Below are 57,022 nucleotides of genomic sequence, written 5' to 3' on the forward strand. Positions count from 1 at the left end.
CCAGGACCGCCAGCGCGCGCATGCCGGTCAACGACCGTTCACCCGCCAGCGCGCCTTCCCAGTACGGCGGACGGCGGATGTAGGTGCTCGTCGGGCGCCAGTCGTACAGCGGCGACACGGGAGCGTCCCCGGCTTCGCGGCGCGCGAACATGATGTCGTAGACCTTGCGGAACTGCTGCGGCTTCACGGCCCGCTCGACGACGGCGTCGATCTCCGCATCGCTCGGCCAGATGTCCGCCAGGCGCACCGGATTGCCGGCGGCATCAAGGCCCAGCACGTCCTTCTCGATGTCGAAGCGGATCGTGCCCGCGATCGCATATGCGACGACGAGCGGCGGCGACGCGAGGAACGCCTGCTTCGCATACGGGTGGATGCGGCCGTCGAAATTGCGGTTGCCCGACAGGACCGCGGTCGCGTACAGGTCGCGCCCGACGATCTCCTGCTGAATCGCCGGGTCCAGCGCACCGGACATGCCGTTGCAGGTCGTGCACGCGAAGGCGACGACGCCGAAGCCCAGCTGCTCCAGCTCGGGCAGCAGGCCCGCTTCTTCCAGGTACAGCGGCACGGCCTTGGAGCCCGGCGCGAGCGAGGACTTTACCCACGGCTTGCGCGCGAGCCCGCGCGCGTTCGCGTTGCGCGCGAGGAGACCGGCGGCCACCATGTTGCGCGGATTGTTCGTATTCGTGCAGCTCGTGATGGCAGCGATGATCACGGCGCCGTCCGGCATCTTGCCCGGCTCGTTCTCGACCGTGCCCGTGATGCCGTGCTGCGCCAGTTCGCTCGTGGCCACGCGCTTGTGCGGATTCGACGGGCCGGCGATGTTGCGCACGACCGTGGACAGGTCGAAGCTGAGCACGCGCTCGTACTGCGCGTTCCGCAGCGTGTCGGCCCAGAGGCCCGTTTCCTTCGCATACAGCTCGACGAGTTTTACCAGATCGTCGTCGCGGCCCGTCAGCTTCAGGTATTTGATCGTCTGTTCGTCGATGGCGAACATCGCCGCCGTGGCGCCGTATTCCGGGGCCATGTTGGAGATCGTCGCGCGGTCGCCCAGCGTCAGATTCGCGGCGCCCTCGCCGTGGAATTCGAGGTAGGCGGACACCACTTTCGACTTGCGCAGGAATTCCGTCAGCGCCAGCACGATGTCGGTCGCCGTGATGCCGGGACCCGGCTTGCCCGTCAGCTCGACGCCGACGATGTCCGGCAGGCGCATGTACGACGCGCGGCCCAGCATGACGCTTTCCGCTTCCAGGCCGCCGACGCCGATCGCGATGACGCCCAGCGCATCGACCATCGGCGTGTGCGAATCGGTGCCGACGAGCGTGTCGGGGAACGCCACGCCATCCTTGACCTGCACGACGGGGCTCATGCGCTCCAGGTTGATCTGGTGGAGGATGCCGTTCCCCGGCGGGATCACGTCGACGTTCTCGAACGTCTTGCGGGTCCATTCGATGAAGTCGAAGCGGTCTTCGTTGCGGCGGTCCTCGATGGCGCGATTCTTCGCGAACGCGTCCGGATCGAAGCCGCCGCACTCCACCGCCAGCGAGTGGTCGACGACGAGCTGCGTCGGCACGACCGGATTCACGAGCGCGGGATTGCCGCCCTCCTGCGCGATGGCGTCGCGCAGGCCGGCCAGGTCGACGAGGGCCGTCTGGCCGAGGATGTCGTGGCACACGACGCGCGCGGGGTACCACGGGAAATCGAGGTCGCGCTTGCGCTCGATGAGCTGCTTCAGCGACGGCACGAGCACCATCGGTTCGCAGCGGCGCACGAGGTTTTCGGCGAGCACGCGCGAGGTGTACGGCAGGGTGTCCCAGGCACCGGACTGGATCTCTTCGACGGCGGCTTGCGCGTCGAAGTAATGCAGGTTGGTGCCGTGCAGGGGCTTGCGATATTGGCTGTTCATGTCGCCCCGATCACTTGCGCTCGGCCAGCGGCACGAACTTCAGGTCTTCCGGACCGACGTAGTTAGCGCTCGGGCGGATGATCTTGTTGTCGATCCGTTGCTCGATGACGTGCGCCGACCAGCCGGACGTGCGCGAGATGACGAACAGCGGCGTGAACATCGCCGTCGGCACACCCATCATGTGGTACGAGACGGCCGAGAACCAGTCGAGGTTCGGGAACATCTTCTTCACTTCCCACATCACGGATTCCAGGCGCTCGGCGATGTCGAACATCGTCGTCGAGCCGGCCTTGTCGGACAGACGCCGCGCCACTTCCTTGATCACCTTGTTGCGCGGATCCGAAATCGTATAAACCGGGTGGCCGAAGCCGATGACGACTTCCTTGTTCTCAACGCGGCTGCGGATATCGGCTTCCGCCTCGTCCGCGTTTTCGTAGCGCTTCTGGATCTCGAACGCGGCTTCGTTTGCGCCGCCGTGCTTCGGACCGCGCAGCGCGCCGATCGCACCCGTGATCGCCGAATAGATGTCGGAACCCGTGCCGGCGATGACGCGGCCCGTGAACGTGGACGCGTTGAACTCGTGTTCCGCGTACAGGATCAGCGACGTGTGCATCGCCTGCACCCACTCCTCCGACGGCTTCGTGCCGTGCAGCAGGTGCAGGAAGTGGCCGCCGATCGAATCGTCGTCCGTCTCCACCTCGATGCGCTTGCCGTTGTGGCTGTAGTGGTACCAGTACAGCAGCATCGAGCCGAACGACGCCATCAGGCGGTCGGCGATGTCGCGCGCGCCAGCAATGTTGTGGTCCTCTTTTTCCGGCAGCACGCAGCCCAGCACCGACACGCCCGTTCGCATTACATCCATCGGGTGGGCACCGGCCGGCAGCGCTTCCAGCGCCGCTTTCACGGCGTGCGGCAGGCCGCGCAGCGATTTCAGCTTGGCCTTGTAGCCGCGCAGCTCCGCGTCGTTCGGCAGCTTGCCGTGCACGAGCAGGTAGGCGATTTCCTCGAACTCGCTGTTGCCCGCGACGTCCAGGATGTCGTAGCCGCGGTAGTGCAGGTCGTTGCCGGAGCGGCCCACGGAGCACAGCGCGGTATTACCCGCGGCGACACCGGAAAGGGCGACAGATTTCTTCGGCTTAAAGGTCGGGGTATCTTGTGCTTCGCTCATTTCTTTGTCTCCTGTGTAGATTTGTTCTGGGCGAACAGCGCATCGAGCTTCTGTTCGTAGCTGTGGTAATCGATGCGCTCGTATAATTCGGCGCGGGTCTGCATCGTGCCGAGGACGTTGTTCTGGGTGCCGTCGCGGCGGATAGCTTTATAGACATTCTCGGCCGCAGTGTTCATCGCGCGGAACGCAGAAAGCGGGTACAGCACGAGGTCGACGTCGGCGCCGCGCAGCTCGTCCACGGTGAACAGCGGCGTCGCGCCGAATTCCGTGATGTTCGCGAGGATCGGCACCTTCACCGCTTTCTTGAATTGGACGTACATCTCCAGGCTCGTGATGGCTTCCGGGAAGATCATGTCGGCGCCCGCCTCCACGCACGCGACCGCGCGCTCGACGGCTTTATCGAGACCCTCGACGGCCAGCGCGTCCGTGCGCGCCATGATGACGAAGTTGTCGTCCGTGCGCGCATCGACGGCGGCCTTCACGCGGTCGACCATCTCGCCCTGGCTGACGATTTCCTTGCCCGGACGGTGGCCGCAACGCTTGGCGCCGACCTGGTCCTCGATGTGGCAGGCGCCGGCGCCGGCCTTGACCAGCGAGCGCACAGTGCGCGCGACATTAAAGGCGGACGAGCCGAAGCCCGTGTCGATGTCGACCAGCAGCGGCAGGTCGCACACGTCGGTAATGCGGCGCACGTCGATCAGCACGTCTTCGAGCCCGGAAATGCCGAGGTCCGGCAAGCCCAGCGACCCGGCCGCCACGCCGCCGCCGGACAGGTAGATCGCGCGATAGCCGGCCCGCTTGGCCAGCAGCGCGTGGTTGGCGTTGATAGCGCCGATGACCTGCAGCGGATGTTCTTCCCGGACGGCCTGCCGGAATGCGGCGCCAGCGGAATATTGGAACATTGATGACCTTTCGCACGGTTTCAGAGTTGAATACACTGCTCAACTGCAAACGCCGTGCCAAGGTTCAATATTTGACTGTTCTTTCTGGCAATTCAGTGACTTAGCAGCACTGACCAGCTAACGGGATCGATCCGACATCCGCGAATGAAACGTTTTTCGTTTCATGCTCTGCAACTCGAAATGCAACATGCAACATCTGCGTTACATGAAACGACAGATTGGAACACGCGGTTCATGCGGGGATATGCCCGTCTTCTTTGGACGAGGTTGTACCGTCATAGTGTTTGAGTCTGTAGGTCGCGCGCCCTTCCCGCTTGGCCTGGTAGAGCGCCACATCGGCGCACTCCAGCAGATCGGCAGGCACGATGCGAACACCGGCAGCGAACGCCAACCCGATGCTCGAACTGACCCGCAGGGCGCCACTGGATAGCATGAATGGCGCCTTCATCGCTTCGACAATCTTGGCGCCGACGATCCCGAGCATTGCGCTGTCGCCGACGTCTTCCAGCACGATCAGGAATTCATCGCCGCCGAGCCGGGCGACGACGTCGGTCTGGCGCACACAGCCCAGCAGGCGCTTGCTGAATTCGCGCAGCACCTGGTCGCCCACGGCGTGGCCGAGGGTATCGTTGATCTGCTTGAAATAATCGATGTCCAGGAAGGCGACGCCCATCGGACGCCCGTTGCGGCTGCCGCGCCGCGCAGCCTCTTCCAGTTTCTCGTCAAGGTACAGGCGGTTCGGGAGGCTGGTGAGGGCATCGAAACGTGCCATGTTGGCGAGTTCCTGCTGCGCCTGCTTCAGATGGGTCACATCGGTACTCAGAAGATAGAGGCCGGCGACCTGGCCCGCCGCATCGGTCTCAGGTATGAAGTTCAGTTGCAGCCAGCGGTCGTTCCGACCGGGTGTCGGTTGCAGTTCGAACTCGACCCGTTCCCCGGCCAGCGCACGCGACAGGAACGGCTTGACCACCTCGGCGCGGCTGGGGTCGGCGACGTCGATCACATCCATCAGGCTGCGTCCAACCAGGTCATCCGGGCGCATCCCGGTCCAGTCGGTAAACGTCGCATTGCAGAACTCGAAATGCAGTTCGCGGTCCACGTATGCGATCAGGACAGGCAGGTTATCGGTGATCACGCGCAGGCGTTGTTCCCCTGCGGCCTGGCGCAGTTCGATCGCCCTGCGTTCGGTCACATCCTGCCATATCGAGAATACGCTGAGCAGCTTGCCCTGTGGATCGATTTCAGGAACGAAGTTGCATGAATAGTAGTGCTCGGTCTTATCGAGCGCGATCGCGAATTCGAACGTGAAACCTTCTCCCGTCAGCGCCTGGTCGATGTAGGTTTTCATCAGACCATACGTCTTCGCTGACAGGCCTGTCGATATGTGACGCCCCAGCAACTCCTCGTAACTGAGTATAAGCCGCGCTCTCATTGCGGCATTGGCAAACAGGATATTCCCGTGCGGGTCGAACTGGCAGATCAGCGCCGGCAAGTTGTCGGTAATGGCCAGCAAGCCGGCATCGCGCACGTTCACATCCGGCGCTGCAGTATCGCTGGCCACGCCGGGCCAGAGCCACCGCGCCAAAGCGCGTCGCGATCGCGCAAACAGTCCAAGTTCCATTTCCACATTCCCTCGTACAAGCCGGCCGCCGTACTGAAACAATCGTGGGCCGATTATAGAGTCCGAATGCGGTATATACGATTTTTACGGAAATCTTTGTAGCCTGAAGGCAACGTTATTCGCGACAATTAGTTATTTTTCATGCATTTTTATCGAATGCGACCGCCATACGCTCGGGCTGATGGCGCCTGGAACGGGGCACTGCATGATCGAGCTTGAACTGCGCCAGCGCCATCGACAGCTGGCCAGTCTGCTCGGTCAGCGACTCGGCCGCCGCCGACGCTTCTTCGACCAGCGCCGAGTTCTGCTGGGTCATCTGGTCCATGTCGCCGATGGCCTGGCCGATCTGTCCGATCCCCTCGGCCTGGCACTGGCCGGCCTCGCTGATCTCGGCCATGATGTCGTGCACCTTGCGCACCGACGCGACGATCTGCTCCATCGTCGTCCCCGCTTCATCGACGAGTGCGGTGCCCGCGTTGACCTTGGCCACCGAGTCGCCGATGAGTTCCTTGATTTCCCTGGCGGCGGCGGCACTGCGCTGGGCCAGCGTACGCACCTCGCCCGCGACGACGGCAAAGCCGCGGCCCTGTTCGCCCGCACGGGCCGCTTCCACCGCCGCGTTCAGCGCGAGGATGTTGGTCTGGAAGGCGATACCGTCGATCACGGTGATGATATCGACAATTTTTCTGGCGGACGCGTTGATCGCGCCCATGGTAGCGACGACGTTGCCAACCACCTCGCCACCGCGGGTGGCGATGCCCGTCGCGGAAACCACGAGCTGGTTGGCCTGGCTGGCATTGGCGGCGTTGGCACGCACGGTGTCGGTCAGCGATTCCATAGCGCGCGTGGTATTTTCAAGCCGTCCAGCCTGCGATTCCGTGCGGCTGGCCAGGTCGGCGTTGCCGCTGGCGATCTCAAAGCTGGCCGTCGCGATGGTCTCGGCCGATGTCTTGATGCCGGATACCATCGTCGCGAGGCGCGTGCGCATTTCCTGCAGCGCGGCCAGCAGGCTGTGCTGGTCGCCCGCGTCGAGGCGGATGTCCATCGACAGGTCGCCGGCCGCAACAAGCCGCGTGATCTCGCGGGCATATTCCGGCTCGCCGCCCAGCTGCTGCCAGATGGTGCGGATGACGAACCACGACACGCCGATCAGGGTGGCGATCACGATCAATGCCGTGATGATGGTGACGGACAGCACGCGACGCACGCTCGAGCTGCTGCGCGCGATGCCGTCCTTGAAATTCTGTTGTGCCTTCTCGTTGAGCTTGGCGACGTCGGCATTCAGTACCGTCAGCGCGCCCTGCATGCGTTGCACGGTGGCCTGCGGGTCGCCCTGCTCGAGTTCGAGCATGATCCTCGCGGCCGAGAGGGCCGGCGCATAGTAATCCTCGAATTCCTTCGTGAGGCGCTTGCCGGTGGCATCCATGCCTGGGATTTTGGTGACCTCGGCCAGCTTGGCGCGGACCTTGTTGGCCTGGTCGCCGATCTGGGCGACGCGGGCCTTGTCGCCTTCGGACACGGCATCGCGCAAGCCGTCGGTGATGCCCTGCAGGTCCGCCGTCAACGCCTTCGCCGTGCCCAGCGCCGGATAATCCACGGCTTCGGTCGTGTGGATCGAGTCCAGGGCACCGCTCGCGATGCTGGCGGAGACCGCCACGCCGAGGCCGAAGATGATGGTCGAGATGACCGGAAGTGCCCAGATCTTGCGCTTGATGCTCATGCTGCCGTCTCCTGAATCGCATGTTCGCCGCCCGGTGGACCGGGCGGTCGTCACGCTTATTGTGCGGTATAAATCACCTTGACCGACGCGTCGGCCGCGCTCTTGTCGATGTAGCCGATCGCCTTGGGATCGCTCGCCACGATCTTCTTCACGGCGGCGCTGTCGGCGGCTTCCTTGGGCATCGTTGCCTTGCCGGTGAACACCAGCTTGGACCACAAGGCCTTGACCTGGGACGCTTCCTTGTCCGTCACCTTCTTATAAAACTCGGCGCGGATCGGGGCGCTTTCGGGCTGGTCGACCGGGCTCAGGGCGCTCGATTTACCGAGAAAAAATTGCGCGACCTCATCCTTCGTCATCGAGGATTCGGCAGCTTTCGGGTTCACGACCACCACGACCTCGGCCATGGCCGGCAGGGCCAGGGCGAGTGCGGCGGTACCGAGCCAGATCTTGATCAGTTGTTTCATCACGGCTTCCTTAAAATACGAAATCGAGGGCGACGGCACCGACGGTGACCGGGCCGTGGAAGCCCGTCTTCGGGTTCAGCAACAGACCCGTCCCGTTGGGACGCACGCGGTCGAACTGCACCTTCAGGGCCAGCGACCGGTAGAAGTCCCAGCGCACGCCGACCGAATCGGTGGTTTGTTCGCCCGCGCCCGTCGCGTTGTTGATCTGGCTGAGACGTGCCGCCACGGCAGTGGGAAGCGCCGCGATGTTGGCCACGGCGCCCTCGCTCCTCAGCTCGGAATGCGTAAAGTACGGCAGGACCTTGCCGAAGCGGTAGCCGCCCATGACGTACCACGCCTTGGAGGGCGCCACGCCGCCGGTTTTGCGCTTGGCATATTCGGACTGCACGACAATGTTGTTCCAGTCCAGGCCTGCGCCAGCCGACGTGAACGTTCCATGCCCTGCGCTCGGACGGCTGGTATGCGTCGGCGCATCGTAGACCGTGGTCCGGTGGGCTTCGGCGCGACCGAGGCGCAGCGTGAGCGGGCCGTGCTCGGCGACCAGGTTCAGGGCTCCCACCCTGCGCGACTCGATCGTGAGGCCGCCCGCGAGGTCGGCCTTGGAACGGCCATAGGCGAACTGGGCCGTGTACGTCGTGTCTCCGTAGCTGTGCTGCCAGGTGATGTCCGCACCATCGATGTTCTTGTAAGGAACTTGCGAATACAGTTCTTCCGGCGCACGCAGGAACGTGTTGGCGTAGCCGACGTTGCGGTAGTCCGAGATCATGAAGACCGGCACGCCCAGGCGCCCGACCCGTACACCGACGTCGTCCGACAATTTCGCCTTGGCGAATGCCCATGCGAGTTCGGCACCGAAATCGTCCTCCGCGTCCTTGCGCACCAGCCCCTGGGCAGTCACCGACAGCCAGCTGTTGACGGCATAGTCGGCCTGCAGGCCCAGGTTCGAGTCGACGCCCGTCACGGGATTCTTTTTGGCGCCGCTGGCCTGGTTCGGACGGGAATATTCCGCACCGTCGGTGTCGGTCCACGTAAGAGCGCCGGTGCCGAATCCGGTAATGCGGACTGGGGAAGTGTCCTGCGCATAGGCGGTCGAGACAGCCAGCGGCAAGGTGAGCAAAGTAAGAACGATAGCCTTCATATACCCTCTAGAGTTAAGACAGATAAGTTTCGCTTCGGAAACCCTGTCGAAATTCTAGGATTTTCCTGTTTGATTTCCTACAAGAATCACCCGTTGGTTGCGTATATACATCGTTTTCTTTACACAAATTCAATTTATGTTCATTTTTATGACGATCGCGCAATGTTAGCGGGTCGGCCACAGGAAGTCCCGGGCGCCGGTCGCGCCGCGTCGGTGAGTGGAAGACCGCGCGCCAGCAGGGACTCAGGATTCGCTGTGCACCGTCATGCGCGCCAGCCCGCGCAATCCCGCGTTGCCGTTCCACTGCGGCGACGAATCGGCCAGCCGGAGTGCCGGCCAACGTCGCATGACGTCGCGCAGCGTGACCTCGGCTTCCAGCAGCGCGAGCCCGGCGCCGATGCAGACGTGCGGACCTGTCCCGAAAGACAGATGACTACCCTCGCGGCGGCCGATGTCGAACGTATCCGGGTCGGCGAAGCGGTCGGGGTCACGGTTGGCGGCGCCGATCATGGCCAGCACGAGGTCGCCGCGGCGCAGCGTATGCCCGTGCAAGGTCAGCTGGCAGGCAACCCGGCGGCCCGTGTATTGCACCGGACTGTCGTAGCGGAGAATCTCGCGCAACGCCGCCGGCATCGATGCCGGTTCCGCACGCAGCCGGTCCCACTGCCGGCGGTGCGACAACAGAGTATGGAGTCCATTGCCGAGAAGATTGCGGGTGGTTTCATGGCCTGCGAACAGGAGCATCGCGCATTGCACCGCCAGTTCGCCGTCGGCGCGCAGTTCCCCGGCGGCCTCGGCCTGCACCAGCCTGCTGACGAGATCCGTGCCTGGCGCACACCGCCGCAACGGCACGAGAGCGTCGAAGTAGCGCACCATCTGCAGCAGGGCGTGCCGGGCGGCGCCAAGCTGCTCCAGCGACGGCTGCAGGGCACCGATGAAGGTGGCGAGTGCCTCCGACCATGCGACGAACTCGTCTTCGTCGCGCCGGTCGATGCCGAGCACCAGCCCGATCACGCGCGACGGCAGCGGACGGGCGACGGCCTGGATGAAATCGAAGCCCGCCCGCGCGTCCAGCGGATCGAGCAGCTCGTTCGCGAGGTGCTCGACCTGTGATGCCAGCGCGCGCACCATGGACGGATGAAAACCCGCCGCCATGGCCCGGCGCACGCGCCGGTGGTCGGGCGCATCGAGAAACACCATCGCACGTGCGAACATGCGCTGGAAATCCTCCAGCGCCGCCTGCGCGCGGCTCCGGCGCGGCCGCGCGTCGGCGCCGGCGATGCGCTTGACCCAGCCGCCGGTCCGCTGCGACGAAAAGCGCGGGTCGCGCAGCGCGAACTCCACATCGGCATGGCGCGTCAGTATCCATGCCCCCTGGAACGCTTCGTCCCGCCACAAGACGGGCTCGGCGTCGCGCCACGCCTTGTAGGTGGGGTACGGATCGCGCAGGAAGGCGTCGTCGAACGGCATGCTGCGAGCGCCGATGCAGGGGATTGGCGTGCGCGTGTCCATCGGTCTTCCCGCTCCGCTTCAGCCGCGCAGGGCGCGCTCGATCGCATCCAGCAACAGCGGATCGTCGGGCGCGACGTCGGGATTGAAGCGGGCGACGACCCGGCCGTCGCGGCCGATCAGGAACTTCTCGAAGTTCCACAACACGTCGGACGGGTCGCCGGCCTCGTAGCCGTAGCCACCCAGTTTCTGCCGCAGAGCGCCCTGCGCCGGATCCACGGCGGCAGGCTGCGCCCGGGTCAGTGCGGCGTACAAAGGATGGCGCGCCGGCCCCTTGACCGAGATCTTCTCGGCCAGGGGAAACGCGACGCCAAACCTGGTGCTGCAGAACTGCGAGATCTCTTCGTTACTGCCCGGCTCCTGTGCGCCGAAATCATTGGCCGGGAAGCCGATCACGACCAGCCCGGCCTCGCGCCTGGCCTCGAACAAGCGCTCGAGTCCTTCGTACTGCGGCGTCAGGCCGCACTGCGATGCCACGTTGACCAGCAGCACGACCTTGCCGCGGTAACTGGACAGTGTGGCGTGGGTCCCGTCCATCAGGCGGAACGGTATCGTGTCGATCTCGGCATGCATCGATGCTTCTCCATGGATGATTGTCAGGTGGCGCCCGCGGGCCGACTCATGCTAACATTTATTCGACACTTTTTGAGAAAGTGTAACCAAAATCTCCCGACCAGCCCTCACGCGAAAGCCGGCACCATGTCAGCGACACCCCAACCAGACTTCACCTGGACCGACCAGTTCCTCCTCGGCTACGGTCAGATGGACGCCACCCATCGCGAATTCGTCGACCTGGTCGCGGCCCTGCTCGCCGCGCCCGATGCCGAGCTGGCGCGCCGCCTCGACGTCTTCGCCGACCATGCCGAACGCCATTTCGACGAGGAGCGCGAGTGGATGGTCACCACCGGCTTCCCCGCGACCGAATGCCACCTCGATGAACACGCCAAGGTCCTGGCGTCGGTGCACGAGGTGCGCGGCCTGCTCGCCGGCGGCCGTCATGCGGATACCTGTCGCGCCCTCGCGCGCGAGCTGGCGCGCTGGTTTCCCGGCCATGCCGACTACATGGACGCGTCACTGGCCCAGTGGATGGTCAAGCGCCGCAGCGGCGGCATTCCGGTCGTGCTGCGGCGCGGCAGCGCGGTGCCGGCCGAAACGGACTGATTCCTGCAGGCCACGGCAAAAAAATATATTCGCCGCCGGGCCCATCGTTTGTTGAACAAATTCCTTATTTGTGTACAATTCAGCGAGCAGGAAAACAAAGGAGACAACGATGCACCAGCATGCCGAAACGACACTGCGGGACGGGACCACGATCTCGGACCTGATCAACCACGAGACACGCGAAGTCAAGGTACGCGCCCTGTCCGACCCCGAGCTTTATGAACTCGAGATGGAGCGGATCTTCGCCAAGACCTGGATCTTCCTGGGGCACGAAACCGAAATCCCGAACAAGGGCGACTTCGTCACGCGCGACATGGGTTCCGACGCCGTCATCGTCGCGCGCGACCGCGACAACGAGATCCACGTCTCGCTGAACGTCTGCCCGCACCGCGCGATGCGGGTGCAGACGCACGACGCCGGCAACACCAACGTCCACATGTGCATCTACCATGGCTGGGCCTTCAAGCCGAACGGCGACTTCATCGGCGCCCCGATCGAGAAGGAGTGCATGCACGGGAAGATGACGCCGAAGGAACAGCTCGGCCTGAAGAAGGCGCGCGTCGCGCTGTATGGCGGCCTGATCTTCGCTACCTGGAATATCGACGGCCCCAGCCTGGAAGAATTCTTCGGCGACGCCAAGTACTATTTCGACACCCTGTTCCTGCGCACGAAAGGCGGCCTCGAAGTCCTCGGCCCGCCGCAGCGCTTCCGCATCAATGCGAACTGGAAGACCGCCTGCGAGCAATCCGCCGCCGACGGATTCCATACCCTGACCCTGCACCGCTGGCTGGGCGAAGTCGGTCCGTACGCGAAAAAGCCGGACGCTGAAGGCAAAGGCGCCGACCTGTCGCCCGAGATGTACGGCAGCGAAGTCTGGACCGACCACGGCCATGCGCTGCGCTGCATCGAACTCGACCGCAAGATCGTGCGCCTGACCGGCAAGGACCCGGCCGAGCTGACCCCGGCCGAAAAGCTGACCGTGCTGCCGCCGCCCGGCATCACGCCGGCGATGGTGCCGGAACTGCTGGAGCGCTTCGACGACGGCCAGCTGAAGCTGATGTCCTGGCGCCCGCCCCAGGTCGGCGGGTTCTTCCCGAACGGCCTGTTCGAGTTCATCTATCTGCCGCAACCGGACGGCACGATCGTCGGCGCCTGCGCCCTGCACGCCTACATTCCGAAAGGTCCGGACAAGCTCGAGTTCATGAACTGGATCTTCGCCGAAAAGGACACGCCGCCCGAGCTCAAGGCGCGCATGCTGCGCCAGTCGGTGCAGATGCTGGGCACCTCCGGCATGGTCGAGATGGAAGATTCCGACACCTGGCCGCACCAGACCGAAGTGGCGAAGGGCGCGATGAGCAAGACCATCACCATGAAATACCAGGCCCTGTTCGAAAACGGCGCACCGGAAGGCTGGCCGGGACCGGGTCATGTCGGCGACGGCTTCACGAAGGACGACACCCAGTGGGCGTGGTGGAAGTACTGGCACGAGCTGATGACGAGCGAAAAATGAGCCAGCAACCCGTACACCAACAACACCCCCAGGAGACACCCATGGAAAAGAACCCGCTCGAGCCGACGCCGCTGCCGCCGTCGCTGCGCGCCAACCGGGTCCCGGTCGGCAGCCCGCTGTACAACGACATGGTCGAGTTCATGTACGACGAGGCGGAACTGTTCGATACGCTGCGCCTGCGCGACTGGATCGCGATGGTCGCCAAGGACATCGAATACACGGTGCCGCTGCGGCATACCCGTGCCACGCGCGACCAGGACAAGTCGGTCGTGCGCACCGTCCAGCACATGTACGACGATTACCGCTCGATCATGCTGCGCGTGATGCGCGTCATGGATACCCGCAGCGCCTGGGGCGAGGACCCGCCGTCGCGCACCAAGCACCTTGTCTCGAACATCCGCGTCTACCGTACCGACAAGGAGGACGAGTTCAAGGTGCAAAGCTACCTGCTGATGACCCGGAACCGCTTCGACCACGACAAGTTCGACCTGATCCCGTGCGAGCGCCACGACGTGATCCGCAAGACCGAGTCGGGCTACCAGCTGGCCCGGCGCGAGGTCATCATCGACCAGGCGGTGCTGGGTACGCCTAACCTCGGCATCTTCCTGTAAGCACAGGCGCTCCGACTACCCGCCCCCGCCATGCCAGGCGCGGGCGGGTTTTCTTTTAGCCCGCGGTTACTGCGTGGTGATGTCGAACACGAGATTGACCGGCGACGGGCCGACCGACGGATACGGTACCACCGGCACCTGGTTCACGCCGGACTTCGACCAGTCGCAGACACCGCTCGGAAAGATCGCCTGCAGGCGGGCCGACTGCGCGGCACTGAAGGCCACCTTGTAGTCGCCGGTCGACACCGGCTTGAGCTCGCACTTGAGCTTGTCGGCCGCGATCGATTCCCCAGCCTGCGCGCGCGGATAGGTCCACGTCGGCCAGATGGCGTTGCACGTCCCGGCGGCGCCGGTTGCGGCTGGCGTTTGCGTCTCGGCGATGAAGCGCGGCGTGGTCGACAGCGTGAAACAGCCGTCCACAACGGCAGCGGGCTTGGCCGCGACAACCTTGTCGCGCTGCGGCACCGTGCCTGGGTCCGCCTTGTACGCCTTCACCCACTGGACGAACAGCGCCCATGCGTCGGCCTGGGCCTTGGCATTGACTGCGGCGCGCTCCGCACGCCCCGGCGTAGCGATGCCGAACAGATCGGCGAACGACACGCCGCCGCGCCACATGACGTGGTTCTTCGTGTCCCCGTTGGCGATCCGCAGGCGCTCGCGCATCGCGAAGTGGAACCACTGGTAGTGGTAGTAATTGTCTTCGTCGTAGAAGTTGGACAGGTCGAAGATCGGGATCGCCGCCAGGCCGCCGTTCGCACCGAGCTGCATGCCGACCTGGTAGGCGCGCTTGATGGCGTCCACCGACCCGGTGCTGCGCGCAGCGATGTAGTTGCCGTTGCGGTCGTAGCCGCCGATCTTCTCGTTCAGGTCGAGGAACTGATCGACCGTCAGCGTGCCGTCGCTCAGTTGGGCCAGGCCATACTGGACACCGACGTTGTCGAACGGCCGCAGGCCATAGCCCTGCGCATCGACACCGTAGACGTTGCGGCCGACGTCGAATACCGTCGCGCGCGCGCCGCCCGGATTGGTGGTGGCGTCCCAGCGCTGGGGCAGCGGGACGGCGGCATTGAACGCGCCGGCGGCATACCCGCCGCCGAACGAGCCCGTGGTCGGAATGGTTTCGGTGCGGCCCGAGACCGGATCGGTCCGGCCGGACTGCACCGCCAGGTCGTACCACGCACGCGCGGACTTGTGGCCGGATACCGCCACCATCTGTTGTTCCGACACGCCGGAACCGTTAATTACGGTGAGATAGTGGTTCAGCAGCTTGTCGTCCATCGCGGACATCGAGATCGCCAGCGCGTCCGGGAACGTCGCGTCGATGAAGACGCCGTCGAACAGGCCCGGGAACGCGTCCGCGATCTGCAGGCTGGTGTACGACCCGCCCGACGTACCGACGCTGACGGTGAATGCGGGCACGCCGAACGTCTTGATGAAGTGCTGCTTCCCCATCAAGGTGGTCTCGCCCGCGAGATGGGCGTTGCAGCTGTTGGTCGGGTGGTTCAGCGTGTTCGTGAACACGGCATAGCCTTCGCCCAGCCGCTTCAGGTTGGTTGCCGTGTAGGGGCTGACGCCCATGGCGGCGCCCTGGATGTACCAGCCCGTCGCGCAACCGGTGCCGTGCACGGCGATCAGGCCCTTGTTCCACCCCGGTGGCGGCGTCAGCGCGCTCGGCGCCGCATCCTTGGCCGGGTTGAACAGGACCGCGTTCTGGTAGATGCCCCGGTTCATGGTGCCGGTTTCGATCCGCACGACGAACGGCAAGGTCGCGCCGCTCGTCGTGGTCGTGGTCGCGACGTCCGCCGGCAGCGCCTTGGTATCCGGCAGGACCTTCAGGGTGTTCCCGCCCACCGGCAGGTACAGGTACTGGACAACGGTCGGCGCCGAGCAATTGGCGTCCGTCGGCGGACCGAGCCTGGAGCCGTCGGGCAGGACGAAATCCTGGGTCTGGCAATTGAAGGGCGTCGTTCTGGGGCCGGACAACATGGGACCGTTGCCGTAATTGGTCACATGCGTCGTCGCTGCGCGCCCCCCGACATCGGCCGAGATGACGTTGGTGCCTGGCTTGAGGCCTGCGACCAGGCCGACGAAATGTCCCGCGTGCGCCGGATCCGGCGCGAATGCGGCGGACACATTGGCGTCGTTCGCCAGCACTTTCAGCTGACCCGGTATTGCGCCGCCGGCGGGCGCTGCGATATCGACCAGGACCGAGTCGCCGGCCACGTAGTCGGCTTTCGAAGAAAGCAGCGTGATGTCCGGAGCGGCAGGGGTCGACTCCGAGTGGCCGCCACAGGCTGCCACCATGACGCCGGCGACAGCGGCGGCCAGCGCCGCCTTCGATGAAGGTTTTTCCATGAGTTGCAATGTCTCCATTTGTTGAGTACTGCTGAAAAGGCTTCGTACACAGGGCGTCAAATAAAGCAATTAATGTCCTCTATATCGCGTCCCTTCTAGAATTTACCTAACAAAATTCGACGAAAACATTGTGGAATATACCTACAGCGATGAATGTAAAGGCGTGACCTGGCCCTGCTTCGCCCATCGCGCGAATCGCGCCGCTGCGGGGGGGGCCATGCAGTCGAACAAAAAGCAGTCGCGCCGAGGTGGCACGACTGCGAAGCTTCCGTTTCAGGAAGCCAGGAGCCGTCTCGACATCCCCTAAACGCCTATCGGAAACACGATGGTTTTCTCCTGTGTGTACTCGTTCAACCAGTGTTCGCCGTATTCGCGTCCGAGGCCGGAACGTTTGTAGCCGCCGAATGGCGCATCCATCAACCGGTACAGGCCGCCATTGATGACCACGCCGCCGGTACGCACCTGCAGCGCCATCTCGTAAGCCTTGGCCGGATCGCGCGAGTGAATGCCGCCATACAGGCCGTACCGGCTGTCGTTGGCGATGGCAATCGCTTCGTCGTCCGTGTCGAAGCCGATCACGCACGCCACCGGTCCGAAGATTTCGTTCTGGGCGATGGACATGCCGTTGTCGACGTCGTCGAACACCGTCACGTTATGGAAATAGCCTTTACCTAGGTGAGCCGGACGCCCACCGCCGATCACCAGGCGCGCGCCCTCGTCCCGTCCCCGCGCGACCATGCTTTCGACGCGCTCGCGCGCCACCGCCCGGATCAGCGGGCCGACCACCGTATGGGGATCCGCCGGGTCGCCGACGACGAGCTGGCTGGCGACCGCGCGCATGGTCTCGATATAGGCGGGCCGGATCGCGTTGTGCACCAGATGGCGCGTCGCCAGCGCGCAGCCTTGGCCGCAATGGGTCGAGACCTGGAACAGCCCCTCCATGGCAGCCTTCTGCACGTCGGCGTCGGCGCGGACGATCAGCGCCGACTTGCCGCCCAGTTCGAGGAGCGAACGCTTGATGGTCGGCGCGCCCTGGGCAAGGATGGCGGCGCCGACGGCATCCGAACCGGTGAACGTCACCATGTCGACGCCAGCGTCGGACGTCAGCAGCCGCGCGACGTCCGCGTCGCCGGTGACGACATTCAATACCCCGGGCGGCAAGCCGATCTCGCTGGCGATCTCGCCGAACAGCAAGGCCGAGAACGGCGTGTACGGCGAGGGCTTGAGGATGACGGTATTGCCCGCCAACAGGGCCGGCACCAGTTTCGACAGGTTGGTGAGAAACGGCGCGTTGTACGGGGTAATGGCGCTCACGACGCCGACCGGCTCGCGTACGATGGTGCCGCCGCCCAGCAGGCGCGGCCCGGCCGGCGCGAACGGGGACGGCGCGGACTCCACCGGCAAGTGGCGCTCGGTCGGGACCAGCGCGCGCGCGATCGCGGCCGCGAAGATCTCCATCGGCCGCGCAAAGAACATGCCTTCCGCCAATCCGTGCGTGATGCCGCCCTCGGCGATCATCAGCGCCTTGATCTGCGCGGCGCGGCTGGCCAGCGCCGCGTGCATCCTGCGCATCGTGTCGACGCGCGCGGCCGGGGTCATGCGCGGCCAGGGGCCGCTGTCGAAGGCCTGGCGTGCGGCTCCCACGGCGGCGCCGGCCTCGGCCAGTCCGCCGACGGGTTCCATGCCGATGACGTCCTCGGTGGCGGGATTGAGGACAGGCTCGGTCTGGCCCGACAGCGGCGCGTGCCACTCGCCGTTGATGTAGAGCCGATCGAGATGGGTAAAGGGAATGCTCATGTGTGTTCTCTCTCTTCCAAAGTGGTCAGGGCAGGACGGCGTTGGTGGCGGCAGGCGGCCGGACGGCGGGCGCGGCCGGGGAATCCGATGCGAGGATCAGTTCGGCAGCACGCATCGCGATGGCCATGGCCGGACCATTGGTGTTGCCCGATATGAGGGTCGGCATGATCGACGTGTCCACCACGCGCAGCCCTTCCACGCCACGGACACGCAGGTGTGGATCGACCACGGCGCCGGGGTCCGCCCCCATGCGGCAGGTGCCGGCCGCGTGGAAGGCGGTGGAGCCATGGGTGAAGAACGCTTCGGCGATCTCCTCGTCGCTCGCGCAGGCGGGCCCCGGCTGGGTCTCGGCCACCACGTACGGGCGCAGCGCCGGCTGCATCAGCATCTTGCGCATGAAGCGCACGAGGTCGATCGAATGGCGGCGGTCGTTGGCCGTGCTGAGGTAGTTCGCGTCGATGAGGGGGGCGGCATCGGGGTCGGCGCTCGAAATGGCGACCGATCCTTCGCTGTCCGGATTGGTGAAATAGCCGACCCAGGTCATGCCCTGCTCTTTTTCGAGGACGATCTTGCCGTCCTCCACGCCGATCGAATACAGGCCGATACCCAGCTCGGCATCCGGGCGCGCGAGCTCGGGACGCGTCTTCACGAACGCGCACACCTCGTGTGCCGCGTGCGTCATCGGACCGCTCCCGCCCGTGAAGTAGCGCAACAGGTTCTTGAGCAGCCGTACGCCGGCGAACTCACGGTTCAGACTGCCGCTCCTGACGCGCACCTGCAGCATGATGCAGCGGTGCTCGAGCAGATGCCGTCCCACCGCGGCGATGTCCGCCACCAGCGGGATCCCGTGCCGCGCCAGCAGCGCCGCGGGACCGACGCCCGACAGCTGCAGCAGCTTCGGTGTGTTCAGTGCCCCGGCCGACAGGATGACTTCACGCCGCGCCCGCGCCACCGCGACCGTACCGCCTGCGCGCAGTTCAACCCCGACCGCGCGGCCGCCCTCGAACACGACCCGCAGCACGTCGGTTCCGGTGCGCACGTCGAGATTGCGGCGCGCGCGCGCCGGCGCCAGGAACGCCCTGGCCGCGCTCCAGCGCCGTCCGCGCCATATCGTACGCGGCTGATAGCCGATGCCGCCGTGGAGTGCCGCGTTGATGTCGTCGACGCGCGGCACCCCGGCCTGCCCGGCGGCGGCGATCACGGCCTCGCACAGCGGATGTCCGGCCGGATGCATCGACACCTTCAGCGGGCCGCCGGCGCCGCGCGCTTCCGATGCCCCGAGCTCGTGGTCTTCCATGGCGCGGTAGCAGCGCCCGATGTCCTTCCAGCCCCAGCCGGTACAGCCGGCGGCTTCCCACGCGTCGTATTCGGCAGGATGGCCGCGCAGGTACACCATGCCGTTGATCGAACTGGAGCCACCGAGCGTGCGGCCCTTGAGCCAGTCTTCGGTGTCGCGGCCCGCGCCTTTGGAGGCGGAATAGCTCCAGACATGCGGATTGCCGGGCGTGAGCATCTTGCCGATCCCCCGCGGCATTTGGATCAATGCGTGGCTGTCCGCGGGACCGCTTTCGATCAGCAGGACGGTCGTGCCGGGATCGGCCGACAGGCGGTTGGCCAGCACACAGCCCGCCGAGCCGGCGCCGACGATGATGAAATCGTATTCCTGGTTCATGTTGTCTCCTGAATTCGGTGGCGTACGGGCGCCACCGCGGGTCAACGCGTGGTTTCGCGCGCGACCATGGCCTCCACCGTCATTTCCCTTTCAGGCAACGCACTGCCCGGAATCAGGAAACCTCCGACCGAGGCATCGCCCAGCACCGCGTAATTGCTGCGATTGAAGTCGTACGTGACGCTCTTGAGGGCCAGCGGAATCGCGTGGTCGTAGGCCTGGAAGACCGAATTGAACATCGAGCGGTACAGTTCACCGTTATGGTCGAGCGAATCGAACCCGCCGGCGCCGTATGTGTCCTCGTCGACGTAGTACGTGCGCTTGGAATACGCGTGGCGGAACCCCGGTTTGAGGGTCGCCTCGACGACCCAGACGCGGTGCAGCTCCCACCGTTCGCAGCCTGGGTTCACATGCTTCGGCGTGAACTGCGCTTCGTCCTTGCATTCGAAATTGAACTTGTAGCTGTTGTAGGGAATGAACATCTCCTTCTTGCCGAGCAACTTGAAGTCGAAGCGGTCCATCTTCCCCGAGAACATGAACAGCTCGTCGTACAGGATTACGCCGCCCAGGGCGCTGACCGGCGTGTCGTAGACGAACTCGGGCGCCAGCTTCACCCGCCGCTGGCCGGGGCTGTAGCTCCACGCGCGCCGCGGCTTGTCGACGGTATCGAGGTAATCGGCGATCAGCTCGGCCTGTCCCGACTTGCGCGCCGGGGCGTTGGTCAGCGCGAACGCGCGCCAGTACAGCTGAGGATCGCGGTCGGCAAGGCCGGTCTGGTAATACGGCTTCTCGACCTGGGTGTACTGGTCCGACGTCATCGTGGGCCGGCCGCTCGCATCGACGATCCACGACCGGCCGTTCGCGGTGGTGAAGCCGTTGTCGCCGACATACCGCAACAGCACATTCCACATGACCTCGTAGCCGTTCGTGGGGATGGGGAATGGCAGGCCGCCGCGGCACGCCGTATCGACCGCATAGTTGTCCTTCAGGGTCTTGCAGGTGGTGGCGTTGCGCACGGTCGCCTTCAGCACGTGGTCGGGCAAGGCGGCACTGCGGTGCGTCGGGTAGATGTCGAGGTAGTAGTCGGGATTCTGCCGCAGCAGCTTCTTCTGCCCGGCGCTCAGCTTGTCCGCATACTGCTCCATGTTGCCGGCATTGATCCGGTACAGCGGTTTCTCGTCCCTGTAGGGATCGACCCAGAACCCGCTGTCGCGCCTGAAGCCCGGCGGCGCCTTGGTCAGGCCGCCCGTGTACGCCGGGATCGTGCCTTCCTTGTTGCCGGCCTTGATCGCGCCGAATTCGGTCAGGGTCGTGCCGAGTTGCCTGGCTTCGTCATTGCCGACGGCGGCCAGCGCACGGGTTGCCGCGAGCGCCATCAGGACGGCGCAATACAGGTGCTTGATAGTCATTTGCTGTCTCCAGAGGTGGTCAGAAGCCTGCCTTGAAAGTGAATACGAGCCAGCCGCGGTCGTTGTTGCCGACACTGCCGTTGCCGCCGATGAGCACGGTTCCGGTCGGGTCGTACCTGCCGGGCGCATGCGCATCGGCGTACTGCAGCGAGAATTCGTAGCGTTGGGCGAAGGTCATCTTTGCGCCGACCGACCACGAGAGCGACTTTTCGTTCCCGCCGCCGGCGCTGGCCGCGTTGCCAGTCAGGCCATAGTTCAGGGACAGCGGAAGATCCAGGTCCCAGGACGGGAGCACTTGCAGGTACTGCGGCGTGAACAGCAAGGCGAGCGCCGCATAGTCCTTCGTCGAGCATCCATCGCGCCTGCCGCCAGGGGCACCGTCCGGCGCCACGCACGCCGTCTCGCCCGTGCCTTTGTACAGTTCGCGATGCCGGGTCACTTTCAAAAGGCGGCTGTACGCGACCTCGGCGACAAAGCTTCCCGTGTCCCAGAAGCGGGAGGCAGGCAGCAGGTAGACGCCGTTCGCCACGACGTGCAGCGTATTGCCGCGTGGCCCCTCCTGGTCGAGCGGACTGACGGCATCGGTGTTCAGCGCCCCACCCTTGCGCACCGAGATATCGGTGGCGACGCTGACCGGACCCACGACGCGGGCGGCGCTCACGCCGACGAGTTTTACGCCGGTCGGATAAGCCAGGCGATAGGCGGTCGGCACGGTGCCCACGCCAGGCACCGTCACGAACCCGGTCAGGTTCGGGCCGAACCAGGGGTTGTAGTCGTCGAATTCGCGGTAGTAGAGCCCGAGGCTCGATTCGATGGCCTCGAGATTCAGCTTCGCACTCACGCCCGAGTTGCCGCGCTTGCCCGGCATGAGCGATGGGGCACGCGCCAGCGTGGCGCCGTTGGGCGCGACCGGCAGGCGGTCGGGCCCCTCGAAAAACGGATCGGCCGGCCCGAAAAACGTGCCGCCGTAGGGCAGGCGCGACTCATGCCAGCCATAGAAATACTGCCCGGCCAGCGCCAGCGCCGGCGATACCTGCGCCTTCAGGAACAGTTGCGACTCCGGCAGGAACACTTCCTTGGTTTCGATGCCGGGACTCGTGACCGCCTTGACGCCGTCGATCGGCGATTGCGAGTACGAAATGGCATGCGCCCCGATCAGCAGGCCTTCGCCGAAATAGTTGGTCTGCCGTCCGAGCTTGACGTTGACCGGCATGACCCCGAATTTGACGTTGCCCCAGACGAAGGCATCGAGCACTTCGCCGGAAGGACCATTGACGTAGCGCGCGACGTGCGAATTGTAGCGGTCGCCGATATAGCTCGACGCGTAGCCGGGCACCCGGCTGCGCACCGCATGGTCGTCGTAGGCATTGTCGTACCACGCGGCGGCGCTGACCCGGGCACCGAGCAGGCTGCGGTAGCTCAGGTCGATCTCGCTGAGCAGGTCGACCCGGTTGGTCACGACATCGCCGCGGTCGAACTTTCCGTCCGATTCGTCGTAAGTCGGGTTGTTCAGGATGCGCGTATCGGGTCGCTCGGCGCGCACGCCCAGGTTGTAGCGCAGGGTGTTATCCCAGCGTAGCTTGAGGTCGCGGTTGCCCGTCTGGATATCGATCGCGGACGCACCGCCCGTCCACGCCATCAACAACATCACCGATACGCCGCGCAGGGCCAGCCCTGCAGGCATCCGCATTCCGATGCTTCTCATGGTGTCTCCTCCAAATTGCTCTTTTTGTCACGGCCTCATGGCCGCCTGTTTCGTACGCCGCCGTGTCCTGAGGCCAAACGGGCCGCCGCCATACGTACGATAAATTTTAGCGTATACATTTCGCTCATTTTCTACGCAAAATAAAAATAAATCGATTCCTACGTGTTTATGCGTAATATTTTGATTTAAATACTACGAATTACTCACGAGGAGTACGCCTTGCCCCACGTTCAGCGCCTGTGCTAAGGTGAGCGGTTAGCATGCAAAACGAGACAATTGACGAGCCGATGATCCACCCAATGAAGAACGAACGGCCGCTCGACGAGCTGGACCGGGATATCCTGGGCGCCCTGCGCGCCAGTCCGCAGGAAACGAACAAGGCGCTGGCCGACAGGTTCGGCGTGAGCGAGGTGACGATCGCGTCGCGCATCCGCGCGCTGGAAAGCGAGCGCGTGATGAAGGTGATGGCGCAGCGCGATTTCCGCGCCGCGGGCTACCACGCGTTTGCCAACGTCGACGTGTACACGGCCGGGCGACCGGTCGAAGCCATCGCGAAAGAGCTGGCGAAGCTCGACGGCCTGACCCTGATCAGCATCCTGATGGGCGATCCGTCGTTCGCACTCATGGCGATGGCGCCGGACCTGGCCGGCCTGCAGGCACTGGCCGAGGACATCGGCCGGATCAAGGGCGTGCGCTCGGTCGAACTCACCCTGTTCGCCGAGATCCTCAAGTACCGCAGCGATTTCGTGAATTTGTGAAAGGTGAAAAATGACCCTGAAACTGGACGAGACCGATACCGCCATCATCGACTTGCTGCGGGAGAACGGCCGGATGAGCAATCGCGAGGTCGGACGCGCCTTGCAGATCTCCGAAGGCACCGTGCGCCAGCGCCTCAGGAAGCTCATCGAAGGCAAGGCCGTCCGGCTCGGCATGGTCACCGACTTCGAGGCCAGCGGTCTGGGGACCGGCGTCATCCTGCGCATCAAGTCACTGCCTGGACAGGCACGCAGGATCGCCGAGCGGCTGGCGCAGCTGGACGCCTGCACGTTCGTCGCGCTGTCGATGGGACGGTTCGACGTCGTCGCGGTCCTCGTCAGCAAGAGCCGTACCGAAGCGGCCGAGATGGTCGACAACGACATCAAGGGCATTCCGGGCGTGCACGCGGTCGAGATCCAGGAACCGGTGAGCTATGCCAGGCACCGGTACGACCTCGTCTATATCACCTGAACCATCGGAAAATAGATCAGGCCTCGGGAGTCGCGTGAGCGATCAGTTCACGGGGAAGTGGGTCTGGAACCAGTGCAGTGCCGCGCCGTACCAGGTCTGCGATTGCAGCGTCAGGTTCAGGTTGTGACCGGCATTGGGCAGCACGTACGCCTCCAGCGGCGTGGCGGCCGCGAAGAACGGCAGCTCGGCGGCCCGCAACGTGGCGGCGCTGCTGCAGTCGGTAGTGGAGCCGCCGCCGCCCTGGCTGCAGAATGCGATGTCGTTCATGCCGTTGGCCACCAGCACCGGCACGCGAATGCCGCCGGCATCGACGGCAAGGTAATCGGCGGCGTTCAGGAAGCCCGAGAGCTCGCTGTGCGTGGCCTCGTCAGCGGCAATCAGCGCCGGGTCGGCGTCACCCGATTGATAGAACACCGCGCGGCCCTGGAGCACGCTCAGATACCCGAGGTCGCCGGCGGGAATGTTGGCCTTCGTGATCGGGTCGTTCAGCGCCGGCACCACGCTGGCCGTCAACTTGCCGAAGCCTGCGCCGCCCAGGGAATGCGAGAAGCCGGACAGCAGCATGCCGTCGACACCGCCGTACTGCGCCACGCCGCCGAGCACCACCAGCGAACCGATGGAATGCCCGACGACGACGATCTTGCCATACGAGTCGCCCAGCGCCCCGGCACGTACGGCGCTCACCACTTGCGCCACCGCCTTCGCTGCCGTGGCATAGGTCACCTGATCGCTCGGCGGGTGTGTGCTCTTGCCGACGCCGAGCTGGTCGATGGCCAAGGTGGCATAGCCCGCACGGTTCATATGGTTCGAGTACGAGTAGCGGCCCTCGAACCCGGGGAAATTCCAGTAGGTGTGCGAGTAGGTCGCGCCATGCACGAGCACTTGCAGCACCTTGGCGCCAGGGCCATCCGCCGGGCGGCACCACTGGCCGTAGATATGGCCGGCATCCACCGCGATCGAGACATCGCTGCAGATGGGCGCATGATCGCTGCCGCCGCCGCAGCCAGCGAGCGCCGTTGCCGCCAGGGCCATCGATGCCAGGGCGCGCAGGGCCCGGGCGGCGCCACCACGCCTTGCCTGCGCCGGTGCCGCCACCGTCGTCTTCATGTCTATCGATTTCATCGTGTTATCTCCGTCTCTTTTCAGGAATGTGTCGGCGAATGCGCGGCCAGCAGCACGCCGGCGCCGGCGCACAGGAACAACACGGTCGCGCCGAGCGCGAGCGACAGCAGCGATCCCCACAGCAGCGGCGCGAGGACCGCGGCGATCAGGGCATTGAAACCGGTCTGGACGAACAGCTGCACCGACGACCCCATGCCGCGCCGTTCGGGGACGCAGTCGAGTCCCCGGATCGTCAGTGTCGGCATCGCCAGCGCCATGCCGAGATTGAACACGAACAGGTGCAGAACGTACCAGCCGGCCCCCGCCGGGGCCGCGAGGCAGATGGCCAGGTCGAAGGCGATCGCCGCGCCCATCAGCGCGAACCCGGCCTGCAGCGTGAGCCGCACCGGCCAGCGCGCGGCGGCCTTGCCGGCCAGCGCCGAGCCGGCGACCAGTCCCGCCGTCGCCGGTCCGAACAGCCACAGGAAGTCCCCTTCGCCCAGGCCGAGGTGCCGCATCAGGAACACGGGTGCCGACAGCACGTAGATGAAGAACGCGCCGAACATCGCGGCGTAGGCCAGCGACCAGGTCATGAACGCACGGTTGCCCAGTACGCGCGCGTAGCCTCGCGCGAGCGGCGCGAGGCGGAACGGCTGGCGCGCCTGCGGTGCCAGCGTCTCCGGCAGGCGCAACGCCACCGCCGCGAACAGGCTCGCTGCCAGCAGCGCCAGGAACAGGAACACGGCGCGCCAGCCGAACGCCCGCTGCAGCGCGCCGCCGACCAGCGGCGCGACCGCCGGCGCCAGCCCGTACATCATGACGACCTGCGACATCATGCGCCGCGCCAGCGGCCCCTCGTGCAGGTCGCGCACCACCGCGCGGCCGATCACGATGCCGGCACCGGCGGAGAAGCCCTGCAGCGCGCGCAACGGCAGCAGCTGCCCGACGCGCGTGGCGCATGCGCAGCCCAGCGAGGCCAGCGCATACGTGGCCAGTCCGGCCAGCACCACCCGGCGCCGCCCGCAGGCATCGGCAATCGCGCCGTGCCACAGCGACATGAACGCGAACGCGGCGAAATACACCGAGATCGTCTGCTGCAGCGCGACCCGGTCCGTGTGCAACGTCCGTTCCATGTCCGGGAACGACGGCAGGTAGGCGTTGATCGAGAACGGTCCCAGCATCGCCAGCCCGGCCAGGATCAAGGTGATGCCAGGCAGGCCGGACGCCCGGACGACGGCGCCGGTCTGCACCTAGGGCCGCATGCCGAGGACGGCGGAAATATCCAGTGCCGGATCGGCATCGGCGCCGTAGCCGAAGTCGCCCGCGCGCTGGCGTTCGGCCAGGCGCGTCATCAGCACGCGGTAGCGGTTCCCCGGCGCGTCGAAGCGCGAGCTGAGATCGCGCCGCTTGCCCGGATCGAAGTAGCGCGCGTTCTGCGGCCGCAGCACCGAGTTGTCCTGCGGCTGGATGACGTAGGAGATGCGCGGCATCAGCCAGCGGAACGGCGCCGGCGCGTGCACCGTGTAGTTGGTCTGGTCGACGCGCGAGCGGTGCTTCCCGACGGGCACGAACGGCTGCACGTTGGGTATCGCGTAGCCGGGCGTGAAGCTGGGATAGGAAATGCACAGGTTGTTGCGCAGGTGGACGTGCAGCACCGCGCGCAGGTCCTGGTACTGCGCGCGCACGCCGCCGATCCAGCGCATCACCGGCGCCACCGACTTGCGGGTGACGATGCGGGTCCGCGTCAGCGTCTCGGACGTCGAGCTGAATTCGACGACGTCGCTCTCGGATTGCCCGTCGCCGATGGTGTTCGCATGCAGGAAATCGGCATGCGTGAGGTCGATCAGGTTCTCGACCGACAGCGGCGACGCGGCGTCGAACCGCACCGAGCGCTGGGTATAGCGCGGAATGCCCGCGCCGTCCGCCGGCAGGAACGGAATGAGCGGGATCAGGTCCGCGTGCGCGTTGTCGGGATTGCCGTACCAGACCCACACGTAGCCGTAGCGCTCATGGACGCGGTAGTAGCACGAACCGCCGGTGAAGGCGGTGGCGCCGGCGCGCCGGCTCTCCAGCAGGTCGGGCCGGAACTCGGCCGCGCGCACCCGTCCCAGCTCGCGCCACAGGTAGACGTCCTGCGCATGCACGATGCGGCGCAACGGGCGGTTGCCGACGTCGGCGCTGTAGGCCACCGGGAACCAGGTGTCGCGCAGGTCGATGTTACGGGGTATCCAGTCGCGTTTCCCGTCCGGCGCGGCGAAGCGCGCCGCCTTGTCATCCATGTTCATGCGACATCCTCCAGTTGATCCCGCCGTTCGCGCGACGGCGCCGCTTCGAGCGCCGCGATGGCGCGTCCGTCGATGTCGGCCCGCACCGTGAACGGCGCCGCCCCGGCCAGCCTGCGCAGGCGCCAGCCCGGCGGCCCGGGGTGCGAACGCGCATGGGCGAAGCCACGCCATACGAGGCTGGTGGTCCCGCGCCGGTTGGCGCTGGCGGCGACCAGCAGCGTCACCAGCGGCTGTTCGGACGCGTCCAGCAATTCCACTACGACGTCGCCGCCGGCCAGCGGCACGCGGGTACGCACAAGCAGCGGATGGTCGCGCACGAAAGCGGGGCCGGGTCCCCTGCCCTTCCAGACGGCGCCGCGATCGAGCACGAGATGCCCGCCGTCGCGGCGCGGATCGCCGATGAAGAAGTCGGTGATCGTCACGCCCGGAAAGTCGAGCAGGCATTCCGGGCCGTCGAGCATGACGTCCAGATAGTCGGGGAACGCGATCGCCGCCACCGCGCTTCCGGTGAACTCGCGCCCCGCCGCCCGGTAGGCCGCGCCCGGGAGCGTGCCCCGCATGTCGCCGGCGCCGGTATGCACATGGATGAAGCCGTTCAGTTCGGCGACCGGATACGCGCGCGCCGCGGCCGGCGGGATCTTCTCGTCGCGCCGCAGGTTCGGGATATCGGTGCAGCGCCCGCTCGCGCCGTCGAAGGTCCAGCCGTGGTAGGGACATTGCAACCCGCCCGGCCTGACCTGCCCCGGCGACAGCAGCACGCGCCGGTGCGGGCAGCGGTCTTCCAGCGCGAACGCTTCTCCGGCGGCGCTACGGAACAGCGCCACCTGCACGCCGTCGCAGACCACCGCCAGCGTCTTGCCCGGCGCCAGCTGCTCCGACAGCGCGACGATCCACCATTGTCCTGATGTCATTCGTGTCCCTTCCGCGCCGGGTCGTCAGCCGCGCACGCGCGCGGTGATCTTCGCGTGCGGTCCGGCCACCTGCGCCGCCCAGGCCGCGCCGGCGTCGTCGAATGCGAACTCGCTGTAATCGATCCGGATGTCCTGCTCGCGCGCGATGCGCAGCAGGCGCTCCCAGATCGCGCGGCGGTCGGCCGGGGGCCGCTGGCCGGTGCCGATGCACGACAGCGTGCGGAACAGCAGGTCGGCGATGTCCAGGTTGACCTTGCGTCCGGCCCCGGTGCCGATGGTCATGATGCGCGCCCCCCAGCGCGTCGCCTTGAGCGCATCCAGCATCGGCTGGCCGCAGACCAGGTCGAGCACGACGTCGAAGCCCTCGTCCGTGACCGTCTGCAGTTTCGCGGCATCGTCGCCGCCGCCCAGCACCACGATCTCGTCGGCGATGCCGCGCGCCTTCAGCCGCGCCAGCGCGTCGGCCGAACGGGCCGCGGCCACGACTCTTCCGGCCCCCAGGAACCGCGCCAGCTGCAGCGCGATCTGGCCCAGCGTGCCGGTCGCGCCCAGCACCAGCACCTGCTCGCCCGGCTGGATCTTCGCCTGCTCCAGCGGCACGAGGGCGCCGGTGGCGGCGATCCCCATCGCGATCGCGGTGCGGTCGTCGACGTCGTCCGGCACGTCCCAGACTTCCTCGACCGGCACCAGGGTGCGCTCGGCCCAGGCGCCGTACGGCAGCACCGAGCGCTCGCCGAAATAGACCCGGCGCCCGTCCGGCGCGCGGCCCACGCCCTCGCCGCGGATCACGCACGGGTATTGCACGCCGAGGCGGTACGCGCCCAGCACGTCCCAGCCGCCCAGGCCGGCCGTATCGACGTCGATCAGGACCGCGCCGTCGCGCGGCGCCGGTGCCGGAAACTCGGCGATGACCGGTGCCGCGCCGCGTTCATGAATGATGGCAGCTTTCATCACATTCCCTTCGCGCCGGTCTGCGCAAACAAGGCCTTCATCGCCACCAGCGAAGGCGTGTGGCTGCCGAAGCCGCCGTCCGCCACCAGCGTGGTGCCCGTGACGAAGGCCGATTCGTCGGACGCCAGGAACGCCACGACATCGGCGATCTGGCGCGGCGTGCCCAGTTCGGGCGTCAGGTGGTTCTCGCGCAGGATCTCGAGCAGCGGCGCGGGCATGCTCTCGTGCGCGTTCTCGGCCGGGGCCAGCCCGATCTGCAGCGCGTTCGAGCGGATGCCCTGCTTGCCGTACTGCGCCGCCACCGAGCGCGCCAGCATCGCTAGCGCCGCCTTCGAGGCCGCGTAGGCCGTCAGCGACAGGTCGCCTTGCGCGCCCAGGCCCGACGTGACGAAGATCACCGAGCCGCGGCCATGCTTGAGCATCTCGCGGATCGCGTACTTGCTGCACAACATGGCGCCGCGCAGGTTGACCGCCATGGCGCGGTCCCAGGCTTCGACGTCCATGTTGACGACGTCGCGGTCGCGCCGGCGCTGTTCGACGTTCAGCACGGCCGCGTTGTTGTGCAGGACGTCGACGCGCCCGAAGCGCGCCACCACCGCTTCGACCATCGCGCTGACCTCGGCCTCGCTCGCGATGTCGCATTGCAGCGCCAGCGCCTGCCCGCCCTGCGCGTCGATGCCGGCCGCGACCCGGCGCGCGCCCTCGCCGTCGATATCGACGATCGCCACCCGCGCGCCATGCGCCGCCAGCACGCGCGCCGCCTCGGCACCCAGGCCGCCGGCGGCACCGGTCACGATAGCGACCCGTCCGTCCAGCTTCCCTTTGTGTTCTTGTTCGTTCATACCCGGTCTCCTCAGGTTGGGCCGCGCTCAGCGGCCGATGAAATTCGGCGGCCGCTTCTCGCTGAAGGCCAGCGCGGCTTCTCGTGCGTCTTCGCTCGGCTTGAGCAGGGCGAACAGGTCCAGTTCGAGGTCGAGCCCCTGCTTCAGCTCCAGGTCGAGGGCGCTGCGGGCCGCGCGCTTGACGAGCAGCGTGGCCGCCGGTGCGCGCGCCGCGATGCGCGTGGCGAACGCGCGCACCTCCTCGACCAGCGCGTCCGGTGCGCTCGCGACCCGCGTGACGAGCCCGATGTCCTTCGCCGCGGCCGCGTCGAGGCGCTCGCCGGTCAGCAGCAGGTCCATCGCCCGCCCGGGTCCCACCACGCGCGCCAGGCGCTGGGTGCCGCCGCCGCCGGGAATCAGGCCCAGCGCCGTCTCCGGCAGGCTGAACACGGCGTCCGGCGTCGCGTAGCGGATGTCGCAGGCCAGCGCCAGTTCCAGGCCGCCGCCCATGCAATAGCCGTGCACCGCGGCGATCACCGGCTTCTGGATGGCGTCGATCGCTTCGATCCAGCGCGCGCCCTGCATCCGGGTGCGCACCTCGATCGCGGTTTCCGGGCCGCGCTTTTCCTTGATGTCGGCGCCGGCGCAAAACCCGCGCGGGCCGGCGCCGCGGATCGCGATCACGCGGATCGCCGGGTCGGCGTCGAGTTCGCGCAGCGCCTGGGGCACGCCGTTGCGGATGTCGTCGTTGATCGCGTTGATCTGGCCGGGGCGCGTCAGCACCACCCAACCGAGGCCGCCTTCGCGCTCGATGGTCACGGCCTCGTTGACGATGCGCGCCCGCACGCCGTCGCTGCCTTTCGATTCGGTGTCGTCCATGTCACGCTTCCTCGAACTCGATGACCTGGCCGCGCAGTTCCGACGGCTCGATGCGGATCAGCGGGCGTCCGCCGGCGGATTCCGATTCCTCGACCCAGGTGAAGCGCGTGCCGCGCGCGCGCAGGTCGTCGGCCTTGGCCTCCAGCCCGTTCACCGCGATGCGGATGTAGTACAGGCCCGGCCCCCAGTTGTTGAGGTAGTGCGCGGCCGGGGTGTTCCAGGCGGTCGGCTGGATCACGTGCAGGGCCGCGCTGTTGGCGACCGTGAACGGCATCACGGCGCGGCGCTGGCCTTCGCGGGCCAGCAGTTCGACGCCGCCGCGCGGTTCCCAGTCGAGGTTCGTCGAGCAGCAGCGCAGCGTGTGGTCGAGATCGCGCACGATGAAGGCGCGCGCGCTGATCCGCACCATGTCGCCCGGCTTCGGGTCACGCGGCTGGGCCGGCGGGCTGGCGAACGTCTCCGGCGGCATCTGCAGCGGCTCGGTCGGCATCACCTCGATGCACAGGCCGCCGTCGACGGCGGGCGTGTAGCGCGGGCGTTCCGGCGTCGCTCCCAGCCACAGGCGGTCGAACGGCATCTCGGGCGTGCGCTGGGCCATCCGGAAGGCCAGGCCGCGGCGCATCAGCTTGTCCACGAAGACGTCGAACTTCGACCCCTGCAGCGCCAGCACCACCGAGTGCGTCAGCATTGGACGGTGGCGGCCCTGGTAGTCCTTCAGGCTCTCGAGGAACTCGTGGAACATCGGGTCGCCGGGATTGTCGTAGTCCAGGTGCCACTGCGGTTCCAGGCGCGTCGGCGACACTGCCAGCGATTTGTGCACGCGCAGGAAATGCGCAATGTACGGATGGTTGTCGAAGGCCTGGCGCCAGTTCGGGTGGCTGTGCACCCCCAGCTTGCTCACGAGCAGGTCGGTCATGCCGTCCGGGTCGGGCAGCATCATGTCGGCTGACAGCAGCAGGTCAAACATAGTTTTTCTCCAAGGTAGGGCTGACGCACGCATCGTCCTGTGCGCGGCGGGGATTGAGCAGGAAATACGACAGCGCCGGCGTGAGCACGAGCGCGCCGAGCATATTCCACAGGAACATGAAGGTCAGCAGGATGCCCATGTCGGCCTGAAACTTGATCGGCGACCAGGCCCACGTGACGACGCCGGCGGCCATCGTCATGCCGACCAGGGCCACGACCTTGCCGGTGAAGTCGAGCGAACGGCGATAGGCGGCGCGCAGGCTGTCGCCGCGCCGCTGGCACGCCAGCTGCACCGACAGCAGGTACAGCGCGTAGTCGACCCCGACCCCCACCCCGACCGCGATCACCGGCAAGGTCGCCACTTTCAGCCCGATGCCCAGCCAGACCATCAGCGCCTTGCACAGGACGGTCGTGATCACCAGCGGGATCAGCGCGACGATGGTGGCCCGCACGCTGCGGAACGTGATCAGGCACAGCAGGGCGGTCGAGCCGTAGACGGCCAGGTACATCATGACGATGCTCTTGCCGACCTCGATGTTGGTCGCGGCCTCGATGCCGGCATTGCCGGCGGCCAGCAGGAAGGTCACGGGCTCCTTGGCGCCGGCCGGGGTGTTGTTGGCCTGGGCGTACTGGCTCGACGTCTTGAGGATCCGCGCCACGGTGTCGGCCTTGTGGTCGCGCAGGTAGACGACGAGCGGCGACACCGAGCAGCTCTGGTTGGTGATGTCGGGCGTGGCGATCGCCGCCGCCGTCATGGCGCCGTCGGTGATCGCCTGGTTGCGGCTGATCGTCATCCACTTGGCGCTGCCTTCCGACATCGCGGCGGTGGTGAAGCGCACGGCCTCGGCCAGCGACGTGGTGGTCTGCACCGCCGGGTCCGCGCGCAGCAGCTGCGCGAGGCCGTCCATCTTCGTCAGCGCCGAATACAGGCGGCAGCCTTCGTCGGCGGTCTTCATGATCACCACGAACTGGTCGCTCGACAGGCCGTAGTTGCGCGTGATGTAGGCGTTGTCGCGGTTGTAGCGCGAATCGGGCCGCAGTTCCGGCGCGCCGGCGTCGAGGTCGCCGATGCGCAGGCCCTGCATCACGATCGCCGACGCCACGGTAACGAGCAGCGCGAGGAGGCTGACGCCGAACGCCCAGCGGCGCCCGGTCAGCGCGTCGAGGCGGCCCCACACGCGGCCCAGCAGCGACTGTCCCTGCGCCATGTCGCGGTCGGCGTCCAGTGCGCGCTGCGCCGCCTTCTTGCCGATGCCGATGTAGGACAGCGCCACCGGAATCAGGAACAGCTTCGTGAAGACCAGTACCGACACGCCGATGCTCGTGGTGATCGCGAGGTCGCGGATGACCGGGATGTCGATGATGATCAGCACCGCGAAGCCGACGATGTTGGCCAGCAGCGCCGTCACGCCGGCCACGAACAGGCGCCGGAAGGTGTAGCGCGCGGCCACGTACTTGTGGGTGCCGCGCCCGATATCCTGGATGATGCCGTTCATTTTCTGGGCGCCGTGCGAGAGGCCGATCGCGAAGATCAGGAACGGGACCAGGATCGAGTACGGGTCGAGCTCGTAGCCGAGCAGCTGCATCAGGCCGAGCAGCCACACGACGCCGATCACCGCAGCCGACACCAGCAACACGGTGCTGCGCACGCAGCGCGTGTAGAGGTAGACGAACACGGTGGCGACGGCCACCGAGACGGCGAAGAACATCATGACCGCCTTCAGGCCGTCGATCAGGTCGCCGACGATCTTGGCGAAGCCGACGATGTGGATGCCCACCTTCGCGCTTTCGTAGGTGCGGATCTTGTCTTCCAGTTTGCGCGAGAATGCACCGTAGTCGAGCGGTTCGCCGGTCTTGGGGTCGCGGTCGAGCAGCGGCGCGACGATCATGCTCGATTTCATGTCGAGCGCGACGAGGCGCCCGACGATGCCTGCCTTGGCCACGTTGGCGCGCAGCCTGGCCAGTTCGGCAGGGCTGCCGTCGAACTGGGGCGGCATCACGGGGCCGCCCGTGATGCCGTCCTCGGTCACCTCGCGCCAGCGCACGATCGGCATCCAGATCGATTTCATCCACGAGCGGTCGACGCCGTCGATCATGTACAGGTCGTCGTTCACCTTGCGCATGACGTCGAGGTAGGCTGGGTCGTAGATGTCGCCGGTCTTGTTCTCGACGACGATCCGCACCGTGTTGCCGAGGCCCGGCAGCTGCGCCTTGTTCGCGAGGTAGTTCTGGATGTACGGACTGCCGAGCGGGATCATGCGCTCGAAGTTGGCATTGACCTTGATCCGGGTCGCCGAATAGCCGAGGAACAGCGTGGCCAGCAGGCAGGCGAGCAGCACGATCAGGCGGTGGTTGAAGATCACGCGTTCGAGCAGGTTGCCCGAAGCGCGATCGAAGTCTTGCACGTCCCGTACCACGGGCATGCGGGGTTGATTGCCGTGCGCTGCCATGTCAGTTCTTTCCGATTCTTGCGTTATCCGTGCCGCAGCCATGGATGCGGACCTGTCTTGTACCGGCGCTGCCGGCCAGCACCAGCAGGCCCGACCCGGCCTGGGCTGCGCCAGCCACCTCGCCGCCGCGCGCCGCGCCGGCGTCGGTCGCCCTTGCGCCACGGCCGAGCAGGACCCGCCCGTCCTGCGTCACGAACGCCATCTCGCCCGGCGCGCAGGCCACGGCGTCGACCACGGTGGCCTCGGTGCCGAGCGCGACCTGCTTCCAGCGGGTGCCCCCATCGGCGCTGACGAAGGCGCTGCCGCGCAGGCCGAAGGCGGCCAGTCCCGCCTCGCCGGCTTTCAGCCCGAAAAACGTGCCCGCGTAAGGCGACTCGAGCTTCGCGAAACTGCCCGCCGCGCGGTCGTAGCGGCGCAGCAGGCCCTGCTCGCCCGCCAGGTAGAACACGCCGTCCGCCGCCCGTTCGAGCGCATACAGGTGCATGCGGCGGTCGTTGTCGGCGCGTTCGAGCCAGGGCTCCCAGCTCTTGCCGCCGTCGCGCGTATGCAGCAGGAGGCCGAACGCACCGGCCAGGAACCCTTCGCCGCCCGCGTCGATGCTGATGTCGAGGAAGGGATAGGACAGCACGTCCGGGGTGGCCGATTGCGCGGCGGCGCGCTTGACCTCGTCCAGCACCGCCAGCGCGCCGGCGTCGCCGTGCGCGGCCAGGCCGCGGTAATGGTTGTTCAGGAGTGCCAGCAGGGTGCGCCCGTCGAGCACCCTGCTCCAGGTCGCGCCGCGGTCGACGCTGCGCAGCGCCACGCCGTCATGACCCAGCGCCCACGCGACGCCCGGTCCGGTAAAGCGTACCGTGGTCAGGTCGGCGGCCACGGGCACCGCGGCCTGCTTCCAGGTCGTGCCGGCGTCTTCCGACAGCAGGATCGTACCGTGTGCGCCGACGGCGACGACGGTACTGCCCTGCGCGGCGATGCCGGACAGCGGACGCTTGAACGCCGCCGCCGAAAGGCCCGCCGCAGTGTCGATCGGATCCGGGCTGCCCGCCGCGCCCGCGGCCAGGGTGGCTATGGCGAGGGCCGCCGCCATATGTCGCACGACGCGGGCCAGCCGGCCGGGTCGCGCAACGATCGTATTCAAATTGTTCACAACAGACTCCATCGCGATGCACGAATCCGTGCGCGCGGGCACCGCTCCAGGGAGACGCCCGCCACAGGGCCGGACAGGCCGCACGGTCCTGCCCGGCAAGAACCGGACTAGCGTGCGGTTTCCTTGGCCACGATGGATTCCGGATTCAGTTCGCGGTTCGGACGCGGCTTGGTGACCACGCCGTAGCCGCCGACCAGGCCGTCGTTGACCAGCGCGTACATGCCCTTGTTGAAGTCGAAGACCACGTTCTTGACCATGTACGGCGCGTTGACGTCGTACAGCTGGACCATCGAGTTGAAGATCGAGCGGTACAGCTGGCCGCTGCGGTCATACGCGTCGTACAGCATGGCGCCGTAGGTATCCTCGTCGATGTAGTAAGTGCGTTTCGCGTAGACATGGCGGAAGCCCAGCTTGAGCGTCGCCTCGACGACCCACATGCGATGCAGTTCCCAGCGCCAGCAGGCCGGATTCGGGTACTTTTCCTTGAACTGCTCCTCGACGCCGCAGCCGAAGTACAGCTTGTACTCGTTGTAGGGCACGTACATTTCCTTCTTGCCCACCAGCTTGAAGTCGAAACGGTCCATCTGTCCCGAGAACACGAACAGTTCGTCGAACAGCGTCACGCCGCCCATGCTCGCCACCGGCGTGTCGTACGAGAATTCGGGCGCCAGCTTGATCCGGCGCTGCCCTGGTGCATAGCTCCAGGCGCGGCGCGGCTTCTCGGTCGGGTCGAGGAAGTCCATCAGGCCGGTCACTTCGCCCGCCTTGCGGATCGGTGCGCTGGTGACCGAGTAGGTGCGCCAGTACATCTCGCCGTCGCGGCCGTCCAGTTCATCGTGGTAGTACGGCGTCTCCTCGAACGTCTGCTGCTGCGCCGTCATCACGGCCTTGCCGCTGGAGTCGACGACCCACGAGCGCGACTGCTTGGTCGTGGTGTCGGCCTTGTAGCGCAACTGGTGGTTCCACATCATCTCGTAGCCGGTTTTGGCGATCGGGAACGGGAAGCCGCCGCGGCAGTCCTGTTCGACCGCCAGGCCGTTCTTGGCGGTCTTGCAGGTCGTGGCATTGCGCACGGTCTTGGTGAGCACCGCTTCCGGCTGCGCGGCGGTACGGTGGCTCGGGTAGACGTCCATGTAGAAACCCGGGTTCTTCTTGAACAACTCCTTCTGCCCGTCCGACAGCTTGTCGGCGTACTGCTGCCAGTTCTTGGCGTCGATGCGGAAGCTCGGCGCCTCGTCCTTGAAGGGGTCGGCCCAGAACCCGCTGCCGGCCTTGAACCCGGCCGGCGCCTTGGTCAGCCCGCCGGTGTAGGCCGGGATCGTGCCTTCCTTGTTGCCGGCCTTGATGGCGCCCACCTGGGTCAGCGTGCTGCCCAGCTGCTTGGCTTCCTCGGCCGTTACCGCGCCCTGGGCGACGCCGGCGAAGCCAGCCAGCAATGCCAGTGCAAGTCGATGCTTGTTCATGATTTGTCTCCTGTGTGCGGCGCTTTAGAATGCCGTCTTGAAGGTGAATGACAGCCAGCCGCGGTCGATGACCCCGACCGACGAATTGCTATGCGCCGCGCCGCCGGTGATTTTGCCGTTCAGTTCGCGTACCGGCAGGTTGCGGTCGGCGTAGCTGAGTGCGAATTCGTACTTGGAGGCATACGTCATGGTCGCGCCCACGGACCAGCGCACTTCGCCCTGCGTGCCACCGCCGGACGTCGGCGCGTTGCCCGACAAACCATAGGTGACGCTGACCGGGATCGACAGGTCCCAGGACGGCAGCACGTTCAGGTACTGGGGCGAGAATTTCAGCGCCATGATCCACGCATCGCGGGTGGAGCAGCCGTCGTCCCTGGTGCCCGAGCCGGCCTTGCCGGTGCGCGAGTCGACGCATGCCGCCGAACCGACCGAGCGGTACAGCGCCGGGTTGGTGGTGACCTTGTCCAGCCGGTTGTACGCCAGTTCGGCGACCAGGGTGCCGGTCTGCCAGACCGGCGTCGCCGGCAGCATGTAGATACCGTTCAGGACGGCGTGCCAGGTGTCGCCGCGCGCGCCGGTGTCGCTGACCACGGACGACGGCGTATTCAACGCGCCGTTCTTGCGGTACGACAGTTCGGCGCCGACGGCGACGCTATGGATCACCCGTCCGAAGCTCAGGCTGATCTGCTCGACGTCCTGCGGGTACAGGAACCGCGCGCGGGTCGGCAGCGGCCCCTTGAAATCGAGCAGCTGGACGCCGAGTTCCGGCGAATAGTCGTCGAAGCGGCGGTAGTAGGCGCCGAACGTCGATTCGATCGCCTCGACGTTCAGGCGCGCGCCGACGCCCCAGTTCCCATGCTGGCCCGGCTTGCGCGCCTCGATGATCTGGGCCGCGACACCAGGGATCGGGAACGCGAGGAAGTCCGACGACGGCGCCGTGTCCGCGCCCATCAGGTAGGTGCCGGCATGCGGGATGCGGGTCGGCTTCCATTCGTAGTAATACTGGCCGACCAGGGTCAGGTTGTCGGTGACCTGGGCGCTGGCATGGATCTGCCCGACCGGCAGGAACACTTCCTTGGTCTCGACGCCGGGATTGATCGCCGCCTTGACGCCATCGACGGGCGACTGGCCGTACGAGATCGCGTGGGCGCCGAGCAGCAGCCCCTCGCCCCAGACGTTGGTCTGGCGGCCCACCTTGACGTTGACCGGCACCTGGCCCAGGTCGACGTTGGCCCACACGAAGGCGTCGAGGATCTCGCCCGAGGGCCCGTTCACGTAGCGCGCCACTTCGTTGTTGTAGCGGTTGTTGCGGTAGGCGGTGACGAAACCCGCCGGCGACTTGACCGTGTGATCGTCGTAGGCCTGGTCGTACCAGGCCGCGCCCGAGACCCGCGCGCCAATCTTGTTCTTGTAGCTGACGTCGAATTCGGTCAGCAGGTCGACACGGTTGGTGACCATGTCGCCGCGGTCGAACTTCGAATCGCCCTCGTCGTAGATGTAGTTGTTCAGCAGCCGGGTGTCCGGCTTTTCGGTGCGCACGCCGCCGGTGTAGCGCACCGTCGCGTCGAGACGCATCTTGACGTCGGGATTGCTCACCTCGATTTCGCCGGCCAGCGCGTGGCTGGCGCAAACGAGGGCGGCTGCCACCGCGATGCCGCGCAGCGCGTGGCTGGCGAGAATGGAATTACCACTTGCCTGGTACATGGGCTTGTCTCCTGTCGTTATCGTTATGGCTGATTTTTAAAAAATCGCTCAGTACTGCTCAGTCCTTCCCATGAACCGTGCTGCTCGACTGTATTCGGCCCAACGGAAACGAGACTCTTGACGCATCCTGATTGTAGCAAGATTATTCGCGTTATTCTACTGTTCGATTCGTATTCTGTATTTAGAATAGCGAAGTCGATGCGGCAGCATCAGGCCGCACTGTCGCCAGCGTTGCGTTCGCGGACCATCTCGGTGAATTCGCGCTTCAACGTCGGGTAGTACGCGATCTGCCCCTGCAGCCCGCCCGCGATGTCGATCGAGGCCGCGCTGATGAAACCCGCGTAGTCGCTGGCCAGGAACAACGCCATGCCGGCCACGTCCTCGGGCTTGCCGAAGCGTCCCAGCGGCACGACTTTCAGCACCATCCGGTCGAACTCCTCGCGGCTGACGCCGGGCCCCACCTCGCGGTAGTGGCGGTCCCACTGGCCCGTATCGACCCACCCCATGTTGAGCGAATTGACGAGGATGTTGTCCCGGGCGAGCGACATGCCGAGCGACTTGGACAACGCCAGGCAGGCGGCGCGGTTGATTACCGACGGGATGCCGTCGGGCGTCGGAATGGCGCCGGCCAGCGCGTTGATCTCGACGATGCGTCCCCAGCGCTGGCGGCGCATGTGCGGCACCACCGCCTGCACGAAGCGGAAGTGCCCCATCTGCAGGATGTTGGCGTGTTCGAGGATCTGTTCGGGCGTGAGGGTGTCGAGGTTGCCGCCGCGGCCCTGGCCCGCATTGTTGACGAGGACGTCGACGCCGCCCCAGCTCGCGGCGACCTCCTCGACGAAGGCCTTGACGCCGGCGCTGTCGGTGACGTCCACGACGCGCGCGATCACCGCCTGCGCCTGGCCCGCCAGTTCGCGGCCCGTCGCCTCCACGTCCTCCGCCGTCCGGGCGCAGATGGCGACGCGGGCGCCCTCCGCTGCGAATGCCCGCGCGATGGCGAGGCCGATGCCGCGCGAGGCACCGGTCACGATGACGCGCTTGCCGCTCAAATCGATATGCATTGCCGTCTCCTGTTGTTGGTTCAGAGCCGCTCGATCAGGGTCGCGGTGCCCATGCCGCCGGCGCAGCAGATCGCCTGCAGGCCATAGCGCGCATCGCGCCGTTCCAGCTCGTGCAGCAGCGACGTCATGATCCGGGCGCCGCTGGCGCCGAGCGGGTGGCCCAGTGCGATCGCACCGCCGTTGACGTTCAGCCGCTCGAGCGGCACGTCGAGTTCGCGCGCCCACATCAGCGGCACCGGCGCGAACGCCTCGTTCACCTCGAACAGGTCGACGTCACCCGCCGCCAGCCCCGCCATCTCCAGCACCTTGCGCGTCGCCGCCACCGGGCCGGTCAGCATCAAGGTCGGGTCGGCGCCGACCGTGGTGAACGCGCGGATGCGGGCACGCGGCTTGAGTCCCAGGCGGTCCACCGCGTCGCCCGACATCAGGAGCAGCACCGCGGCGCCGTCCGAGATCTGCGAGGAGTTACCGGCACTGAGCTTGCCGTCGGGGCGGAAGCTCGACTTCAGCGTGGCCAGCTTGTCGGCGTTGGTGCCGGGACGGATGGTCTCGTCCGCGTCCAGGCTGTCCGGCGCGGGCTCGGCCCAGTCGCGCTCCTTGAGCGCCGCCACCGGCACCGCGGCGATCTCGCGTCCGAAATACCCGGCCTGCGCGGCGGCGGCGGCGCGCCGGTGGCTTTCGACGGCATAGGCGTCGAGTTCGGCGCGGCTCAGGTTCCACTTGTCGGCGATGCGTTCCGCGGCTTCGCCCTGGCTGGTCAGCTCGTAGCGGTCGGCCGCCATCCAGCCAAAGGCTTCGCCGTAGATCTCGCGGTTGCCGCCCATGCGCACGCGGCTCATGTTCTCCGCGCCGCCCGCCACGACCACCTGGGCGGAACCGGCGGCGATCAGGCCGGCCGCCAGGTGCACGGCGACCTCGCCGGAGCCGCACTTGCGGTCGATCGTGAGACCGGGAATGGCGTCCGGCCAGCCGGCGCCGAGCAGCGCCGTGCGCGCGATGTTGGCCGACTGTTCGCCAACCTGGGTCACGCAGCCGAAGATGACGTCGTCGACGGCACCGGCGTCGATCCCGGCGCGGTCCATCAGGACGTTCAGCAGGTGCGCCGCCAGGTGGTCGGCGCGCACGCCGGCCAGGCTGCCCTTGTACTTGCCGACCGGCGTGCGCACCGCCTCGACGATGTAGACGTCCTTCATAGCGCGCTCGCTTTCAGGCCCGAACCCGGCACGCGCTGCCCGGCCTCGTCGTAGCGGTACACGCCGTGGCCGGTCTTGCGCCCGTGGCGGCCGGCCGCGACCATCTTGATGATCAGCGGGCACGGACGGAACTTCTCGCCCAGCGTCGCATGCAGGTAGCGCAGCACCGACAGGCGCGTGTCCCAGCCCGTCAGGTCGCCCAGTTCCAGCGGTCCCATCGGGTGGTTGAAGCCCATGCGCAGCGCGGTGTCGATATCCTCGGCGCTGGCGGTGCCCTCCTGCAGCATCCACATCGCCTCGTTGCCGAGCATGGCCGACATGCGGCTGGTGGTCAGGCCCGGCGACTCGTTGACCAGGATCGACGTCTTGCCGATCGCGTCGCACCAGGCGCGGCTGCGCTCGACGGTGGCCGCGTCGGTGGCGATGCCGAGCACCAGCTCCACCAGCTTCATCTTGTGCACCGGGTTAAAGAAATGCATGCCGATCACGCGCTCGGGCTGCGGCACCGCGGTGGCGATCTCGGTCACCGACAGCGCCGACGTGTTGGTCGCGACGAGCGCCCCCTCGGCCAGCAGCGGCACGGCCTCGGCGAGGACGGCCTTCTTCACCGCCAGGTTCTCGGACACCGTCTCGACCAGCAGGCCGGCGCCGGCGGCGCCGGTGGCCAGGCCGGTGTGCACGCTCAGGCGTTCCTTGGCCGCGGCCGCCGCTTCCGGCGCCAGCTTGCCGAGCTTGACGCCGGCGTCGACGATGGCGTGGATGTTCTGCACCGCCTTGTCGAGGGCCTGGCCATTGCTGTCGACCAGCCGCGTGACGAAGCCGCTACTGGCGAATGCGTGCGCGATGCCGGTGCCCATCAATCCGGCGCCGACCACGACGACGATCTCGTTCTTGTCGATCATTATTCCTGTCTCCTCATGCGCCGGGCCGGGGCCCGACGATATTCCTGATGGCGCCGATACCTTCGACGCTCGCTTCGACCACATCCCCAGGCTGCAGGAACAGGCCCGTTCCCTGGCCGACGCCCGCGGGCGAGCCGGTGAACATGATGTCGCCCGGCGCAAAGCTGGAGCGCGCCTCGACGAAGTTCAGCAACTGCCCGACGTCCCACGTCATCTCGCCGGTATTGCTGTCCTGCCGTACCTGCCCGTTAACCTTCAATGTCAGGCCGAGGCGCGGGCTGCCGGCCGGGAACTCGTCGCGCGTCACGATCCAGGGGCCGACGCCGGTACTGCGGTCCTGGCTCTTGGCCGCGAACAGGTCCATGCCGATGCCGGCCGGGCCGCTGCGCTGCAGGTCGCGCGCCGACACGTCGTTGCCGACCGTGTAGCCGAGCACGCTGGCGAGCGGCTGCGCGGGATCGACGGGCGTGGCGCCGACCACCACCACCAGTTCGACCTCGTGGTCCAGCTCCCTGGTCAGCGGCGGGTAGCGGATCGGGTCGCTGGCCCCGATCAGCGCGCCGTACGCCTTCAGGAAGGCGATCGGCTGTTGCGGCGAGCTCAATCCGAAGTCGGCGGCGAGGTGCTTGGCATAGTTGGCGCCGGCCACGACCACGCGGTTGACCGGCTCGACCGGTGGCAGCAGGCGGACGTCTGCCAGCGCCAGGGCCGGTCCGAACACGGGCAAGGCTTCCCTGCCCTCGTCCGCGCGGCCGGCGGCGATCGCGCGGGTCAGTGCCGGCGCCCAGTCGGCGAACGCGCCGGCGATCGGGCGCAACGTCTGCTCGCCGGCGTCGACCAGCGCCCAGAAGGGAGCACCGCCATCGGTGCAGCGCGCGATCTTCATGCCGCGTGCGCCGCCGGCTTGGCCACCTCGACCAGCGTGGACGGATCGATGTGCAACAGGTCGCAGGCGTTCTTCCAGCGGATCTTCTGCAGGTCCTCGTCGGACAGGCGCAGGCCGTCGGTGAGGTCGTGGCGGACCGCGTCGCTGCCGCCGAAGTTCGAGCCGTACAGCACGCGGTCGGCGCCGATGACCTCGATCATCGCCTGGCGCATCGGCAGTTCGTGCAGCTCGACGTCGAAATAGAAGTTCTTCAGGTACTCGAGCACGGGCTTCTTGTTGTGCGCCACGTCGAGGTTCGGATTGGTCTGCGCCAGGCGGCCCAGCTGGTAGGGCACGAAGCCGCCGCCGTGGGTGATGTAGACCTTCAGGTTCGGGAAGCGGTCGAACACGCCGCCGTTGATCATGTTCCAGAAACACTTCGTCTCGTCGTAGTTCATGCCGACGATGGCCGTGGTCTCGTAGTTGTCGCTGTTGGCGTTCTCGCCCCACGTCACCGACTGGTTATAGCCGTGCACGAACATCGGCAGGTCGAGGTCGCACAGCGCTTCCCATACCGGGTCCAGCTCCGGCGAATCGAATTCGAGTCCGCCGAAGTTGGCGCCGCCCGCCACCAGTCCTTTGGCGCCCAGCGTGGTGCAGGCGCGGCGGATTTCCTTGGCCGCTTCGACCGGCACGTTCAGCGGCGCATGGGCCCATGCCATCAGGCGGTTCGGCGCGGCCGAGCAGTACTCGGCCAGCACGTCGTTGACCTTGCGGGCAAACGGCACGCCGAACTCCGGCTCGGCCCAGTACATGTAGCAGTGCGACGGCACCGACACCACCTGGGCGCTCTGCCCCGCCGCGTCCATGCCGGCCAGGCGCGTCTTCGGGTCGGCCCAGCGGTCCAGGTACTGGTTGATGTCGAGCGTCTTGCCTTCGGCCCGCGCCTTCTGCAGGGCCGCGCGGCGTTCCGGCGAACCGAGCGACAGGATCCAGTGGCCGACACGCAGCTTGATGTCGCCGTCCGGACGTTGTTCGAAGAAGGGGCCCCAGTGCGGGTGCTGGTTGTAGTAACCCGGATGCGGGGCGTGGGCGTGAAGGTCGATGAGCATGTGGTGTCTCCCTGTGGCGATTGATTTTCCGACTACTCGGCGCAATCGTCCGGACACAGCGGGCCGCAACAGGGCCGTAACAGGGCCTGCCCGCAAGCGCTACGTTGTCTCCATCAGGCTGCACTCGGTCGGTGCTTTGCATCAGGACCCATCATGCCAAAAATAGACAGAAATGGCAAATGTGTTTAGTTTTATTTTTCCGGCGTTGCGCGCGCCTCGCATTCGACGAGCGAATACAGGAACGCAACGATGCGGCGGATGCCGTCTTCCGGCTGCTTGTTCGGCACCACGAGTTCGCTCAGCACGCAGCGGATCAGGAGTTCGCAGATCAGTTCGCGGTCGGTCCGGATGCCCAGGCGCCGGTCCCAGGAATCGAACACGGCGCGCATCAGTTCCTCGATGCGCACCAGCGATTCGTGGAACAGGCGCCCGAACAGGCGCAGCGTGTATTCCGGCGCGGCGCGCAGCAGCAGGCGGGCCTGGCCGTGCGCCGCGTAGTTGTCCAGGTAGCGCACCAGCGCGTGAAAGCGCGCGTCGGGATCCACGTGCGGCCCCACCGCGTCCGCCATGGCCTTCTGGAACGACGACCGCTTATGGCGCGCGAACGCGTCCAGCAGCTCGTCCTGCGACGAGAAATAACGGTAGAACGTGCCGCGCGACACCTGCGCGAGCGCGCACACGTCGAGGACGGAAATGCGGTCCGACCCTTCGCGCAGGACGATCGCCTCGGTTGCCGCGAGGATGGCCTCGATGGTCGCCTCGGCGCGCCGGTTGCGCTTGTCGGTCGCGGGCTGGCCGGCCCTTGCGGCGGGTGGGGTGTACATCGTTACAGGCATCCAATCAAAAAAGATGAATCAGTATTCCCTGACCGGCACATGGGCCGGCCGCGAGTTGTATCCGGGCAGGTGCAGCCCGCCGTCCACGTGGAAGGATTCGCCGGTGACGTAGCGCGACATGTCGCTGGCCAGGAACACGGCCACCGGGCCGATGTCGTCCTCCGGGTCGCCGCAGCGCCCCAGCGGGCGCATGGCCGCCGAACGCTCCGCGAATCCCGGATTCTCGGCGGCCAGCTTGTGGAACGTGGCGCCCATCGCCGTCGGCGCGATCGCGTTCACTGTGATGTTGAAGCGGCCCCACTCGGCCGCCGCGCTGCGCGTCAGGCCGACGATGCCCGCCTTGGCGGTGTTGTAGTCGGCATGCAGCCAGGCGCCGATGTCCACGTCGATCGAATAGAAGTTCACGACCTTGCCGCCGCCCCGGGCGCGCATGTGCGGCAGCGCCGCGCGCATCGCCCACCAGCAGGCCTTCACGGTCGACGTCAGCGTCTGTTCCAGCATCTCGTCGGTCTTGTCTTCAAGCAAGACGTTCGGCGTCGGCACGAACGCGTTGTTCACGAGGATGTCGAGCCCGCCGAACCGCTCGGCCGCCGCCGCCACCGCGGCCTCCACCGACGCCTTCTGCAGGACATCGGTATGCACGAACAGCGCCCTGCCGCCGAGTTCCTCGACCTCGCGCGCCACCTGGGCGCCGCTCGCGCGGTCGATCTCCGCAATCACCACCGCCGCGCCCTCGCGCGCGAAACGGCGCGCCACGCCACGGCCGATGCCGCCGCCGGCGCCCGTCACCAGCGCCACCTTGTCCTTCAGAAGATCCATGTCACCCCTCCTCACTTTTAAACAGATTTTCTGTTATTGTACACATTCACTCCATCAACTCATACCAGGAAATACTCCATGCAACGCTTTCGCAGACGCATCGAGCTGGCCGGCCAACAGGACGACCAGGGTGGACAGGTGCGCGCCGTGCTCGAGGACGACTTTCATCATTTCCGTGTCGCGCTCGAGCATCGCGGCGGCGTCGTGACCGCGGTGCGCGGGGAAACGCCGCGCCATCCGTTCAGCGCCTGCCCGGGCGCGGCGCCCGAGCTGAACCGCCTGGCCGGGATGCGCCTGGATGGTGTTGCCAATTCGGTCACGCTGTACACCGACGCGACCCAGCAGTGCACCCATATGTTCGACCTTGCCGGACTGGCGATCGCCCTCGCCGCGCGCGGCGATCCCTATCGGCGCTACGACATCGAGGTGCCGCGCCACGTCGAGGGACGCTCACATGCGCGCCTGTGGCGCGACGGCGCGCCGCTCCTCGACTGGGAGGTCGACGGCAGCACGATTCTGGGGCCGGCGCCGTATGCCGGCGTCGACATGCGCAAGGGGATGGCGCGCTGGGCGCTGGGCACCTTGCCGACCGGGGAGGCGGAAGCGGCCCTCGTGCTGCGCCGCTGCGCCCTGATCTCGCTAGGCCGCCTGAAGGACATCGACCAGGAGCCGCACGCCCACCTCACCGGCCGCTGCTACGCCCAGCAGCCCGCGCGCGCGCCGCAGGCGATCCGGATCGTCGGCTCGACCTGGGACTTCAGCGCGCGTCCCGAGGCACTGTGCTTGGACGACCAGGCCTGGCTGCGCGACTTCAGCGATTCGCCGCTTCCCACGCCTTGAGGTCGAAGCCGGGCGCCGCCGCCACCGCCGGTGTCAGCGCCGGCGGACGGGCGAGGATCTTGCGTGCCGCCATGTGGTCGCCGATCCGCCCGCACGACTCCACCGCCAGCAGCTGTTCGCCGCGGAAGCACAGCACCGACACCTGCTGCGTCGCCGGGTTGCCCAGCACGACGTGGTTGTCGGCGCCCGTGGACAGTCCCGCGATCTGCAGCTTGAGATTGCCCTGGTCGGTCCAGAACCAGGGTAGGGCCGTGTACGGCGCCGGCTTGCCGGTCAGGCGCGCGGCGATCAGCCGGCCCTGGTCGACGGCGTTCTGCACCGATTCCAGGCGCGTCAGCCGTTCGCCGTTCTGCAGGCAGGGGAACGAGGCGACATCGCCCAACGCGGAAATGTGCGGGTCGGACGTCAGCAGGTTGGCGTCCACGCGGATGCCGTTGTCGATCGACAGGCCCGCCTCGAGCGCGAGTGCGACGTTGGGGATGACGCCGATCCCGTACACGACCAGGTCGGCCGGGAGCCTCTCGCCGTCCGCCGCCCGCACCGCCACGGCCTTGCCGTTGTCGCCTTCGATTTCCGACACCGCGGTGCGGAAGCGGAAATTCACGCCCCAGGACGCGTGCGCCGCGCGGAACAGCTCGGACATCTGCGGCGACACCGCGCGCGCCATCGGACGCTCGCCCAGCTCCAGCACCTCGACCGCGGCACCGGCCGCCGCCGCGACCGCCGCGAATTCCAGGCCGATGAAACCGGCACCGATGACGACCACGCGCCGGGCCGTGGCGAGCAGCGGCGCCAGCGCCTCGGCATCGGCACGGGTCTTGACGCCGTACACGCCCGCCAGCGCGGCGCCCGGCACGTTCAGGGGCCGGTTATGGGCGCCGGTGGCCAGCACCAGGTGGTCGTAGTCGAGCGCCGCGCCGGAGGCCAGCAGCAGCCTTCGATTCTGGCGGTCGATGGCGGCGCCGCGGTCCGCCACGAGATCGATGCGCTGCTCGGCATAGAACGCCGCCGGGCGGAACTGCATCGCCGTGGCGTCGATCTTCCCCAGCAGATAGGCTTTCGACAACGGCGGGCGCTGGTACGGCAGCCACGGTTCGTCGTTGACCAGGGCAATGCGGCCGGCAAAGCCTTCCTGGCGCAGGGACAAGGCCACCTGCACGCCGGCGTGCCCGGCGCCGGCGATCACTACGGAATTGAGCGACATGTTTCGGTTCCTCGGTAAATAAAAATCTCAGGCCGCGGCGCGGGCCTGCATGGCCGCCTGGGGAACGCGCCCCAGCGTCAGCAGCAGCAGCGAACCCGCCAGCGTGCTGGCCGCGCAATACACCAGCATCGTCGTGTAGCTTCCGGTCGCGCTGAACATGGCCGCGAACATCAGAGGTGCGCCCGCCGAGGCCACCGTGATCAGGCCCTGGTGCAGCCCGAAGATGCGGCCGTAGTCCTTCAGGCCGAAATAGCGTGCCATCAGGAAGGCGGCGATGTCGAACTCGGCACCGGCGCCCAGGCCCGCCAGCGCGGCCGCGAGGCTGAGCAGGGCCAGGTCGGCGCTGCCCGACAGGAAGATCGCGGCGCCAGCGGCCGGCAACGCCAGGCTGACGGCGGCGACGGCGGGCGGCCACAGCCTGTCGAGCAGGTAGCCGACCACGAGGCGCCCACCGATCAGCGCGATGCCGAACCAGGCGAACACCTGGGTGGCGCTGGCCAGCGCCAGGCCGCGGTCGCGCAGCATCGGCACGGTACTCGTGACCATGCCCATGACCGCCGACACCACCAGGCACAACGCGACGTTGCAGATCCAGTACTTGGGCGACGCCACGCTGGCGCGGAAGCTCATGCCGGACAGCGCGGGCGCCGGCTGGGCGGCCTCCCCTGCCGCGCGCACTTGCGGCAGGCGGAACCAGGCCAGCGTCAGCGGCATCCCGATGAGCACGTTGCCCAGCGCCAGGATCACGAACGGCGCCTGCCAGCCCCAGTGGGCCACGCCCCAGGCGAACAATGGCGGCGTGACCGCGGCCGTGATCCCGGTGCCCGACAGGCCCAGCGCCAACGCCAGGCCGCGGTTGCGCACGTACCACAGGTTCAGCAACTGGGTCCAGGTGACGGCCAGCGCGCCCATCCCGACGATGGGCAGGAGGAAGAAGGCGGCGTACAACGACCACACCGAACCCCGGATCTGCGTGGTGGCCAGGTAGCCCAGCGCCATCGTGAACAGCGACACCAGGGTGACGCGCTTGATGCCGAAGCGCAGGTTGAGCCAGCCGACCAGCTGCAACCCGATCACGGCGCCGCCGAACAGGAAGCTGATCGCGGCCTGCAGCGCCGGGCGCGGCCAGCCGAACTGCTGCTGCAGGGGAATCACCAGCACCCCGAAGCCGTACAGCAGGGTGGCGTTAATGCTGATCATGACGCCGGCGATCGCCAGCAACAGGACGCGCCAGCCCTGCCTGAATTCGGCGAAGTCGATCGCCGCGCCGTTCTTGGTTCCGACCATGGTTGTCTCCTGTAAGGTCGTGGAAGCGGCGTCCCGGACTCTGCGGCCGGTGGCGCCGGAAAGCGTTGCGGAGCGCGGCTCAGGGCCGCACGATGCGGCTGCGCAGGATGCCGATGCCCTCGACCTCGAGCTCGATCACGTCGCCCGGCTTCAGGTAGCGCAGCTGCTCGAGTCCGCAGCCGTTGCCGACCGTGCCCGAGCCCAGCACCTCGCCCGGGTACAAGGTCTCGGAGCGCGAGATGTGCTCGATCACGTCCTCGAAGCGCCAGCGCATGTCGCGCGTGCTGCCCCTGCCCCACTCCTCGCCGTTGACCCGCGCGACCATCGTGAGGTCGTAGGGGTCGGGAAGTTCGTCGGCGGTGACCAGGCACGGACCCATCACGTTGCCGGTGTCGAAGTCCTTGCTCTTGGCGGGGCCCAGCATGCCGCCCATCTCCACCGCCTGCATGTCGCGCGCGCTCATGTCGTTGAAGATCGTGTAGCCGACGATGTGCCCGCGCGCCTTCTCGCGCGGGATGTCCTTGCCCTTGCGCCCGATGTAGCAGGCGAATTCGAGTTCGAAGTCCATCGCCTTGCTGTACGCGGGCCAGATCACGTCGTCGTCCGGCCCGACCACGGCGAAGCGGTTGCACTTGTAGTAGATCGGCTGGCGGTTGAACGTGGCGATGACCCGCTCGTCGGCACGCGTGTTCATCTGCGCCAGCGCTTCCTCCGGATTCGGCAGGTGGGCCACGCGCGCGCGCCGCGCCGCCGCGAAACTTTGTTTCAGGTGCAGTTCGAAGCAGGAACAGTCGCGCATCTGCGGCGGCGGCTGGATCGGCGCACACAGTTTCACCGCGGCGCGCTCGACGACCGCGTCCGCCGGAGCGCGGGCGACGAGGCGGCGTGCCTCGGCCATGGCCTCGTCGCCCGCCTCGACCAGCGCCAGGATGCTGCCGAACGCGGGCCAGCCGCCCAGGCCGGTCGCACTGGCGGCCCGGCTCAGGTCGACGATCGCGGTGTCGGATTCGATTAATGCCCCCGGACGCATGGCGCCGGACGCATCGCGGTAAGTAACCAGTCTCATGTTGTGTCTCCCGTTCTTGTTATGGTTGCCCGCGCGCCGGTGGCGCGGGATGCTAGACGCGGCCGTTGACCGGGATGCACGCGCCGGTCAGCGCCGACGCCTCGTCCGAGAGCAGGAAGGCGATGACCGCCGCCAGCTTGTCGGGCGCGACCCAGCGGGTGAAGTCGGAACCCGGCATGTCGGCGCGGTTAGCCGGCGTGTCGATGATGCTCGGCAGGACCGCGTTGACCGTGACGCCGCGGTCCTTCAGTTCTTCCGCCAGCGCTTCGGTCAGACGCGCCACGCCGGCCTTGGACGCGGCATAGGCGCCCATGCCCGTGCCGGCCTTCTGCGCCGCGGCGGCGCCGACGTTGACGATGCTCCCGCCGTTCGCGAGCAGGTAGGGCAATGCGGCGCGGCAGCTGACGACCGCGGTGCGCACATTGGTCTCGTACATCCGGTCCCACGAGGCCAGCGTGCCGCCCTCGACCGTCTCCCAGGTGAACCCGCCGGCCACGTTGACGACGCCGTGCACCGCGCCGAGGGCGCCGACGACCTGGGCGTACGCCGCCTGGCAACCGGCTTCCTCGCCCAGCTCGACGCCGCCGAGCGCCAGCGCGACATCCGGCAAACCGGCCTGCGCCACCGGCGCGCGGTCGAGCAGCGCGACGCGCGCCCCTGCGGCGACGAGCCGTGCGGCGACGGCGCGGCCCAGCGCGCCGAAGCCGCCGGTGATGACGATGACGCGGGAATCGAGTCGAGGGGACATCGTGTGACCTTTCTTTGTGTTCCTGGTTAAAAGTAGCGCTTTCGCGAAAACTTTAAACATATTTTCAATTTATGTCTACAAAGTTGTAGAATCTTCCCGAGAATAGTCCGCAATCGCTAGCCAAAGGCCAAGTCATGACAAGAAAACTTCCGGCACTCACCGCCGACAACCGGGCGTTCTGGCAGGGCGGCGCCACCGGCCAGTTGCAGATGCACCACTGCGCCGCATGCGCACGCTTTTTCCAGCCGCCGGCGCCGATCTGCCCACGCTGCCTCAGCCAGGACGTCGCGCCTCAGCCAGTCTCCGGGCGCGGAAAAGTCGTCACCTATACGGTCAATCACCAACCCTGGCGCCCCGACCTCAAGGAACCCTTTGTCATCGCCATCGTCGAGCTGGCCGAGCAGAAGGGATTGCAGTTCGTGACCAATATCGTCGGGATCGATCCGGACCAGGTGGCCATCGACATGCCGGTGCGCGTCCGCTTCGAGCAGGTCGAGGACGTCTGGATTCCCCTGTTCGAAAGGGCGGCATGATGAGCGACCGGATTCATGAGAAAAACGTGGCGATCACCGGCATCGGCCAGTCGGAAGTGCGGCGACCGTCGGACAAGTCGGCGATGCGGCTCACGCTCGATGCCTGCCTGGAAGCGATCGCCGACGCCGGCCTGACCCGCGACGACATCGACGGCGTTTCCTGCTGGCCGGGGGACAACAACAATGGCGACGCGTTTTCCCCGGTCGGGCCGAACGCGCTGATCGGCACACTCGGGCTGAAGGTCAACTGGTACGGCGGCGGCTACGAAGGACCGGGGCCTCTGGCCGGCGTCATCAACGGCGCGATGGCGATCGCGGCCGGGTTGTGCCGCCACGTGCTGGTCTTCCGCACCATTACCGAAGCGACCCGGCGCCAGACGGACAAGGGCGCCAGCGCGCTGACCAACAAGACGGTGGGACGCGACAGCAGCGCTTCCTGGCAATGGTATACGCCCTTCAACGTGCTATCCGGGGTCAACCTGATGGCGATGTACGCGCAGCGCCATTTCCACGACTACGGCACCACGCCCGAGCAGCTGGCGCAGATCGCCCTGACCTGCCGCGCCAACGCGGCGCTCAATCCCAAGGCGATCTACCGCACGCCGCTGACCATGGACGACTACATGGCCTCGCGCATGATCTCGACGCCGCTGCGCATGCTCGACTGCGACGTCCACTGCGACGCCTCGACCGCGATCGTCCTGTCGCGGGCCGACGCCGCCCGCGACCTGTCCAACCCGCCGGTGCGGATCGAGGCGATCGGCGCGGCCCTGCACCAGCCCTGGTCCTGGGACCAGATCGACCTCACGGCGATGGCCACGCGCGATGCCGCGGACATGATGTGGTCGCGCACCGACGTCAAACCGTCCGAGGTCGGGACCGCCCAGCTGTACGACGGCTTCTCGATCCTGACGATGATGTGGATGGAGTCGCTGCGCCTGTGTCCGCGCGGCGAGAGCGGCCGCTTCGTCGAAGGGGGACAGCGCATCGCCCTCGACGGCACCGTACCCGTGAACACGAACGGCGGCCAGTTGTCGGGCGGCCGTACCCATGGCCTCGGGTACGTGCACGAAGCGTGCACCCAGCTCTGGGGGCGCGGCGGCGCGCGCCAGGCGGCGCCGCACCAGGTCTCGGTGGTAGCCTCCGGCGGTGGTCCGCTGGCCGGCAGCCTGCTGCTGGTACGCGACTAGGGACCGGGCGTTCCGCGCCCTGGCCTTGCTCCGTAACGATTCTAACCTTAGAATTGGATTTTAGACATGGATTTGCCCGCGGAGCCCCGCGGCATCCTGTCCGGAGCACACCATGGCAGGCAACACCCCCAGCGACGACCAGTCCGATTCCTCGACCGGCGTCACCGTCAAGCCCGTCGTCAACGCGATCCGCATCCTGCGCTTCCTGACAGCATCCGGTTCGCCCGAGCGGGCGGCCGATATCGCACGCGAGCTGGCGATCAATCCGAGCACCTGCTTCAACACGCTGCGCACCCTGGTGGCCGAGGAAATGCTCGACTTCGACCCGCTGTCGAAAACCTATACGACCGGACTGGGGCTGGCGAAGCTCGTCGAGCACCTGGTCACGCAGGGCCAGCGGCTCGACGTCGTGCGCCCGCTGATGCAGGAATTCGCGGCGGCGCACCACGTCACCGTCACCTTGTGGCGCCGCATGGGCAACGACCGCATCGTGCTGGTCAGTTCGGAAACGAGCCCCGGCGACCTGCGCATCGACATGGCGATCGGCCAGCGCCTGCCGGTGCTGATGGGCGCCAGCGGGCGCCTGTTCGCAGGCAAGCTCGGCCTGGACGACGAGCGCCTGCGCGCCGCGTTCGACAAGGTGCGCTGGGCGCGTCCGCTCGGCTTCGACGATTACCGCCGCCAGGTCGCGGACGCAAGCGGCAAGGGCTGGGCGGTCGACGACGGCTATTTCTCCGCCGGCATCCTCGCGATCGCGGCGCCCGTCAACGACCGTGCCGGCACCATGGCGTACGCGATGTCCGCGGTGACCTTCCGCGGCCAGCATGCGGAAGCCGAGATCGAGAAACTCGGCCAGGCGTTGCGCAAGGCGGCAACGAAGGTGGGCAACATCCTGTTCTAGTCTCGCGCAAAACGTGACAGTTTTTCGATTTGTGTGCATAATCGTCTCACGGCCGCCGCGGCCGGATAATTACCAAAGAGACGAATCATGAGCGATCAACTGCTTCACCGCGTAGTCATCGAACGCAGCCGCTGCTGCGGTTACGGCCTGTGCGCCGCCATCTGCCCGGAAATCTACAAGCTCGATGCCGGCGGCATCGTCTACGTCGACAGCGACGTCGTCCCCGACGAGCTGCTGGAGAGCGCGCGCGAAGGCGCCGCCGCCTGCCCGGCCGAGGCCATCGCCGTCGAGGCCCCCGCATGAACCGATTAGCTGGAAAGGTCGCGCTGATCACGGGCACCGGCGGCGGCCAGGGCCGCGTCGCGGCCCTGTATTTCGCGCGCGAAGGCGCCACCGTGGTCGGCTGCGACGTCGACCGCGCCGGACACGAGGAAACGGCGCGCCTGATGGCGGCCGAAGGCTTTACCTTGCACGGAAGCGCGCCGGTCGACCTCGGCGACCCCGAACAGGCGCAGCGCTGGGTCGAGGCCGCCGCCGAGGAATGCGGCCGTATCGACATCCTGTACAACAATGCGTCGGCGGCGAAATTCGCGCCGGTCGGCGAGATGTCGGTCGAAGACTGGCACTACACCATCCGCAACGAACTCGACCTCATTTTCTTCACGACCCGCGTGGCGTGGAAGCACCTGGCGGCGCAAGGCGGCGTAGTGATCAATATCGCCTCGACCGCGGCCTGGGGCGGTTCCCGCGCGGCCGGGCTCAGCGCGCACAGCGCGGCCAAGGGCGCGGTCGTGTCCTTCACGCGCCAGCTGGCGGTGGAAGGCGCGCCGCTGGGCATCCGCGCGGTCAGCATCAGCCCGGGCTTCGTGCGCACGCCCGGCACCGCCGCCTTCGTGGATAATCCGGCGATGCGCCGCGTCATCCTCGACGGCGTGCTGCAGGACCGGCCCGGCGAGCCCGAGGAAGTCGTCTCGCTCGCGCTTTACGTCGCGTCCGACGAGGCGCGCTTCATGACCGGCTCGGACCTCGTGGTCGACGGCGGCCTGCTGGCCGTCTAGCGGCGCGTACCAATCATAAAACGAAAGGAGGAGACAATGGACATCATCGGCATCGGCTATCTCGGCTTCGAGACCGCCAACCTGGACGCCTGGCGCGAATACGGCCCGCAGGTCATGGGCTTCCAGACCGGCAACGCGCCGGAGGACGACCAGGAATCGCTGTACTTCAGGATGGACGACCGGCGCCACCGGATCGCCTTCCACCCCGGGAAGATCGACCGACTGGCCTACATCGGCTGGGAAGCAAAAGGAAAGCTCGAGTTCCATGCCGCAGTGGAGCGCTTCCGCGAGCACGGCGTCGAAGTCACCTTTGCCGACGACGCCTTGCGCGAGCGCCGCGGCGTCAAGGAACTGATCCGCTTCCGCGATCCGGTCGGCTACCAGCACGAGCTGTTCTACGCGCAGAAATGGATGCCCCGTTCGTTCCAGCCGGGTCGCCCGCACGGCGGCTTCACTTGCGGCGAACGTGGTGTCGGCCACGTGGTGGTCATCACGCCGGAATTCGGACCAGAGCTGGAACACTTCCTGACCGTCGTCATGGGCATGCGCTACTACGGCGCCGGCGCGGGCAAGGGCAAGACGGGCTTCTTCGGCGCCAAGCTCAATACCCATACCAGCCACGACATCGCCTACGGCTTCGGTCCCGGCAAGGCCGGTGTGCAGCACGTGGGCATCACCGTCAATTCGGTGCGCGACGTCGGCGAGACCTATGACCTGGTACGCAAGAAGGGCTTGCAGATGATGATGACCCTCGGCCAGCATACCCAGGATCCGCACATGTCCTTCTATCACTTCACGCCGTCGGGCTTCGCCATCGAATGCATCGCCGAGCTCGAACCTTGGCATGACGACGGTTTCGAGCTCAACCCGGAGAAGCTGTCGACCTGGGGCCACGAGGTCGTGGGTCCGATCCTCGGACCGAGCGTGCGAACGCCGCAGGAGGTGTTCGATCCGGAAGTGGTGGCGGCCCGCTACTGACACCGACAGGGGCGCCAGCCCCTGTTTTTCATTCCAGCGCGCGGGAACGCGCGCCGTTCAGCCCAGTGCCTCGACCAGTTGCGGCACCACCTCGAACAAATCCCCCACCAGTGCGTAGTCGGCCACCGAGAAGATCGGCGCTTCCGGATCCTTGTTGATGGCGACGATGGTCTTCGAATCCTTCATGCCGGCCAGGTGCTGGATCGCGCCCGAGATACCGACGGCGATGTACAGTTGCGGCGCGACGATCTTGCCGGTCTGGCCCACCTGCCAGTCGTTCGGCACGTAGCCCGCGTCGACGGCCGCGCGCGATGCGCCCATCGCGGCGCCCAGCTTGTCGGCCAGTGGTTCCAGGATCTTGAAGTTGTCGCCCGAGCCCATGCCCCGGCCGCCAGAAACAACAACCTTGGCGCCGGTCAGTTCCGGACGGTCCGACTTGGCCAGTTCGCGGCCCACGAAGCTCGACTTGCCCGAATCCGCGACGGCGGCGACGGTTTCGACGGCGGCCGAACCGCCTTCGGCTGCGGCGGCGTCGAAGCCGGTGCCGCGCACGGTGATGACTTTCACGTTGTCCGTCGACTGGACGGTGGCGATGGCGTTACCGGCGTAGATCGGACGCTCGAACGTGTCGGGCGAATCGACCTTGGTGATTTCCGAGATCTGGGCGACGTCCAGCTTGGCGGCGACGCGCGGCAGCACGTTCTTGCCGTAGGCGCTGGCCGGGGCCAGGATGTGCGAGTAGTTACCGGCGACGGCCAGGATCTGCTCGGCGACGTTCTCGGCGAGGCCGTCGGCAAATTGCGGCGCGTCGGCGACCAGCACTTTAGCCACGCCCGCGACCTTGGCCGCTTGTTCCGCGACGGCGCCGCAACCGCTGCCGGCGACGAGGATGTGGACGTTGCTACCGGATACCGCGCCGCATTGCGCGGCTGCGGTAACGGTGTTCAGGGTGACGGCCTTCAGCGAGGCGTTGTCGTGTTCAGCAATGACGAGTACGACCATGGATGTATTCCTTAACCTTGATTAGATGACTTTGGCTTCGGTGCGCAGCTTCGCCACCAGGGTCGCCACGTCGGGCACCTTGACGCCGGCCGAACGCTTGGCCGGCTCGGCGACCTTGACGGTTTTCAGGCGCGGCGTGACGTCGACACCCAGGTCTTCCGGCTTGACGGTCGTCAGCGGCTTTTTCTTGGCCTTCATGATGTTCGGCAGCGTAACGTAGCGCGGCTCGTTCAGGCGCAGGTCGGTGGTGACGATGGCCGGCAGGGTCAACTGCACGGTTTCCAGGCCGCCGTCCACTTCGCGGGTCACGGTGACCTTGCCGTCTTCCAGCACGACTTTCGATGCGAACGTCGCCTGCGGCCAGCCCAGCAGCGCAGCCAGCATCTGGCCGGTCTGGTTCGAATCGTCGTCGATCGCCTGCTTGCCCAGGATGATCAGTTGCGGCTGCTCTTCGACGGCAAGTGCCTTCAGCACCTTGGCGACGCCCAGCGGCTCGATCTCGGCACCGGTCTCGACCAGCACGCCGCGGTCGGCGCCGATCGCCATCGCGGTACGCAGGGTTTCCCGGGCCTGGGCGACGCCGCAGGTCACGGCCACGATCTCGGTGACCTTGCCGGCTTCCTTCAGGCGCGTGGCTTCTTCCACCGCGATCTCGTCGAACGGGTTCATCGACATTTTGACGTTGGCGATATCGACGCCGCTGCCGTCGGACTTGACGCGAACCTTGACGTTGTAGTCGACCACGCGTTTGACGGGTACCAGTATTTTCATGCTATCTCCTTCAGGTCTTGTTATGTTGAGCCAGGGCGCGGTAGAGCGCCATCAGCTGGACGCGCCGTTCGGAGGCCGCGTCCATGTTCTTTTCCTTCACGTGGCCATAGCC

52 protein-coding genes (2 of these 52 only partly in view) are annotated in these 57,022 nt (G+C 66.8%); 12 read left to right on the plus strand and 40 right to left on the minus strand.

Annotated elements, in window-relative coordinates:
* The 9 genes from acnD to HAV22_RS02100 form a co-directional block, all read right to left on the minus strand.
* Positions 1-1,903 carry the 5' portion of a Fe/S-dependent 2-methylisocitrate dehydratase AcnD gene (acnD, locus tag HAV22_RS02060; protein ID WP_166855973.1) on the minus strand. It extends 698 nt beyond the left edge of the window, so the window shows 1,903 of its 2,601 coding nt (coding positions 1-1,903); it begins with the start codon at positions 1,901-1,903; its stop codon lies off the left edge, out of view.
* Positions 1,904-1,913: 10 nt separating this feature from the next.
* The gene (gene prpC, locus HAV22_RS02065) at positions 1,914-3,071 is read right to left on the minus strand and encodes a bifunctional 2-methylcitrate synthase/citrate synthase (RefSeq protein WP_166855976.1); all 1,158 of its coding nucleotides are present in this window, start codon (positions 3,069-3,071) and stop codon (positions 1,914-1,916) included.
* On the minus strand, positions 3,068-3,973 hold the full coding sequence (gene prpB, locus HAV22_RS02070) for a methylisocitrate lyase (protein WP_166855978.1): 906 nt from the start codon (positions 3,971-3,973) through the stop codon (positions 3,068-3,070). Before prpB ends, prpC begins: the two co-directional genes overlap by 4 nt.
* 232 nt (positions 3,974-4,205) lie before the next feature.
* Positions 4,206-5,594: a diguanylate cyclase domain-containing protein gene (locus tag HAV22_RS02075; protein WP_166855980.1), complete on the minus strand. Its 1,389-nt coding sequence runs from the start codon at positions 5,592-5,594 to the stop codon at positions 4,206-4,208.
* A 139-nt stretch (positions 5,595-5,733) separates the two neighbouring features.
* Positions 5,734-7,314, minus strand: coding sequence for a methyl-accepting chemotaxis protein (locus HAV22_RS31600; protein WP_166855982.1), 1,581 nt, complete (start codon positions 7,312-7,314; stop codon positions 5,734-5,736).
* Between the two features lie 56 nt (positions 7,315-7,370).
* Positions 7,371-7,778, minus strand: coding sequence for a type 2 periplasmic-binding domain-containing protein (locus tag HAV22_RS02085; RefSeq protein ID WP_166855984.1), 408 nt, complete (start codon positions 7,776-7,778; stop codon positions 7,371-7,373).
* A 10-nt stretch (positions 7,779-7,788) separates the two neighbouring features.
* Positions 7,789-8,916 carry a hypothetical protein gene (locus HAV22_RS02090; protein WP_166855986.1) on the minus strand — a complete coding sequence of 376 codons (1,128 nt, stop codon included), beginning with the start codon at positions 8,914-8,916 and terminating at the stop codon, positions 7,789-7,791.
* A gap of 243 nt (positions 8,917-9,159) precedes the next feature.
* Positions 9,160-10,428, minus strand: a complete 1,269-nt coding sequence (locus tag HAV22_RS02095; protein WP_166855988.1) for a cytochrome P450 — start codon at positions 10,426-10,428, stop codon at positions 9,160-9,162.
* Between the two features lie 18 nt (positions 10,429-10,446).
* Entirely contained in the window at positions 10,447-10,998 is a 552-nt protein-coding gene (locus HAV22_RS02100; protein ID WP_166855990.1) for a glutathione peroxidase, read from the minus strand.
* A gap of 126 nt (positions 10,999-11,124) precedes the next feature.
* Here HAV22_RS02100 and HAV22_RS02105 point away from each other — a divergent pair, with 126 nt between their 5' ends.
* The 3 genes from HAV22_RS02105 to HAV22_RS02115 all read left to right on the plus strand — a co-directional run bounded on the left by HAV22_RS02105 (position 11,125) and on the right by HAV22_RS02115 (position 13,707).
* Positions 11,125-11,586 carry a bacteriohemerythrin gene (locus HAV22_RS02105; RefSeq protein WP_166855993.1) on the plus strand — a complete coding sequence of 154 codons (462 nt, stop codon included), beginning with the start codon at positions 11,125-11,127 and terminating at the stop codon, positions 11,584-11,586.
* A gap of 109 nt (positions 11,587-11,695) precedes the next feature.
* A complete protein-coding gene (locus HAV22_RS02110) occupies positions 11,696-13,096 on the plus strand; it encodes an aromatic ring-hydroxylating dioxygenase subunit alpha (protein WP_166855995.1) in 1,401 nt (466 codons plus the stop codon).
* 41 nt (positions 13,097-13,137) lie between these two features.
* On the plus strand, positions 13,138-13,707 hold the full coding sequence (locus HAV22_RS02115; protein WP_166855997.1) for a 3-phenylpropionate/cinnamic acid dioxygenase subunit beta: 570 nt from the start codon (positions 13,138-13,140) through the stop codon (positions 13,705-13,707).
* A gap of 66 nt (positions 13,708-13,773) precedes the next feature.
* Here HAV22_RS02115 and HAV22_RS02120 read toward each other — a convergent pair whose 3' ends face one another.
* The 5 genes from HAV22_RS02120 to HAV22_RS02140 form a co-directional block, all read right to left on the minus strand.
* Complete coding sequence (locus HAV22_RS02120) at positions 13,774-16,062, minus strand: DUF6351 family protein (protein WP_166855999.1); 2,289 nt, start codon at positions 16,060-16,062, stop codon at positions 13,774-13,776.
* 303 nt (positions 16,063-16,365) lie between these two features.
* Positions 16,366-17,859, minus strand: coding sequence for an aldehyde dehydrogenase family protein (locus tag HAV22_RS02125; RefSeq protein WP_166856001.1), 1,494 nt, complete (start codon positions 17,857-17,859; stop codon positions 16,366-16,368).
* Positions 17,860-17,884: 25 nt separating this feature from the next.
* The gene (locus HAV22_RS02130; RefSeq protein ID WP_166856003.1) at positions 17,885-19,531 is read right to left on the minus strand and encodes a GMC family oxidoreductase; all 1,647 of its coding nucleotides are present in this window, start codon (positions 19,529-19,531) and stop codon (positions 17,885-17,887) included.
* Positions 19,532-19,572: 41 nt separating this feature from the next.
* Complete coding sequence (locus HAV22_RS02135) at positions 19,573-20,937, minus strand: DUF1329 domain-containing protein (RefSeq protein ID WP_166856005.1); 1,365 nt, start codon at positions 20,935-20,937, stop codon at positions 19,573-19,575.
* A gap of 19 nt (positions 20,938-20,956) precedes the next feature.
* Positions 20,957-22,642: a DUF1302 domain-containing protein gene (locus HAV22_RS02140; RefSeq protein ID WP_208296013.1), complete on the minus strand. Its 1,686-nt coding sequence runs from the start codon at positions 22,640-22,642 to the stop codon at positions 20,957-20,959.
* 299 nt (positions 22,643-22,941) lie between these two features.
* Between HAV22_RS02140 and HAV22_RS02145 the strand changes: the two genes are divergently transcribed.
* Both HAV22_RS02145 and HAV22_RS02150 read left to right on the plus strand, forming a co-directional pair.
* Positions 22,942-23,400: an Lrp/AsnC family transcriptional regulator gene (locus HAV22_RS02145; RefSeq protein WP_166856007.1), complete on the plus strand. Its 459-nt coding sequence runs from the start codon at positions 22,942-22,944 to the stop codon at positions 23,398-23,400.
* Between the two features lie 10 nt (positions 23,401-23,410).
* Positions 23,411-23,869: an Lrp/AsnC family transcriptional regulator gene (locus HAV22_RS02150; protein ID WP_166856009.1), complete on the plus strand. Its 459-nt coding sequence runs from the start codon at positions 23,411-23,413 to the stop codon at positions 23,867-23,869.
* 42 nt (positions 23,870-23,911) lie between these two features.
* On the opposite strand, the gene HAV22_RS02155 is transcribed toward HAV22_RS02150, so the two are convergent.
* The 19 genes from HAV22_RS02155 to HAV22_RS02245 form a co-directional block, all read right to left on the minus strand.
* Entirely contained in the window at positions 23,912-24,991 is a 1,080-nt protein-coding gene (locus HAV22_RS02155; RefSeq protein WP_166856011.1) for an alpha/beta fold hydrolase, read from the minus strand.
* 20 nt (positions 24,992-25,011) lie between these two features.
* Positions 25,012-26,220: a multidrug effflux MFS transporter gene (locus HAV22_RS02160; RefSeq protein ID WP_371869502.1), complete on the minus strand. Its 1,209-nt coding sequence runs from the start codon at positions 26,218-26,220 to the stop codon at positions 25,012-25,014.
* Positions 26,221-27,255, minus strand: coding sequence for an oxygenase (locus HAV22_RS02165; protein ID WP_166856013.1), 1,035 nt, complete (start codon positions 27,253-27,255; stop codon positions 26,221-26,223). It abuts the gene before it with no gap.
* Positions 27,252-28,166: a Rieske 2Fe-2S domain-containing protein gene (locus HAV22_RS02170; protein ID WP_166856015.1), complete on the minus strand. Its 915-nt coding sequence runs from the start codon at positions 28,164-28,166 to the stop codon at positions 27,252-27,254. Before HAV22_RS02170 ends, HAV22_RS02165 begins: the two co-directional genes overlap by 4 nt.
* Positions 28,167-28,190: 24 nt before the next feature.
* Entirely contained in the window at positions 28,191-29,117 is a 927-nt protein-coding gene (locus HAV22_RS31445; RefSeq protein ID WP_166856017.1) for a quinone oxidoreductase family protein, read from the minus strand.
* Positions 29,117-29,959, minus strand: a complete 843-nt coding sequence (locus HAV22_RS02180; RefSeq protein ID WP_166856019.1) for an SDR family NAD(P)-dependent oxidoreductase — start codon at positions 29,957-29,959, stop codon at positions 29,117-29,119. The genes HAV22_RS31445 and HAV22_RS02180 overlap by 1 nt, the downstream gene beginning before the upstream one ends.
* Before the next feature lie 27 nt (positions 29,960-29,986).
* Positions 29,987-30,817: an enoyl-CoA hydratase/isomerase family protein gene (locus HAV22_RS02185; protein WP_166856021.1), complete on the minus strand. Its 831-nt coding sequence runs from the start codon at positions 30,815-30,817 to the stop codon at positions 29,987-29,989.
* Position 30,818: 1 nt separating this feature from the next.
* On the minus strand, positions 30,819-31,784 hold the full coding sequence (locus tag HAV22_RS02190; protein WP_166856023.1) for a VOC family protein: 966 nt from the start codon (positions 31,782-31,784) through the stop codon (positions 30,819-30,821).
* Positions 31,777-34,233, minus strand: coding sequence for an efflux RND transporter permease subunit (locus HAV22_RS02195; protein ID WP_166856025.1), 2,457 nt, complete (start codon positions 34,231-34,233; stop codon positions 31,777-31,779). Before HAV22_RS02195 ends, HAV22_RS02190 begins: the two co-directional genes overlap by 8 nt.
* 1 nt (position 34,234) lies before the next feature.
* On the minus strand, positions 34,235-35,377 hold the full coding sequence (locus HAV22_RS02200; RefSeq protein WP_208296014.1) for a WD40/YVTN/BNR-like repeat-containing protein: 1,143 nt from the start codon (positions 35,375-35,377) through the stop codon (positions 34,235-34,237).
* 107 nt (positions 35,378-35,484) lie between these two features.
* On the minus strand, positions 35,485-36,840 hold the full coding sequence (locus tag HAV22_RS02205; protein WP_166856027.1) for a DUF1329 domain-containing protein: 1,356 nt from the start codon (positions 36,838-36,840) through the stop codon (positions 35,485-35,487).
* Positions 36,841-36,864: 24 nt separating this feature from the next.
* Positions 36,865-38,544, minus strand: a complete 1,680-nt coding sequence (locus HAV22_RS02210; protein WP_166856029.1) for a DUF1302 domain-containing protein — start codon at positions 38,542-38,544, stop codon at positions 36,865-36,867.
* 209 nt (positions 38,545-38,753) lie between these two features.
* On the minus strand, positions 38,754-39,605 hold the full coding sequence (locus HAV22_RS02215) for an SDR family oxidoreductase (protein ID WP_166856031.1): 852 nt from the start codon (positions 39,603-39,605) through the stop codon (positions 38,754-38,756).
* Positions 39,606-39,625: 20 nt separating this feature from the next.
* Positions 39,626-40,798: a thiolase family protein gene (locus HAV22_RS02220; protein WP_166856033.1), complete on the minus strand. Its 1,173-nt coding sequence runs from the start codon at positions 40,796-40,798 to the stop codon at positions 39,626-39,628.
* Positions 40,795-41,700 (minus strand): 3-hydroxyacyl-CoA dehydrogenase, encoded by a 906-nt coding sequence (locus HAV22_RS02225; RefSeq protein ID WP_208296015.1) that lies wholly within the window; start codon positions 41,698-41,700, stop codon positions 40,795-40,797. Before HAV22_RS02225 ends, HAV22_RS02220 begins: the two co-directional genes overlap by 4 nt.
* A 13-nt stretch (positions 41,701-41,713) precedes the next feature.
* Positions 41,714-42,586 carry a fumarylacetoacetate hydrolase family protein gene (locus tag HAV22_RS02230; protein ID WP_166856035.1) on the minus strand — a complete coding sequence of 291 codons (873 nt, stop codon included), beginning with the start codon at positions 42,584-42,586 and terminating at the stop codon, positions 41,714-41,716.
* Positions 42,583-43,677: an amidohydrolase family protein gene (locus HAV22_RS02235; protein WP_166856037.1), complete on the minus strand. Its 1,095-nt coding sequence runs from the start codon at positions 43,675-43,677 to the stop codon at positions 42,583-42,585. The genes HAV22_RS02230 and HAV22_RS02235 overlap by 4 nt, the downstream gene beginning before the upstream one ends.
* Before the next feature lie 191 nt (positions 43,678-43,868).
* Positions 43,869-44,501 carry a TetR/AcrR family transcriptional regulator gene (locus HAV22_RS02240; RefSeq protein WP_229421013.1) on the minus strand — a complete coding sequence of 211 codons (633 nt, stop codon included), beginning with the start codon at positions 44,499-44,501 and terminating at the stop codon, positions 43,869-43,871.
* Between the two features lie 30 nt (positions 44,502-44,531).
* Entirely contained in the window at positions 44,532-45,332 is an 801-nt protein-coding gene (locus tag HAV22_RS02245; protein ID WP_166856040.1) for an SDR family NAD(P)-dependent oxidoreductase, read from the minus strand.
* Positions 45,333-45,410: 78 nt separating this feature from the next.
* Between HAV22_RS02245 and HAV22_RS02250 the strand changes: the two genes are divergently transcribed.
* Positions 45,411-46,172 (plus strand): DUF2889 domain-containing protein, encoded by a 762-nt coding sequence (locus HAV22_RS02250; RefSeq protein WP_166856042.1) that lies wholly within the window; start codon positions 45,411-45,413, stop codon positions 46,170-46,172.
* Here HAV22_RS02250 and HAV22_RS02255 read toward each other — a convergent pair.
* The 4 genes from HAV22_RS02255 to HAV22_RS02270 all read right to left on the minus strand — a co-directional run bounded on the left by HAV22_RS02255 (position 46,144) and on the right by HAV22_RS02270 (position 50,477).
* Positions 46,144-47,376: an NAD(P)/FAD-dependent oxidoreductase gene (locus HAV22_RS02255; RefSeq protein ID WP_166856044.1), complete on the minus strand. Its 1,233-nt coding sequence runs from the start codon at positions 47,374-47,376 to the stop codon at positions 46,144-46,146. The two genes, HAV22_RS02250 and HAV22_RS02255, sit on opposite strands and share 29 nt — an antisense overlap.
* Positions 47,377-47,403: 27 nt before the next feature.
* Positions 47,404-48,663, minus strand: coding sequence for an MFS transporter (locus tag HAV22_RS02260; protein ID WP_166856046.1), 1,260 nt, complete (start codon positions 48,661-48,663; stop codon positions 47,404-47,406).
* 79 nt (positions 48,664-48,742) lie between these two features.
* Positions 48,743-49,729 (minus strand): fumarylacetoacetate hydrolase family protein, encoded by a 987-nt coding sequence (locus HAV22_RS02265; protein WP_091662892.1) that lies wholly within the window; start codon positions 49,727-49,729, stop codon positions 48,743-48,745.
* 52 nt (positions 49,730-49,781) lie between these two features.
* Positions 49,782-50,477, minus strand: a complete 696-nt coding sequence (locus HAV22_RS02270) for an SDR family NAD(P)-dependent oxidoreductase (RefSeq protein WP_166856048.1) — start codon at positions 50,475-50,477, stop codon at positions 49,782-49,784.
* A 134-nt stretch (positions 50,478-50,611) separates the two neighbouring features.
* Here HAV22_RS02270 and HAV22_RS02275 point away from each other — a divergent pair, with 134 nt between their 5' ends.
* From HAV22_RS02275 to HAV22_RS02300, 6 genes are all read left to right on the plus strand, one after another.
* Positions 50,612-51,010: a Zn-ribbon domain-containing OB-fold protein gene (locus HAV22_RS02275; RefSeq protein WP_166856050.1), complete on the plus strand. Its 399-nt coding sequence runs from the start codon at positions 50,612-50,614 to the stop codon at positions 51,008-51,010.
* A gap of 26 nt (positions 51,011-51,036) precedes the next feature.
* A complete protein-coding gene (locus HAV22_RS02280; RefSeq protein ID WP_371869503.1) occupies positions 51,037-52,200 on the plus strand; it encodes a thiolase family protein in 1,164 nt (387 codons plus the stop codon).
* 112 nt (positions 52,201-52,312) lie between these two features.
* Positions 52,313-53,101 carry an IclR family transcriptional regulator gene (locus HAV22_RS02285; RefSeq protein ID WP_166856052.1) on the plus strand — a complete coding sequence of 263 codons (789 nt, stop codon included), beginning with the start codon at positions 52,313-52,315 and terminating at the stop codon, positions 53,099-53,101.
* 87 nt (positions 53,102-53,188) lie between these two features.
* A complete protein-coding gene (locus tag HAV22_RS02290; protein WP_166856054.1) occupies positions 53,189-53,404 on the plus strand; it encodes a ferredoxin in 216 nt (71 codons plus the stop codon).
* Positions 53,401-54,159: an SDR family NAD(P)-dependent oxidoreductase gene (locus HAV22_RS02295; RefSeq protein WP_166856056.1), complete on the plus strand. Its 759-nt coding sequence runs from the start codon at positions 53,401-53,403 to the stop codon at positions 54,157-54,159. The genes HAV22_RS02290 and HAV22_RS02295 overlap by 4 nt, the downstream gene beginning before the upstream one ends.
* 36 nt (positions 54,160-54,195) lie before the next feature.
* Positions 54,196-55,137 (plus strand): VOC family protein, encoded by a 942-nt coding sequence (locus HAV22_RS02300; RefSeq protein WP_166856058.1) that lies wholly within the window; start codon positions 54,196-54,198, stop codon positions 55,135-55,137.
* Between the two features lie 57 nt (positions 55,138-55,194).
* Here HAV22_RS02300 and HAV22_RS02305 read toward each other — a convergent pair whose 3' ends face one another.
* The 3 genes in view from HAV22_RS02305 to HAV22_RS02315 are tightly spaced (at most 21 nt apart) and all read right to left on the minus strand, a layout consistent with a single transcriptional unit that may run on beyond the window.
* The gene (locus tag HAV22_RS02305; RefSeq protein WP_166856060.1) at positions 55,195-56,139 is read right to left on the minus strand and encodes an electron transfer flavoprotein subunit alpha/FixB family protein; all 945 of its coding nucleotides are present in this window, start codon (positions 56,137-56,139) and stop codon (positions 55,195-55,197) included.
* A gap of 21 nt (positions 56,140-56,160) precedes the next feature.
* Positions 56,161-56,910 (minus strand): electron transfer flavoprotein subunit beta/FixA family protein, encoded by a 750-nt coding sequence (locus tag HAV22_RS02310; RefSeq protein ID WP_166856062.1) that lies wholly within the window; start codon positions 56,908-56,910, stop codon positions 56,161-56,163.
* Between the two features lie 10 nt (positions 56,911-56,920).
* Positions 56,921-57,022: the final stretch of an indolepyruvate ferredoxin oxidoreductase family protein gene (locus HAV22_RS02315; RefSeq protein WP_166856064.1), read on the minus strand. Its footprint extends 3,444 nt past the window's final position; only the last 102 of its 3,546 coding nucleotides appear in the window; its start codon lies off the right edge, out of view; its stop codon occupies positions 56,921-56,923.

The sequence above is a fragment of the Telluria antibiotica genome, from assembly GCF_011682055.1.
GTDB classification, from domain to species: Bacteria; Pseudomonadota; Gammaproteobacteria; order Burkholderiales; family Burkholderiaceae_D; genus Telluria; species Telluria antibiotica.

Coding starts and splice junctions, on each gene's coding strand:
- HAV22_RS02185 (WP_166856021.1), bottom strand. CDS start 30,817: ATGGACGACACCGAATCGAAAGGCAGCGACGGCGTGCGGGCGCGCATC.
- HAV22_RS02220 (WP_166856033.1), bottom strand. CDS start 40,798: ATGAAGGACGTCTACATCGTCGAGGCGGTGCGCACGCCGGTCGGCAAG.
- HAV22_RS02205 (WP_166856027.1), bottom strand. CDS start 36,840: ATGAACAAGCATCGACTTGCACTGGCATTGCTGGCTGGCTTCGCCGGC.
- HAV22_RS02230 (WP_166856035.1), bottom strand. CDS start 42,586: ATGAAGATCGCGCGCTGCACCGATGGCGGTGCTCCCTTCTGGGCGCTG.
- HAV22_RS02130 (WP_166856003.1), bottom strand. CDS start 19,531: ATGAACCAGGAATACGATTTCATCATCGTCGGCGCCGGCTCGGCGGGC.
- HAV22_RS02095 (WP_166855988.1), bottom strand. CDS start 10,428: ATGGACACGCGCACGCCAATCCCCTGCATCGGCGCTCGCAGCATGCCG.
- HAV22_RS02150 (WP_166856009.1), top strand. CDS start 23,411: ATGACCCTGAAACTGGACGAGACCGATACCGCCATCATCGACTTGCTG.
- HAV22_RS02075 (WP_166855980.1), bottom strand. CDS start 5,594: ATGGAACTTGGACTGTTTGCGCGATCGCGACGCGCTTTGGCGCGGTGG.
- HAV22_RS02105 (WP_166855993.1), top strand. CDS start 11,125: ATGTCAGCGACACCCCAACCAGACTTCACCTGGACCGACCAGTTCCTC.
- HAV22_RS02125 (WP_166856001.1), bottom strand. CDS start 17,859: ATGAGCATTCCCTTTACCCATCTCGATCGGCTCTACATCAACGGCGAG.
- HAV22_RS02165 (WP_166856013.1), bottom strand. CDS start 27,255: ATGAACATGGATGACAAGGCGGCGCGCTTCGCCGCGCCGGACGGGAAA.
- HAV22_RS02215 (WP_166856031.1), bottom strand. CDS start 39,605: ATGCATATCGATTTGAGCGGCAAGCGCGTCATCGTGACCGGTGCCTCG.
- HAV22_RS02190 (WP_166856023.1), bottom strand. CDS start 31,784: ATGTTTGACCTGCTGCTGTCAGCCGACATGATGCTGCCCGACCCGGAC.
- HAV22_RS02135 (WP_166856005.1), bottom strand. CDS start 20,937: ATGACTATCAAGCACCTGTATTGCGCCGTCCTGATGGCGCTCGCGGCA.
- HAV22_RS02245 (WP_166856040.1), bottom strand. CDS start 45,332: ATGGATCTTCTGAAGGACAAGGTGGCGCTGGTGACGGGCGCCGGCGGC.
- HAV22_RS02290 (WP_166856054.1), top strand. CDS start 53,189: ATGAGCGATCAACTGCTTCACCGCGTAGTCATCGAACGCAGCCGCTGC.
- HAV22_RS02310 (WP_166856062.1), bottom strand. CDS start 56,910: ATGAAAATACTGGTACCCGTCAAACGCGTGGTCGACTACAACGTCAAG.
- HAV22_RS02240 (WP_229421013.1), bottom strand. CDS start 44,501: ATGTACACCCCACCCGCCGCAAGGGCCGGCCAGCCCGCGACCGACAAG.
- HAV22_RS02195 (WP_166856025.1), bottom strand. CDS start 34,233: ATGGCAGCGCACGGCAATCAACCCCGCATGCCCGTGGTACGGGACGTG.
- HAV22_RS02275 (WP_166856050.1), top strand. CDS start 50,612: ATGACAAGAAAACTTCCGGCACTCACCGCCGACAACCGGGCGTTCTGG.
- HAV22_RS02250 (WP_166856042.1), top strand. CDS start 45,411: ATGCAACGCTTTCGCAGACGCATCGAGCTGGCCGGCCAACAGGACGAC.
- prpB (WP_166855978.1), bottom strand. CDS start 3,973: ATGTTCCAATATTCCGCTGGCGCCGCATTCCGGCAGGCCGTCCGGGAA.
- HAV22_RS02300 (WP_166856058.1), top strand. CDS start 54,196: ATGGACATCATCGGCATCGGCTATCTCGGCTTCGAGACCGCCAACCTG.
- HAV22_RS02295 (WP_166856056.1), top strand. CDS start 53,401: ATGAACCGATTAGCTGGAAAGGTCGCGCTGATCACGGGCACCGGCGGC.
- HAV22_RS02180 (WP_166856019.1), bottom strand. CDS start 29,959: ATGAACGAACAAGAACACAAAGGGAAGCTGGACGGACGGGTCGCTATC.
- HAV22_RS02305 (WP_166856060.1), bottom strand. CDS start 56,139: ATGGTCGTACTCGTCATTGCTGAACACGACAACGCCTCGCTGAAGGCC.
- HAV22_RS02235 (WP_166856037.1), bottom strand. CDS start 43,677: ATGCTCATCGACCTTCACGCCCACGCCCCGCATCCGGGTTACTACAAC.
- HAV22_RS02085 (WP_166855984.1), bottom strand. CDS start 7,778: ATGAAACAACTGATCAAGATCTGGCTCGGTACCGCCGCACTCGCCCTG.
- HAV22_RS02285 (WP_166856052.1), top strand. CDS start 52,313: ATGGCAGGCAACACCCCCAGCGACGACCAGTCCGATTCCTCGACCGGC.
- HAV22_RS02255 (WP_166856044.1), bottom strand. CDS start 47,376: ATGTCGCTCAATTCCGTAGTGATCGCCGGCGCCGGGCACGCCGGCGTG.
- HAV22_RS31445 (WP_166856017.1), bottom strand. CDS start 29,117: ATGAAAGCTGCCATCATTCATGAACGCGGCGCGGCACCGGTCATCGCC.
- HAV22_RS02270 (WP_166856048.1), bottom strand. CDS start 50,477: ATGTCCCCTCGACTCGATTCCCGCGTCATCGTCATCACCGGCGGCTTC.
- HAV22_RS02140 (WP_208296013.1), bottom strand. CDS start 22,642: ATGAGAAGCATCGGAATGCGGATGCCTGCAGGGCTGGCCCTGCGCGGC.
- HAV22_RS02155 (WP_166856011.1), bottom strand. CDS start 24,991: ATGAAATCGATAGACATGAAGACGACGGTGGCGGCACCGGCGCAGGCA.
- HAV22_RS02145 (WP_166856007.1), top strand. CDS start 22,942: ATGAAGAACGAACGGCCGCTCGACGAGCTGGACCGGGATATCCTGGGC.
- HAV22_RS02260 (WP_166856046.1), bottom strand. CDS start 48,663: ATGGTCGGAACCAAGAACGGCGCGGCGATCGACTTCGCCGAATTCAGG.
- HAV22_RS02265 (WP_091662892.1), bottom strand. CDS start 49,729: ATGAGACTGGTTACTTACCGCGATGCGTCCGGCGCCATGCGTCCGGGG.
- HAV22_RS02115 (WP_166855997.1), top strand. CDS start 13,138: ATGGAAAAGAACCCGCTCGAGCCGACGCCGCTGCCGCCGTCGCTGCGC.
- HAV22_RS31600 (WP_166855982.1), bottom strand. CDS start 7,314: ATGAGCATCAAGCGCAAGATCTGGGCACTTCCGGTCATCTCGACCATC.
- prpC (WP_166855976.1), bottom strand. CDS start 3,071: ATGAGCGAAGCACAAGATACCCCGACCTTTAAGCCGAAGAAATCTGTC.
- HAV22_RS02225 (WP_208296015.1), bottom strand. CDS start 41,700: ATGATCGACAAGAACGAGATCGTCGTCGTGGTCGGCGCCGGATTGATG.
- HAV22_RS02120 (WP_166855999.1), bottom strand. CDS start 16,062: ATGGAAAAACCTTCATCGAAGGCGGCGCTGGCCGCCGCTGTCGCCGGC.
- HAV22_RS02170 (WP_166856015.1), bottom strand. CDS start 28,166: ATGACATCAGGACAATGGTGGATCGTCGCGCTGTCGGAGCAGCTGGCG.
- HAV22_RS02100 (WP_166855990.1), bottom strand. CDS start 10,998: ATGCATGCCGAGATCGACACGATACCGTTCCGCCTGATGGACGGGACC.
- HAV22_RS02210 (WP_166856029.1), bottom strand. CDS start 38,544: ATGTACCAGGCAAGTGGTAATTCCATTCTCGCCAGCCACGCGCTGCGC.
- HAV22_RS02090 (WP_166855986.1), bottom strand. CDS start 8,916: ATGAAGGCTATCGTTCTTACTTTGCTCACCTTGCCGCTGGCTGTCTCG.
- HAV22_RS02110 (WP_166855995.1), top strand. CDS start 11,696: ATGCACCAGCATGCCGAAACGACACTGCGGGACGGGACCACGATCTCG.